Raw genomic sequence first — 41,200 nt, 5'->3', positions numbered from 1 at the left:
CGCCGTCTTTGCTGGCTGGTGAGGAGGGGTTGCCGGGTTCGTTGGAGACGTTGGTGGTGGCGGGGGAGGTGTGTGGGCCGGAGTTGGTGGAGCGGTTCGCTGTGGGTCGGCGGATGGTGAATGCGTATGGGCCGACGGAGGTGACGGTGTGTGCGGCGATGTCGGGGCCGTTGTCTTCTGGTGGGGTGGTGCCGGTTGGGCGGCCGGTGTGGAACACGCGGGTGTTTGTGCTGGATGAGTTTTTGCGTCCGGTGGTGCCGGGTGTGGTGGGTGAGTTGTATGTGGCGGGTCGTGGTCTGGCGCGTGGGTATGCGGGTCGTGCGGGGCTGACGGCGGAGCGGTTCGTGGCGTGCCCGTTCGGAGAGCGTGGTGGGCCTGGTGAGCGGATGTACCGGACTGGAGATCTGGTGCGGTGGACCGCTGAGGGTGAGTTGGTGTTCGCCGGGCGTGCGGACGCGCAGATCAAGATCCGGGGCTTCCGGGTCGAGCCGGGCGAGATCGAGGCCGTGCTCAGCGCGCACGAGGGGGTCCGGCAGGCCGTGGTGATCGCCCGGGAGGATCAGCCGGGCGTCAAACGGCTGGTCGGGTACGTCGTTCCGGAGGACGGCGTGGGCGTGGACCCGGACCCGGGGGAGTTGCGGTCGTTCGTGGCGGGGCGGTTGCCGGGGCATATGGTTCCGGCCGCGGTGGTGGTGCTCGACGCGTTCCCCGTGACCGAGAACGGCAAGCTGGACCGTGCTGCTCTGCCGGCTCCGGACTTCGCCGGGCAGGTGGGCGGCCGGGCCCCGGCGACTCCGGCTGAGGAGCTGCTGTGCGGGTTGTTCGCGGAGGTTCTGGGCGGGGAGCGGGTCGGGGTGGAGGACTCGTTCTTCGACCTGGGCGGGGACTCGCTGCTGGCGATGCGGCTGATCGCCCGTGTCCGGTCCGTCCTGGGCGTCGAGGTCGGCATCCGGGAGCTGTTCGCCTCTCCCACGGTGGCGGGCGCGGCCCGGATCGTCGAAGGCGACGGAGGCGGAGCCGGACGGCCCGCGCTCACGGCACGGGAGCGGATCGACCCGATGCCGCTGTCGTACGCGCAGCAGCGGATGTGGTTCCTGAACCGGCTGGAGGAGACGGGGGAGGGCGCCGCCTACGTCGTTCCGGTGGCGCTGCGGCTGTCGGGCGAGGTGGATGTCGCCGCGCTGCAGGCGGCGGTGGGGGATGTCGCCGATCGGCATGAGGCTTTGCGTACGGTGTTTCCTGAGGCCGGTGCGGATCTGGATGCGGACGCCGGTGCGGGGGCGGACGCGGATGCGGGTGCGGGTGTCGGTGCCGATGGCTTGCCGCGCCAGCATTTGCTGCGGGGTGCGGCCGGTCGTCCGGAGCTGGCGGTCGGCGCGGTCGACGCCAGTGACCTGGATGACGCGTTGGCCGCAGAAGTGGCCGCCGCCTTCGACCTGCGCCGGGAGCTTCCGTGGCGGGTCCGGCTGTTGACGTTGTCGCCGGTGGAGTCGGTGCTGGTGATCGTCGCGCACCACATCGCGGTCGACGGCTGGTCCATGGACGTGCTCGCCAGGGATCTGCGCGCCGCCTATACCGCGCGGCGGGCGGGCAGCGCGCCGGAGTGGACGCCGCTGCCCGTCCAGTACGCCGACTACACGCTCTGGCAGCGCGACGCACTCGGCGACCCGGACGACCCCGACAACGCCATGGCGACCCAGCTCCGCCACTGGCGCGACACCCTGGCCGGCCTGCCGGAGGAACTGCCCCTGCCGACCGATCGCCCGCGCTCCGCGGTGCCGTCCTTCCGCGGCGGTCTCGTACCGGTCGAGGTGGACGCCGACGTGCACGTACGCCTGTCGGAGGTGGCGCGGCGGCACGGCGTGACGATGTTCATGGTGGCGCAGGCCGCGCTGGCGGTGCTGCTGTCGAAGGTGGGCGCGGGCACCGACATTCCCCTGGGTACGCCGGTGGCGGGGCGGGGCGACGCCGAGTTGGACGACCTTGTCGGCTTCTTCCTGAACACGCTGGTGCTGCGTACGGATGTCAGTGGTGATCCGTCGTTCGTGGAGCTGCTGGAGCGGGTGCGGGAGACGGACCTGGCCGCGTACGCGCACCAGGACGTGCCGTTCGAGCGGCTGGTGGAGGACCTGAACCCGGCCCGTTCGCTCTCCCGCCATCCCCTCTTCCAGGTCATGCTGAACCTGGAGAACGCTCCCGCCGCCAATTGGGATCTGCCCGGCCTGGAGGTCGAGCAGATGCCCTCCCTGCCGCTCCCCGCGAAGTTCGACCTGTCCGTCACGCTTGCCGAACGCCGCGACGAGGCGGGCACACCGGCCGGGCTCGCCGGGGAGCTGGAGTATTCCACCGACCTGTTCGACGAGGCGACGGCCAGGGGGCTGGCGGATCGTTTCGTTCGGGTGTTGGAGCAGGTGGCGGTGGATCCGGGGGTGCGGGTCGGGGGCGTCGAGGTGGTCTCGGACGCGGAACGGCGGCTGGTGGTGCGGGAGTGGAACGACACTCGGCGGGTGGTGCCGGGTGAGTCGTTGGTGGGGTTGTTCGAGGCGCAGGCCGCTCGGACGCCGGGTGCGGTGGCGGTGGTGGGGCGGGGGGTGTCGTGGACGTATGCGGAGGTGAATGCGCGGGCGAATGGTGTGGCGTACGGGCTCATTGAGCGGGGTGTCGGTCCGGAGTCGTTGGTGGGGGTGCGGTTGGAGCGGTCGGTGGAGCTGGTGCCGGTGTTGCTGGGGGTGTTGAAGGCGGGGGCGGCGTATGTGCCGTTGGATCCCGCTCTGCCGGAGGTGCGGCGGGAGGCGATCGCGGCTGAGGCGGGGGTGTCGGTGGTCGTCACCGATGCTGATGTGTTCGAGCCGGTGGATGGCAACCCGGGTGTCAGGGTGCCGTCGGAGGCTTTGGCGTACGTGATGTATACCTCCGGGTCGACCGGGGTGCCGAAGGGTGTGGCGGTCACGCACCGCAATGTGGTGGCGTTCTGCCTGGACGGTGCCTGGGCCGATGATGTGGTCGAGTGCGTGCTGTTCCAGGCGAACCATGCCTTCGATGCCTCGACGTACGAGTTGTGGGTGCCGCTGCTGCGGGGCGGCCGGTTGGTGGTGGCGCCGGCGGGCGACATCGACGCAGTCGAGCGTGGTGCGCTGATCGCCGAGCATGGTGTCACGAACGTGCACGCGACGGCGGGGTTGTTCCGGGTGCTGGCCGAGCAGTCGCCGGAGATCTTCGCCGGGGTGCGGGAGGTGTCCACGGGCGGTGACGTGGTGTCCGCGTCGGCGACCCGGGCCCTGCTCGCGGCCCACCCGGACCTGGTGGTGCGTACCACCTACGGGCCCACTGAGACGACCGCGTTCGTCACGCAGGCTCCGTTCACGGCGGGCGATGAGGTACCCGTGGCGGTGCCGATCGGTCGCCCGATGGACAACACGCGTACCTACGTGCTGGATGAGTTCCTGCGTCCGGTGGCGCCGGGTGTGGCAGGTGAGTTGTATGTCGCGGGCGAGGGTGTGGCGCGTGGGTATGCGGGCCGTCCGGGGCTGAGCGCGGAGCGGTTCGTGGCTTGCCCGTTCGAGGATTCCGGTCGGATGTACCGCACCGGGGACCTGGCTCGCTGGAGCAAGGACGGCGTGCTGGAGTTCTCCGGTCGCGCCGACGAACAGGTCAAGATCCGGGGCTTCCGCATCGAACCGGCCGAGATCGAGGCCGTACTGACCGCCCACGAGAACGTGCGCCAGGCAGCGGTGATCGCCCGCGAGGACCAGCCGGGCGTGAAGCGCCTGGTCGCCTACGTCGTCGGCGAGGCGGACGAGACGGAGCTTCGCCGCTACGTCGCCGACAAGCTCCCCGACTACATGGTCCCGGCCGCGTTCGTGACGCTCGAAGCCATCCCCCTCACCAGAAACGGCAAGCTCGACCGGTCCGCCCTCCCCGCCCCCGACCTGGCGGGCCGCACCACCGGCCGTGCCCCCGCCACCCCCACCGAGGAGCTCCTCTGTGGCCTGTTCGCCGAGGTCCTCGGCGTGGAACAGGTCGGGGCAGACGACTCCTTCTTCACGCTCGGCGGCGACTCGATCATGTCGATGCTGGTCGTGTCCCGGGCCCGTCGCGCGGGTGTGGTGATCTCGGCACGGCAGGTGTTCGAGCACCGCACCCCCGCCGCCCTCGCCCGGGTCTCCGTTCCGGTCCGCCGGACCGACCAGGACGCGGACAACGCCGTCGGGACGATCCCCCTCACGCCCGTCATGCGGGAACTGGCCGAGCGTTCGGGGTCCATGGCGCTGTCGAGCGCTTTCGGCCAGGCGATGTGGGTGACCGTCCCCGCCGGCCTGGACGAGGAGCGGTTGGTGGCGGCGGTGCGAGCCGTCCTCGGCCACCACCCTGTGCTGCGCAGCCGACTGGAGGCGCCGACGGGCGCGGAGCCGTGGCGGCTCGTCGTGCCGCGCGCGGGTGCGGCGGAGGCGGAGATCGCCCAGGCATGTGTCCGCCGTGTGGACGCGGCGACGGCACCGCAGGACCTGGACGAACTGGCGGAACGGGAAGCGGAGAGGCTCGCGCCGCGCGCCGGGGTCATGCTGCGGGTGACGTGGTTCGACGCCGGTCCCGGCCGGCCCGGGACGCTGCTGCTGGTGGCGCATCACCTGGTGGTGGACGGGGTGTCGTGGCGGGTGCTGCTGCCCGACCTGGCGACGGCCTACGACGACCCCGGCGCCTTGGAGCCGGCCGGTACCTCGTTCCGGCGCTGGGCCACCGAGTTGCAGACACAGGCGGCCGACCGGTCCCGAGTCGACGAACTGCCTTACTGGACGGCCCTGTTGTCCGGCCCCGACGTGGAGCTGGCCGAGCCGGAGGCCGACGGCACCGGGACGCACGAGGTGTCCCTGACGGTGCCGAGTGGGGTCACGGCGGCGCTGCTGCGGCACATCCCCGCCGCGTTTCACGTCGGCGTGGACGAGGTGCTGCTGGCCGGGCTGTTCGCGGCCGTGGCCGAGCACCGGCCGGAGGCCGCGGGCGGCACGCTGGTGGACATCGAGGGACACGGCCGGGAACCCTTGACGCCGGACATGGACCTGTCCCGGACGGTGGGCTGGTTCACCAGCACACACCCGGTCCGGCTCGATCTGCCCGGCATCGATCCGATGGGCGTACGGGCCGGTGCCGTGGCTGCGGGCACGCTGCTCAAGCGCGTCAAGGAGCAGGTGCGTTCGACTCCCGGGGACGGCCTGGGGTACGGCATGCTGCGTTACCTCAACGCCGCCACCGCGTGGGAGCTGGCCGCCCTGCCGACCCCTGGGATCAGGTTCAACTACCTGGGCCGCTTCGCCGCGGCGGAGGGCTCCTGGCTGCCGACGGCCGCTGGACTGAGGCCGGTGGGGCACGTCGACGGCACCGCCTCGCACCTGCTCGACGCCGAAGGGCTCGTCCGGGACCTGCCGGACGGCCCGGAGCTGACCCTGCTGCTGAGCGGCCCCGCCGACCGCATCACCCGCCGCACGCTCGACATGCTCGCCGCGAACTGGGCGGCGGTGCTCGGCGGCCTCGCCACACACGCGACCACCCCGGACGCCGGCGGACACACCCCGTCCGACTTCCCCTTGGTCACCCTGACCCAGGAGCAGGTCGACGAACTCGACGCCGACACCCCGGACGTGGACGAGGTGTGGCCGCTGTCGCCACTGCAGGAGGGGTTGCTGTTCCACGCGGGCTACGACGAGCAGGCGCGCGACGTGTACGTGGAGCAGCGCTCCCTCGAACTGGCCGGCCACGTGGACGCGGAGCTGCTGCGCGCCTCCTGGCAGGCACTGCTGGACCGCCACCCGGGCCTGCGTTCCGGCTTCCGTGACCTCGGGGGCGAGCGCCCGGTCCAGGTCACGGCGCGAAACGTCACGATGCCCTGGCAGCAGACGGACCTGTCACACCTGGGGGACCAGGCCGATACGGAGGCACGCCGCCTGGCCGCGGCGGACCACGCCCGTCCACTCGACGTGACACGGGCACCGCTCCTGCGGGTCCTGCTGCTCAAACTGTCCGAGACCCGGCACCTGATGGTGCTGACGATGCACCACATCGTGCTGGACGGCTGGTCCCTGCCGATCCTCTTCCAGGAGCTGTCGCAGGTGTACGCGGCGGGCGGGGACGCGTCCGGCCTGCCACCGGTCGCCCCCTACCGTGACTACCTGGCCTGGCTGGACCGCCAGGACCGGCACGCGGCACGGACGGCCTGGGCGGAGGCGCTGGAAGGGCTGACCGAACCGACCCAACTGGCGACCGCCGACGCCGATGATGCTCCCGCCCATGTGACCACCTGGCTCGATGAGAACCTGGCGTCCCGTCTGCGGGACGTGGCACGCCTGCACGGTCTGACGCTGAACACCGTCATGCAAGGCGTATGGGGGCTCCTCGTCGGCATGCTCGCGGGCCACCGCGACGTCGTGTTCGGCGCGACGACGGCCATCCGCCCGGCCGAGCTGCCCGGCGTGGAGCGCATGCTGGGCCTGTTCATCAACACCGTCCCGGTGCGGGTGACGTCGAACCCCTCGTCGCCGATCCTGGAACTGCTGGCGGACCTACAGGCCCGGCAGTCGGCACTGCTGCCCCACCAGCACCTCGGCCTCGCCGAGATCCAGCGCCTCGCCGGACCGGGCGCGGTATTCGACTCCATCCTCGTCTACGAGAACCTCCCCGAGACCGACCAGCCGCCCACCACCGACGACGGCCTGCACATCACCGAGATACGTGGTGAGGACGCGGCCCACTACCCACTGATTCTCGGCATGATCCCGGAAACCCGCGAACTCCGGCTGGACTACCGTCCCAGCCTGCTCGACGAGGCGTCCGCGCGGGGACTGCTGGGACGAGTGGTGCGGGTCTTGGAGCAGGTGGCTGCGGACCCGGTGGTGCGGGTCGGCGCGATCGAGATGCTGTCCGCTGACGAACGGCACCGGGTGCTGGAGGAGTGGAATGCCACTGCTCGTGCGGTGCCGGAACAGTCCCTGATCGCCCTGTTCGAGGCGCAGGCCGCGCGGACGCCGGATGCCGTGGCCGTGGTCGCGCGGGGTGTGTCATGGACGTATGCGGAGCTGAACGCGCGGGCGAACGGTGTGGCGTATGGGCTCATCGAGCGGAGCGTCGTCCCGGAGTCGCTGGTCGGGGTGCGGTTGGAGCGGTCGGCGGAGCTAGTGCCGACGCTGCTGGGTGTACTCAAGGCGGGCGCGGCGTACGTGCCGTTGGACGCCCGGCATCCGCAGGAGCGGTTGGCGTCGATCGTGTCGGAGGCGGGGGTGTCGGTGGTCCTCACCGATGCCGATGTGTTCGAGCCGGTGGAAGACAACCCCGGCGTTGCGGTGCCGCCGGAGGCGCTGGCGTACGTGATGTACACCTCCGGGTCGACCGGGGTGCCGAAGGGTGTGGCGGTCACGCACCGCAATGTGGTGGCGTTCTGCCTGGACGGTGCCTGGGCCGATGATGTGGTCGAGTGCGTGCTGTTCCAGGCGAACCATGCCTTCGACGCGTCGACGTACGAGATCTGGGTGCCGCTGCTGCGTGGGGGCCGGCTCGTGGTGGCGCCGGCGGGTGACATCGGCGCGGCCGAGCGGGGTGCGCTGATCGCCGAGCATGGTGTGACGAACGTGCACGCGACGGCGGGGTTGTTCCGGGTGCTGGCGGAGCAGTCGCCGGAGATCTTCGCCGGGGTGCGGGAGGTGTCCACGGGTGGTGACGTGGTGTCCGCGTCGGCGATACGGGCCCTTCTCGCGTCCCACTCGGACCTGGTGGTGCGTACCACGTACGGGCCGACGGAGAACACAGCGTTTACCACGCACTTGCCGTTCACTGCGGGGGATGAGGTTCCCGCAACGGTGCCGATCGGTCGTCCGATGGACAACACCCGTACCTACGTCCTGGACGACACCCTGCGTCCAGTGGCACCCGGCGTGACCGGTGAGCTGTACCTCGCGGGCAAGGGAGTGGCGCGAGGGTATGCGGGCCGTGCCGGGCTGACGGCGGAGCGGTTCGTGGCCTGCCCGTTCGACGAGTCCGGCAGCCGGATGTACCGCACCGGGGACCTGGCCCGCTGGAACAAGGACGGCGTGCTGGAGTTCTCCGGTCGCGCCGACGAGCAGGTCAAGATCCGCGGCTTCCGCATCGAACCGGCCGAGGTCGAAACCGTACTGACCGCCCACGAGAGCGTGGATCAGGCGGCGGTGATCGCCCGCGAGGACCAGCCGGGCGTGAAGCGCCTGGTCGCCTACGTCGTCGGCGAGACGGACGAGACGGAGCTTCGCCGGTACGTCGCCGACAAGCTCCCCGACTACATGGTCCCGGCCGCCTTCGTGACGCTCGAAGCCATCCCCCTCACCAGGAACGGCAAGCTGGACCGAGCCGCCCTCCCCGCCCCGGACTTGGCAGGCCGCACCACCGGCCGCGCCCCCGCCACCCCCACCGAAGAACTCCTCTGCGGCCTGTTCGCCGAAGTCCTCGGCCTGGAACAGGTCGGGGCAGACGACTCCTTCTTCACGCTCGGCGGCGACTCGATCATGTCGATGCTGGTCGTGTCCCGGGCCCGTCGCGCGGGTGTGGTGATCTCGGCGCGGCAGGTGTTCGAGCACCGCACCCCCGCCGCCCTCGCCCGCGTTGCGGAGCTGGGAGGCGCGCGTGCCGTCGGCGATGTGGGCACCGGTGTGGTGCCGTTGACGCCGGTGATGCGTGAGGTGCTGGAGCGGTCGGGTCCGGCGGCGCTCGGCGGGGCGTTCACCCAGTCGATGGTGGTGACCGTTCCCGCGGGCCTGGACGAGGAGCGCCTGGTGAGGGCGGTACGGGCCGTCGTGGACCACCACGACATGCTGCGCGCCCGCCTCTGCCCCCCGGGGAATCCCACAGAGAACGGGACCTGGCATCTGGACGTCCCGCCTCCCGGACCGACATCCGTGCCGGTCCGGCGGGTGGACGTGTCCGACCGGGACGGCGACCTCGGTGACCTGGGCGACCTCATCGAGCAGGAGGCAGCCCAGTACCCCGATCCGTACACCGGGCAGATGCTGCGGGTGACGTGGTTCGACGCCGGTCCCGGCCGGCCCGGGACGCTGCTGCTGGTGGTGCATCACCTGGTGGTGGACGGGGTGTCGTGGCGGGTGCTGCTGCCCGACCTGGCGACGGCCTACGACGACCCCGGCGCCCTGGAGCCGGTCGGCACCTCGTTCCGGCGCTGGGCCACCGAGCTGCGGGCACTGGCGGCCGGACCGGCGCGTGCCGCGGAGCTGCCCGAGTGGACCCGGATTCTCTCGGGCCCGGATCCGCTGGTGGGCGACCGGCCGCTCGACCCGGCGGTGGACACGGTCCGCGCGGGGACGCACCGGTTGTCGCTGACCCCGCCGAGCGACGTGACCGATGCCCTGCTGCGCCGCATACCCGCCGCGTTCCACATGGGAGTCGACGAGGTGCTGCTGGCCGGCCTGGCCGCCGCGCTCACGGAGTGGCAGCGCGGGCGCGGGCGCGACACGGCGGCCGGGATGCTGGTGGATGTCGAGGCGCACGGGCGGGAGCCGTTGACGCCGGACATGGACCTGTCCCGGACGGTCGGCTGGTTCACCGGCTCCCGTCCGGTCCGGCTGGACACCTCGGGTGCGGAACCCGGCCGGGTGAGGGCCGGGGCCGCGGACGCGGGCGTGCTGCTCAAGCGCGTCAAGGAGCAGCTCCGTGCGACGCCCGGGGACGGCCTCGGCCACGGCATGCTGCGCCGGCTCGCCCCCGACACCGCCGACGCCCTGGCGCAACTGCCCGTACCGCAGGTCGGGTTCAACTACCTCGGTCGTTTCGGCGCGGCGGCGGACGGCGCCTGGCAGCCCGCCGGGGAGTCGGCACTGGGCGGCTCCTCGGACCCGGACATGGCGCTGGCCCACGCGCTGGAGGCGGGCGGCGTCGTGCTCGACCGGCCGGAGGGTCCCGAGCTGACCCTGTCGCTCACCGCACCGGCCGGGCTGCTGGACGAGGCGGTGCTGCGGGACCTGGCCGGACGCTGGGTCGCGATGCTCGGCGGGCTGGCCGGGCACGCCGCCGACCCGGCCGCGGGCGGGCACACCCCGTCCGACTTCCCCCTGGTGACCCTCACCCAGGAACAGGTCGACGGACTCCAGGCCGCGCACCCCGCCCTGACGGACATCTGGCCGCTCGCCCCGCTGCAGGAAGGGCTGCTGTTCCACGCCGGATACGCGGGCGACCGCACAGACGAAGGCGAAGGCGACGGCGAAGGCGACGGTGGCGGCAACGACGCCTACGTCTGGCAGCGTTCGCTGGAACTCACCGGCCCACTGGACGCAGCCAGGCTCCGCGCGTCATGGCAGGCTCTGCTGGCGCGGCACACCAACCTGGGCGCCGCGTTCGTCACCCCGGCCGGGCAGGACCGGCCGGTCCAGGTGATCAGCTCCGGCCTCACGCCCGCCTGGCGGCAGGTGGACCTCACCGCCGGTGACGACCAAGGGAACGCTGAGCGCATCGCCGCCACCGAGCGCGCCCGTGGATTCGATCTCTCACGACCGCCCCTCCTGCGCCTGGTGCTGATCCGGACGGCCGAGGACCGCCACCGCCTGGTCGTGACGATGCACCACATCGTGCTGGACGGCTGGTCACTGCCGACGCTCTTCGGCGAGCTGTGGCACCTGTACGCCGCCAACGGCGACCCGTCCGGCCTGCCGCCCGCCGCCCCCTACCGCGACTACCTGGCGTGGCTGGACCGCCGGGACCGCGTGGCCGCCCGGCATGCCTGGCGGCAGGAGCTGGCCGGGCTGGACGAGCCGACCCTCGCCGGGCCGGTCGAGCCGGGGGCGGTGGAGACGCTGCCCCGGCACCTCGTCACCCACCTGGACACCGGCACCGCGCGGGCGCTGGAGCGGATGGCCCGCGACCGGGGCGTGACGATGAACACCGTCGTCCAGGGCGCTTGGGCGGTGCTCCTCGGTGTGCTCACCGGCCGTACCGACGTGGTGTTCGGCTCGACGGTGGCCGGCCGGCCGGCGGAACTGCCGGGCGTGGAGAGCATGGTGGGCCTGTTCATCAACACGGTGCCCGTACGGGTCACCCTGGACCCCGCTCGGCCGATCGCCGGCCTGCTGGCCGATCTCCAGTCCCGCCAGTCGGCGATGCTGGCCCACCAGCACATCGGGCCGGCCGAGATCCAGCGGCTGGCCGGGCCGGGGGCCACGTTCGACACCCTCGTCGTCTACCAGAACTTCCCGTCGTCCGCGCCGGGGCCGGTCGGGCTGTCCGTCGGCGCGGTCGAGGGGGAGGACGCCGCGCACTACCCGCTCACCTTGGTGGTGACGCCCGGGGAGCGGGTCGAGGTCCGGCTGGAGTACCGGGCGGACGCCTTCGACGCCCCGACCGTCCAGGCGGTGGCGGCGCGGTTCGCCGAACTGCTGCGGCAGATCGCGGCCCGGCCCGACACCCCGGTGGCGGCCCTGACACCGCTGACCGCGACGGAACGGCGGCAGGTCCTCCACGACTGGAACGCCACCACCACCGCTACCGCCACCGCCACCGCCGCCGACACCGACATCACCACCCCCGCACCCACCCCCGCGCCCGCCCCCGCACCCACCCCCGCCCCCGCCCCCGCCCCCGAGGCGACCCTGACGACCCTCTTCGAGGCGCAAGCCGCCCGCACGCCCGGCGCGACCGCCGTGACCGACGTCGGGTCCGCGCTGACGTACGCCGAGTTGGACGGGCTGGCCGCCCAAGTCGCGCACGAGCTGATCGCCCGGGGCGTCGGCCCCGAGGACCTGGTCGGTGTCGTCATGGAACGCGGGACCGAGCTGTACGCGGTGCTGCTGGGCGTGCTGAAGGCGGGCGCCGCCTACGTCCCGGTGGACCCCGGCTACCCGGCCGAGCGGATCGCGTTCACCCTCACCGACGCCCGTCCGGCGCTGGTGGTGTGCACCAGCGCGACCGGCGACGCCGTACGGGAAGCGGGCATCGAGCGCGTCGTGTGGGACGACCCGGCGACGCGGGCCGCGCTGGCGGCACGCCCGCGTACCGGTCCCACCGACGCGGACCGGGTCAGGCCGCTGCGTCCCGCGCACCCGGCGTACGTCATCTACACCTCCGGGTCGACCGGCGTACCCAAGGGCGTGGCGGTGCCGCACGCGGGCGCGGTGAACTACGTCACCTGGCGTTCGGCAGCGTACGGCTGGGGGCCGGGGGAGCGGGTGCTGCAGTTCGCCTCGGTGTCGTTCGACACCTCGGTGGCGGACATCTTCCCGACGCTCACCTGCGGCGCGACGCTGTGCGTGGCCCGCCGGGACGTCGATCTGGCCGAGGAGCTGGCGCTGCTGGAGGTGACCGCCGCGACGTTCACCCCGTCGGTGCTGGACTCGCTGGCGCAGGAGGCGGACAGCCCGGCGCTGCGCCGGGTCCGCTGCATCGTCACGGCGGGCGAGGAGTGCACCCCCGACCTGCTGCGGCGGTGGGCTCCCGGCCGGGCCTTCCACAACGAGTACGGGCCGACCGAGGTCACCGTGGACGTCACCTGCTGGACCAGCCCGCCCGGTGAGGTGCCCGACGTGGTGCCGCTGGGCGGCCCGATCGCGAACGTACGGGTGTACGTCCTGGACGAGTTCCTGCGCCCGGTGCCGCCCGGGGTGATCGGCGAGGTGTACGTGACGGGTGCGGGCGTGACGCGCGGGTATGTGCGCCGGCCCGGCCTGACCGCCGAGCGGTTCGTGGCCTGCCCGTTCACCGGGGGCCGCATGTACCGCACCGGGGACCTGGCGCGCTGGAGCACCGGCGGCGACCTGGTGTTCGCGGGCCGCGCCGACGAGCAGGTGAAGATCCGCGGGTTCCGGGTCGAGCCCGGGGAGATCGAGACGGTGCTGACCGGGCACCCGGACGTCGCGCGGGCGGCGGTGATCGCCCGCACCGACTCCGGGACCAAGCGGCTGGTCGGCTATGTCGTCCCGGCCGGTCCCGGCGGCGTCGACACCGCCGGGCTGCGCGCGTATGTCGCCGACCGGCTGCCCGACCACATGACTCCGGCCGCCCTGGTGTCCCTGGACGCGATACCGCTGACCGCGCACGGCAAGCTGGACCGGGCGGCGCTGCCCGCCCCGGACTTCGCCGGGCTGGCCACCGGCCGCGCCCCGGCCGGTCCCCGCGAGGAGCTGCTGTGCGGGCTGTTCAGCGAGGTGCTGGGCCTGGAGCGGGTCGGGGCGGACGACTCGTTCTTCGCGCTGGGCGGTGACTCGATCACCTCGATGCTGGTGGTGGCGCGGGCCCGCCGGAAGGGTCTGGTGCTCACCCCCCGGCAGATCTTCGAGCACCGCACCGCCGCGGCCCTCGCCCGGGTCGCCGCCGACCGGAGCCCGGACGGGGACGCGGCCGCCGCCGACGCGGAGCCCGACGTGCCGACCGGTCCGGTTCCGTTGACCCCCGTCATGCGGGAGCTGTACGAACGGTCCGGGCCGGCCGCGCTGTCCGGCGGGTTCTGCCAGTCGATGCTGGTGTCGGTCCCGGCCGGGCTGCGGCTCGACGCGCTCACGGCGGGCGTCCAGGCGCTGCTGGACCACCACGACGTCCTGCGGGCCCGGCTGACCGTCCCGGCCGACGAGCCGCCGTATCTGCTGGTGCCCGAGCGCGGCACGGTCGCGGCCGGGGACTGCGTCCGCCGTGTCGATGCCGCGCACCTGGACGGCGATCGGCTGGCCGAGGTGATCGCCGAGCGGTCGGACGAGGCCATGGCGGACCTGGACGCCCGGTCGGCGCTGGTGCGGGTGGTGTGGTTCGACGCCGGACCGCACCGCGCGGGACGGCTGCTGCTGGCCGTCCACCACCTGGCGGTGGACGGCGTCTCCTGGCGCGTGCTGCTGCCCGACCTGGCCGCCGCCTGCGCCGCCGCGGCGGACGGACTGGAGCCCGCACTGCAGCCCGCCGGGACCTCGTTCCGGCGGTGGGCCCGCGCACTCGCCACCGAGGCCACCCGCCGGGCCGGTGAACTGCCCGAGTGGGTCCGCATCCGGTCGCTCGCCGAGCCGCCGCTGGGCGGACGCCCGCTGGACCCGGCGCGGGACACGGTCGCCGCGGGCGTGCACGAGACCGAGCGCCGCATCCCGGCGGACACCACGGAGGAGCTGCTGACCCGGGTCCCGGCCGCGTTCCACGCGGGCGTCGACGATGTGCTGCTGGCCGGGCTCACCGCCGCGCTCGCCGCCTGGCGCCGCCGCCGCGGCCAGGACGCCACCGGTGTCCTGGTCGACCTGGAGGGCCACGGCCGGGTGCCGCTGACCGCGGGGATGGACCTGAGCCGCACGGTCGGCTGGTTCACCAGCTCGCACCCGGTGCGGCTCGACGCGGGCACCGCCGACCTGGCCGAGGTACGGGCGGGCGGACCGGCGGCGGGCGACCTCGTCAAGCGGGTCAAGGAGCAGATGCGGGCCGTACCGGGCGACGGCCTCGGCCACGGCCTGCTGCGCCACCTCGACCCGGAGACCGCGCCGGCCCTGCGGGACCTGCCCGAGCCGCAGGTCGGGTTCAACTACCTGGGCCGGTTCACGGCCGGGGACGGCACCCAGCACTGGGCGCCGGTCGGCGACTCGGCCGTGGGCGGCGCCGCCGACCCGGCGATGGCCGCGACGCACGCGCTGGAGGCGGGCGGCGTGGTGCTCGACCGCCCCGACGGACCCGAACTGACACTGACGCTGGCGTCCCCGGCCGGGCTGCTGGGCGAGGCCGACCTGCGGGAACTGGCCGCGCTCTGGGCGGACACGCTCACCGGCCTGGCCGCGCACCGCGCCGACGCGGACACGGGCCACACGCCGTCCGACTTCCCGTTGGTGACGCTCGACCAGAACGAGATCGAGGAGTTCCAGATCAAGCTCGCCGATGGAGGGGGAACACGGTGACCGAGGTGCGGATCGAGGACGTGTGGCCGCTGTCGCCACTGCAGGAAGGCTTGCTGTTCCACGCCGGATACGACGAGGACGCCGGTGACGTGTACGTCGTCCAGGGCGTGGTCCACCTGACCGGCGCCCTGGACCCCGGGGTGCTGCGGGTCTCCTGGCAGGCCCTGCTGGACCGGCACGCCAGCCTGCGCGCCGGGTTCCAGCGCCGCGGCTCCGGCGACCCGGTCCAGGTCATCGCACGGGGCGTCGAACTGCCCTGGAAACAGGCCGACTTGTCCGCGCTGCCCCTGGCCGAGGCCGAGGAGGAAGCCGGCCGGATGGCCCGCGGCGAACGCTCCCGCCGGTTCGACCTGGAGACGCCGCCCCTGCTGCGGCTGCTGCTGGTGCGGCTCGGCGCCGGACGCGCCCAGATGGTGATCACCATGCACCACCTCGTCATGGACGGGTGGTCGCTGCCGGTGCTGTTCGACGAACTCTCCCAGGTGTACGCGGCCGGCGGGGACGCGGGCGTACTGCCGCCCGTCACCTCGTACCGCGACTACGTGGTGTGGCTCGGCGGCCGGGACCGGGACGCCGCCCGCGCGGCCTGGCGGCAGGCCCTGGCGGGCCTGGACGAACCCACGCTGGTCGGGCCCGCGGCACCGGACCGCGAACCCCGGCTGCCCACACGTGTCGCCACCCGTCTGCACGGCGAGCCCGCGGCACGGCTGCGCCGGGTGACCGCTGACCTCGGTGTCACGCTGAACACCGCGGCCCAGGCCGCCTGGGGACTGCTGATCGGGCAACTGACGGGGCGCGGCGACGTGGCGTTCGGCGCGATCGTCTCCGGCCGGCCCATGGACCTGCCGGGCGTGGAACGGATGGTCGGGCTGTTCATCAACACGGTCCCCGTACGCGTCACCACGGCACCCGAGGACACCCTGGCCACGACACTGAGACGACTGCAGGACGCCCAGTCCGCCCTGCTGGACCACCACCACATCGGCCTCGCCGACATCCAGCGCGCCGCCGGACCGGGAGCGGTCTTCGACACCCTCCTCGTCTACCAGAACTACCCACGCGACTCCGAGGGACCCCTGCGCCTGGCCGGCCTCGACGTCGCGGGCGGCGGCGGCGAGGACGCCTCCCACTACCCGCTCACCCTGGTCGTCACCCCCGTGGAGGACGCGCTCGAACTCCGGCTGGACTACGGCTCCGACGTCTTCGACGAACAGACCGCCTGGGCGCTGCTGGGCCGCCTGGCGCGCATCCTGGAACAGCTCGCCGCCGCCCCGCACACCCGGATCACGGACCTCGACACCCTGTCCCCCGAGGAACGGCGGACGGTCCTGTACGGGTGGAACGACACCCGCCGTGCCGTACCCGGCGGCACCCTCGTGGACCGGTTCGAGGCGCAGGCCGCCCGGACCCCGGACGCCGTCGCGGTGATCGGACCGGACCGGGCGTGGACGTACGCGGAGCTGAACGCGTACGCCAACGGGGTGGCGTACGAGCTGATCGGCCGGGGCGTCGGCCCGGAGGACCTGGTCGGCGTGGTGCGGCAGCGCTCGGCCGAACTGGTGCCGGTGCTGCTGGGCGTGCTCAAGACCGGAGCGGCCTACGTGCCGGTGGACCCCGCCCACCCCGACGGGCGCCGCCGGTCCGTGCTCGCCGAGGCCGGGGTGTCGGTCGTCGTCACCGACGAGGACCGGTTCGCCCCGGTCCAGCAGAACCCCGGCGTCCGGATCTCCCCCGCGAACCTCGCGTACGTGATGTACACCTCCGGTTCGACCGGCGTCCCGAAGGGCGTGGCCGCCACCCACGGCAACGTGGTGGCGTTCTGCCTGGACGGCGCCTGGACCGAGGACGTGACCGAGTGCGTCCTGTTCCAGGCCAACCACGCCTTCGACGCCTCCACCTACGAACTGTGGACACCGCTGCTGCGCGGCGGCCGCCTCGTCGTCACCCCGCCCGGCCAGGTGGACGTGGCCGAACGCGCCCGGCTGATCGCCGAACACCGCGTCACCAACGTCCACGCCACCGCCGGCCTGTTCGGCGCGTTCGCCGAGGGGGCGCCGCACCTGTTCACCGGCGTACGGGAGGTGTCCACCGGCGGCGACGTGGTGTCGGCCACCGCCGTGCGCACCCTCCTGGAGACCCACCCCGGCCTGGTCGTCCGGACCACCTACGGCCCGACCGAGACCACCGCGTTCACCACCCAGGTCGCCTTCACCGCCAGCGAGGGGGTCCCGGCGGCGGTGCCGCTCGGCCGCCCGATGGACAACACGTCCGCGTACGTCCTGGACCGCTTCCTGCGCCCCGTGCCGCCCGGCGTCGTCGGCGAGCTGTACATCGCCGGCACCGGCCTGGCACGCGGCTACGCCGGACGCCCGGGACTGACCGCGGAACGCTTCGTCGCCTGCCCCTTCGACCCGGTCGACGGGCGCATGTACCGCACCGGCGACCTCGCCCGCTGGGGCACGGGCGGACTGCTGATGTTCGCCGGCCGCGCCGACGAGCAGGTGAAGATCCGCGGCTTCCGCATCGAACCGGCCGAGGTCGAGGCGGTGCTCGCCGCCCACCGGGACGTCGCCCGCGCGACCGTCGTCGCCCGCGAGGACACACCCGGCACCAAGCACCTCGTCGGCTACGTCGTGCCCGCCCCGGGCGCCGTCGTGGACGCGGCGGCACTGCGCGCGTTCGCGGCGGAGCGGCTGCCGGACGCCATGGTCCCCGCGGCGATCGTGCCGGTGGAGGCGATCCCGGTCACCGCCAACGGCAAGGTGGACCGGGCGGCGCTGCCCGCCCCCGACTTGGCCGCCCCGCTCACCGGCCGCGCCCCGGCCACCCCGGCCGAGGAACTGCTGTGCGCCCTGTTCGCCGACGTCCTCCACCTGGACGCGGTGGGCCCCGAGGACTCGTTCTTCGCCCTCGGCGGCGACTCGATCACCTCCATGCTGGTGGTCGCCCGGGCCCGGCGCGCGGGCGTGCGGATCTCGGCGCGGCAACTGTTCGAGCACCGCACCCCCGCCGGCCTGGCGAGCGTCGCCGAACTCACCGCCCAGGACGGCCCGCCGGAACCGGACGACGACCCGCTCGGCACCGTCCCGCTGACCCCCGCCATGCTGGACATGGCCGAACGCACCGACCTCGCGGGCCGGTTCTCCCAGTCCACGGTCATGACCGTGCCGCCCGGACTCGACCACGACCGGCTGGAGAGGGCCGTCCAGACCGTCCTCGACCACCACGACTCCCTGCGAGCCCGCCTGCGCCGCACCGCCGACGGCACCTGGAGCCTGGAGATACCACCGCCCGGCACCACGATCCGCGTCCACCGCGTCGCCGCCACCGGCCCCGGGACATGGGACGACCTGATCACACGGGAGGCCGACCGCGCCGCCGGGGAACTCGACCCCCGGGCAGGCGTGCTGCTGCGCGCGGTATGGCTCGACGCCGGACCCGCGACCCCCGGCCGGCTGGTGCTCGTCGCCCACCACCTGGCCGTGGACGGCGTCTCATGGCGGATCCTGCTCTCCGACCTCGTCACCGCCTACACGGCACCGCACGCCCGGCTCGCCCCCGTCGGCACCTCCTTCCGGGCCTGGGCCCGGGAACTGGCCACCCAGGCCACCAGCCAGGCCCGCGTGGCCGAACTCCCGGCCTGGCGCGACATCCTCGCCGGCCCCGACCCGCTGCTGGGCTCCCGCCGCCCGGACCCGGCCCGGGACTCCCTGGCGGCCGGCATGCACGCCATGTCGGTGACCCTGCCCCCCGACACGACCACCGCCCTGCTGGACGGCCTGGCCACCGCCTTCCACACCGGCGCCGACGACGTCCTGCTGGCCGCCCTGGCCGCGGCGGTGGGCAGCCGGCGACGCGCCCGTGGCGCCGCCACCGGCTCGCTCCTGGTGGAGATCGAGGGCCACGGCCGCGAACCACTGCGCCCCGGCATGGACCTGACCCGCACCACCGGCTGGTTCACCAGCGCCTACCCGGTACGCCTCGACACCGGCGCCATCGACCTCGCCGGCGTACGGTCCGGCGGACCGGCCGTGGACGTGCTGATGAAACGCGTCAAGGAGCAGTTGCGCGCCGTCCCCGCCGACGGCCTCGGCCACGCCCTGCTGCGGCACCTCAACCCGGCCACCGCCCCCGTGCTGGCCGCACTGCCGAGGCCGCAGGTCCGCTTCACCTACCTGGGCCGGTTCCCCGCGTCCGGCCCCGGCGGCGAACCGGCCGGCCCCGGTCAGTGGCGGCCCGACGGACAGCTCCTGGACGGCGGCGCGGCCGCCGACACGGCCGTCACCCACACCCTCGACGCCACCGCCGTCGTCCACGACCTGCCCGACGGCCCGCACCTGACCGTGACCGCGGTCAGCCCCACGGGCCTGCTCGACACCCCTGCCCTGGAAGACCTCGTCGTCGAATGGACCGCCATGCTGAACGGCCTCGCGGCGCACATGGCCGCCCCCGGCAGCGGCGGCCACACCCCCTCGGACTTCCCGCTCGCCGAGATCAGCCAGGACGAACTGGACGAGTTCGCCGCGATCGCGGAGACGTTCGAGACCGCGGACTGACCACCTGACCGGCTGAGCACATCACTGACCGGCCGACCCAGTACCTCACTGACCGGCCGACCACTTGGCTACCTGAACACCGTCCGGAGGACACACCGGTGAACAATTCAGCGCTCGCCGAGGTCTGGCCGCTGTCGCCCCTCCAAGAGGGCCTGCTCTTCCACGCCCAGTACGACGAGCGCGCCCGAGACGTCTACGTGGGCCAGCACGCCGTCCACCTGGACGGCCCACTGGACCCGGCGGTGCTGCGCGCCTCCTGGGAGGCACTGCTGCGCCGCCACGCCAACCTGCGCGCCGCCTTCCCACGGCGCCGCGCCGGCGCCCCCGTCCAGATGATCGTCCGCGCCCCGGCCCTGCCCTGGCGGGAGGCGGACCTGTCGGACCGCCCGCTGCCCGAAGCGGAGGCCGAAGCCGACCGGCTGGCCACCGAGGAACGCGCCCGGGGCTTCGACCTCGCGGTCCCGCCCCTGCTGCGGCTGCTGCTGATCCGCCTGGACGGCTCCAGGTACCGGCTGCTGGTCACGATGCACCACATCGTGCTGGACGGCTGGTCCCTGCCCGTCCTGTTCCACGAACTGTCCCAGGTGTACGCGGCCGGCGGCGACCCGTCCGGCCTGCCACCGGTCGCCTCGTACCGCGACTACCTGGCGTGGCTGAACCGCCAGGACCAGGACGCCGCACGCGCCGCGTGGGCGGAAGCGCTGGCCGGGATCACGGAGCCGACCCTGCTCGTCCCCGCCGGCCAGGACACCCCGGCCCCCGTCCTCCCCCACCACCTCAGCACCCGCACCGGCCAGGCCCTGGCGGGCCGGCTCCGCGACACCGCGCGCACGCTCGGGCTGACCCTCAACACCGTCGTCCAGGGCGCCTGGGCACAATTGCTCGGCACCCTCACCGGCCGCACCGACGTCGTGTTCGGCGCCACCGTGGCCGGCCGCCCGGCGGAACTGCCCGGCGTCGAGCGCATGCTCGGACTGTTCATCAACACCCTCCCGGTCCGGGTGACACTGGACCCCGCGCGCCCGCTCACCGACACCCTCGCCGAGGTGCAGTCCCGGCAGTCCGGACTCCTCGCCCACCAGCACCTCGGCCTGGCGGAGGTCCAGCGCGCCGCCGGACCGGGCGCCACCTTCGACACGCTGATCGTCTACGAGAACTTCCCCGGCGACCCGTCGGCGCAACACGTCCCCGGCGGCCTGAACATCACCCAGGTGGGCGGCGACGACGCGTCGCACTACCCGCTCACCCTGGTCGTCTCACCGGGGGACGACATGGAGCTGCGGCTGGACTACCGGCCCGGGCTGTTCGACGAGGAGTCGGCGCGGGGGCTGCTGGACCGCCTGGTGAGCGTCCTGGCCCAGTTCACCGCCGATCCCCGGCAGCGGACGGGCACGGTGGAGCTGCTGAGCGCGGCGGAACGGCGGCTCGTGGTGCGGGAGTGGAACGACACCCGTCGGGCGGTGCCGGGTGGGTCGCTGGTGGAGCTGTTCGAGGCGCAGGTGGGGCGGACGCCGGGTGCGGTGGCGGTGGTGGGGCGGGGGGTGTCGTGGACGTATGCGGAGGTGAACGCGCGGGCGAATGGTGTGGCGTACGGGCTCATTGAGCGGGGTGTCGGTCCGGAGTCGCTGGTGGGGGTGCGGTTGGAGCGGTCGGCGGAGCTGGTGCCGGTGTTGCTGGGGGTGTTGAAGGCGGGGGCGGCGTATGTGCCCCTGGACCCTGGTCTGCCGGAGGTGCGGCGGGAGACGATCGCGGCTGAAGCGGGGGTGTCGGTGGTCCTCACCGATGCCGATGTGTTCGAGCCGGTGGATGCCGACCCGGGTGTCAGGGTGCCGTCGGAGGCTTTGGCGTACGTGATGTACACCTCCGGCTCGACCGGGGTGCCGAAGGGTGTGGCGGTCACGCACCGCAATGTGGTGGCGTTCTGCCTGGATGCCGCGTGGCGTGCGGATGTGGTCGAGTGCGTGCTGTTCCAGGCGAACCATGCGTTCGATGCCTCGACGTACGAGTTGTGGGTACCGCTGCTGCACGGCGGGAAGCTGGTCGTGCTCGCGCCGGGCGACACCGGGGCGTCGGAGCGCGGTGCGCTGATCGCGGAGCACGGTGTGACGAACGTGCACGCGACGGCGGGGTTGTTCCGGGTGCTGGCGGAGCAGTCGCCGGAGATCTTCGCCGGGGTACGGGAGGTGTCCACGGGCGGTGACGTGGTGTCCGCGTCGGCGATACGGGCCCTGCTCGCGGCCCACCCGGACCTGGTGGTGCGTACCACGTACGGGCCGACCGAGAACACGGCCTTTACGACGCAACTGCCGTTCACCGCGGGGGACGAGATTCCCGCGGCGGTGCCGATCGGTCGCCCGATGGACAACACCCGTACCTACGTCCTGGATGAGTTCCTGCGTCCGGTGCCGCCGGGTGTGGCAGGTGAGCTGTATCTCGCGGGCGAGGGCGTGGCGCGCGGGTACGCGGGCCGTCCGGGGCTGACGGCGGAGCGGTTCGTGGCCTGCCCGTTCGAGGAGTCAGGCCGGATGTACCGCACGGGGGACCTGACCCGCTGGAGCAAGGACGGTGTGCTGGAGTTCGTCGGCCGGGCTGACGAGCAGGTGAAGATCCGTGGCTTCCGGATCGAACCGGCCGAGGTCGAAACCGTCCTGACCACCCACGAGAACGTGGTCCAGGCAGCGGTGATCGCCCGCGAGGACCAGCCGGGCGTCAAGCGGCTGGTGGCGTACGTCGTCGGCGAGACGGACGAAACGGAGCTTCGCCGGTACGTCGCGGACAGGCTTCCGGACTACATGGTCCCGGCCGCCTTCGTCCCCGTAGCCGCGATCCCGCTGACCAAGAACGGCAAGCTCGACCGAGCCGCCCTTCCCGCCCCCGACCTGGCGGGCCGGACGACCGGCCGCGCCCCCGCCACCCCCACCGAAGAGATCCTCTGCGGCCTGTTCGCCGAGGTCCTCGGCCTGGAACAAGTCGGCGCCGACGACTCCTTCTTCGACCTCGGCGGCGACTCACTCCTCGCCATGCGGCTCATCGCCCGCGTCCGGTCGGTGCTGGACGCCGAGGTCAGCGTCCGCGAGCTGTTCACCGCGCGGACCGTGGCGGAGCTGGGCAGGCTGGTGCGGGCCGGGCAGACCGGCGGTCGCGCCGCCCTGGCCCCCGTCGAACGTCCGCGGACCCTGCCGCTGTCGTACGCGCAGCAACGGATGTGGTTCCTCAACCGGCTGGAGGCCGCCGGGGCGGGCGCCGGCTACAACGTGCCGCTCGCCCTGCGGCTGACCGGTGAACTCGACGTCCCGGCCCTCGACGCCGCACTGGGCGATGTCGCCGACCGGCACGAGAGCCTGCGTACCCGCTACCCGCACGACGAGGGAGTGCCGCGCCAGGAGGTGCTGAGCGGTGCGGAGGGGCGCCCGCGGCTGCGCACCGACGAGGTCTCCGAGGAGGCGCTGCGCCCGGCCCTCGCCGAGGAGCTGGGCCGCGGCTTCGACCTGTCCAGCGAACTGCCGTGGCGGGCGAGGCTGCTGACGGTGTCGCCGACGGAATCGGTGCTGGTGATCGTCGCGCACCACATCGCCGTCGACGGCTGGTCCATGGGGCTGCTGCTCAGCGATCTGGGGACGGCCTACGCGGCGCGCGTGCACGGCAGCGCGCCGAGCTGGGCGCCGCTGCCCGTCCAGTACGCCGACTACGCCCTGTGGGAACGCGAGGTCCTCGGCGGCCTCGACGACCCCGGCAGCCTGCTGTCCGGCCAGCTCGGCCACTGGCGGCAGACCCTGGCCGGGCTCCCCGACGAGCTGCCGCTGCCGACCGACCGCCCGCGGCCGGCCGTGGCGTCGTTCCGGGGCGGCTCGGTGCCGATCGCAGTGGACGCCAGGACGCACGCCCGGCTGGCGGCGGTGGCGCAGCGGGGCGGCGGCACCGTGTTCATGGTCGCGCAGGCGGCGCTGGCGCTGCTGCTGGCGCGGATGGGCGCGGGCAGCGACATCCCGGTCGGCACGGTGGTCGCCGGGCGCGGCGACCCGGCGACGGAAGACCTGGTCGGCTGCTTCCTCAACACGCTGGTGCTGCGCACCGATGTCGGCGGCGATCCGTCCTTCACCGAACTGCTGGCCCGCGTCCGGGACACCGACCTGGCCGCGTACGCCCACCAGGACCTGCCGTTCGAACTCCTCGTGGACGAGCTGAACCCGCCGCGCTCCCTGGCCCGGCACCCGCTGGTGCAGGTGGTGCTGAACTTCCAGAACATCCCGCGCGGCGAGGAGCCCTTGCGGCTTCCCGGGTTACGGGTCACCGCCGTGCCGCCGGACGAGGGCACGGCGGCCCGCTTCGACCTGTCGGTCACGCTCGGGGAGCGCCGCGATGCCGACGGCGCCCCCGCCGGCCTCGTCGGCGACATCCAGTACGCGGCCGACCTGTTCGACGAGCCGACCGTCCACGCGCTGGCGGCGCGGCTGGTCCGCGTGCTGGAGCAGGTCGCGGCGGACCCGGCCGTGACGGTCGGCGAGGTCGACATCCTCGATGACGAGGAACGGCTCCGGGTCACGCGCCGGCTCGCCGATCGCCCCGTCCCCGAGACCTCCCTGCCGGAGCTGTTCGAGCAGTGGGTGGTACGCGACCCGTCCGCGACCGCGGTGACCTGCGACGGCACCGCCCTCAGCTACGCCGCACTGGACGCCCGCGCGAACCGGCTCGCCCACGAGCTGATCGGCCGGGGCATCGGCCCGGAGAGCCGCGTCGCGGTCGTCATGGAACGGTCCGCCGACCTGGTCACGGCACTGCTCGGAATCGTCAAGGCCGGTGCCGCCTACGTCCCCGTCGACCCGGGCTACCCGGCGGAGCGGATCGCGTACACGCTGGCCGACGCGCGACCGTCCCTGGTCCTGTGCACCACGACGACCACACCGGCGGACACGGCGGGCATCACGACCCTGGTCTGGGACACCCCGGCCACCGCCGCAGCACTGGCCGCCCGGCCCGCCACCGCCCCGACCGACGCGGACCGCCGCGCGCCGCTGCGCCCCGGCCATCCCGCCTACGTGATCTACACCTCCGGATCGACCGGCCGCCCGAAGGGCGTGACGATCCCGCACGCCAACGTGGTACGGCTGCTGACCGAGACCCGGCAGTGGTTCGGATTCGGGCCCGACGACACCTGGACCCTGTTCCACTCCTACGCGTTCGACTTCTCGGTGTGGGAGATCTGGGGCGCGCTGCTGCACGGCGGCCGCCTCGTCGTCGTACCCCACCGGACCTCCCGCACGCCGCACCGGTTCCTGGAACTGCTCGCCGCCGAACGCGTCACCGTCCTCAACCAGACCCCCTCGGCCTTCGCGCAGCTCATGGCGGCCGACGCCGAACACCCCCGCGACGACCTGGCACTGCGCTACGTCGTCTTCGGCGGCGAGCCCCTCGAACCGGGAGGGCTGACCGACTGGTACCGCCGCCACCCCGACCCCGTCCTGGTGAACATGTACGGGATCACCGAGACGACCGTGCACGTCACCTACCAGCCCCTGGACGCCGAACTGTGCGCCGCCCGGCCCGGCAGCGTCATCGGCGGCCCCATCCCCGACCTCGGCGTCCACGTACTGGACGACTGGCTGCGGCCCGTACCGCCCGGCGTGACCGGCGAGCTGTACGTGACCGGCCGCGGCCTCGCGCGGGGCTACCTGGACCGGCCGGGACTGACCGCCGAGCGCTTCGTGGCCTGCCCGTTCACCGGTGGCCGCATGTACCGCTCGGGCGACCTGGCCCGGTACCGGGCCGACGGGACGCTGGAGCACCTCGGCCGCGCCGACCACCAGATACAGCTCCGCGGCTTCCGCGTCGAGCCCGGCGAGGTCGAGGCCGCGCTGACCGCCCACGACCAGGTGGGCCAGGCCGCGGTCATCGCCCGCGAGGAATCCGGCACGCGGCGGCTCGTGGCGTACGTGGTCCCCCGCTCCGGTGCCGGTCCGGTGGACGGCGCGGAGCTGCGGGCGTTCGCGGCGACGCGACTGCCGGAGCACATGGTCCCGGCGGCCGTCGTCCCGATGGACGCCCTCCCGGTCACCGTGAACGGCAAGCTGGACCGTGCCGCCCTCCCGGCCCCGGACTTCGCGGGCCTCGCCCGCGGCCGGGCGCCGCGCACGCCCACCGAGGAGGTCCTGTGCGGACTCTTCGGTGAGATCCTGGGGCTGGCCCGGGTCGGGGCCAGCGACTCGTTCTTCGACCTCGGCGGCGACTCACTGCTGGCCATGCGGCTGCTGGCCCGGGTCCGCGCCGCGCTGGACACCGAGATCGGCATCCGCGAACTCTTCGCCGCCCCCACGGTCGAGGCCCTGGCCCGCCTCGCCGAGGAGAGCCACGGCACCACGCGGACCGCCCTCGTGCCCCGCGCCCGCCAGGACGCGCTTCCGCTGTCGTACGCACAGCAGCGGATGTGGCTCCTCAACCAACTCGAGGAGCCGGAGCGATCCGCCGCCTACAACGTGTCCTCCGTCCTCCGGCTCTCCGGCGACCTGGACGTGCCGGCCCTGGAGGCGGCACTCGGCGACCTCGCCGACCGGCACGAGAGCCTGCGCACCGTCTTCCCCGAGTCCCACGGCACACCCCGCCAGGAGATCACCGGGGACCGCCCGCCCCTGCGCACCGAGCCGGCCACGGAAACGGACGTGGCACAGATCATCGCCGACGAGACCGGGCGCGGATTCGACCTCACGGCGGAACTGCCCTGGCGGGTACGGCTGCTGACGGTGTCCCCGGTCGAGTCGGTGCTGGTGATCGTCGCGCACCACATCGCCGTCGACGGCGTGTCCATGGGCGTACTCGCCCGTGACCTCGGGGAGGCGTACGCGGCACGGTGCGCCGGTAGGGCCCCCGAGTGGGAGCCGCTGCCGGTCCAGTACGCGGACTACGCGCTGTGGCAACGCGAAGCGCTGGGCGACCTCCAGGACACCGACAGCGTGATCAGCCAACAACTCGGCTACTGGCGTACGGCATTGGCGGGCATCCCCGAGGAACTGCCCCTGCCCGCCGACCGGCCCCGGCCGTCGGCGTCGTCCTTCCGGGGCAGCGCGGTGCCCGTCGAGGTGGACGCCGAGACGCACGCGCTGTTGTCGGAGCTGGCGCGGCGGCACGGCGTGACGATGTTCATGGTGGCGCAGGCCGCGCTGGCGGTGCTGCTGTCGAAGGTGGGCGCGGGTACGGACATTCCGCTCGGCACGGCGGTGGCGGGCCGCAATGAGGCCGCGGTCGAGAGCATGGTCGGGTTCTTCGTCAATACGCTGGTGCTGCGTACGGATGTCAGTGGTGATCCGTCGTTCGCCGAGTTGCTGGGGCGGGTGCGGGAGACCGACCTGGCCGCGTACGCCCACCAGGACGTGCCGTTCGAGCGGCTGGTGGAAGACCTGAACCCGGCCCGCTCCCTGTCCCGCCACCCCCTCTTCCAGGTCATGCTCGCGGTCGACGACGCGGAGGGCCAGGGCGAGCCGTGGACACTGCCCGGCCTCGACGTGACCCCGATGACCGGGGGTGCGACAGCGGTCGCCAAGTTCGACCTGTCGGTCCACCTGGAGTACCGGCACGGGGACGGAGCGGCTGCCGGTATCGCCGGTGTGATCCAGTACGCGGTCGACCTGTTCGACGAGGCGACGGCCAGGGGGCTGGCGGCTCGTTTAGTTCGGGTGTTGGAGCAGGTGGCGGTGGATCCGGGGGTGCGGGTCGGGGGCGTCGAGGTGGTCTCGGACGCGGAACGGCGGCTGGTGGTGCGGGAGTGGAACGACACTCGGCGGGTGGTGCCGGGTGGGTCGTTGGTGGAGTTGTTCGAGGCGCAGGTGGGGCGGACGCCGGGCGCGGTGGCGGTGGTGGGGCGGGGGGTGTCGTGGACGTATGCGGAGGTGAATGCTCGGGCGAACGGTGTGGCGTACGGGCTCATCGAGCGGGGTGTCGGTCCGGAGTCGCTGGTGGGGGTGCGGTTGGAGCGGTCGGCGGAGCTGATTCCGGTGTTGCTGGGGGTGTTGAAGGCGGGGGCGGCGTATGTGCCCCTGGACCCTGGTCTGCCGGAGGTGCGGCGGGAGGCGATCGCGGCTGAGGCGGGGGTGTCGGTGGTTCTCACCGATGCCGATGTGTTCGAGCCGGTGGATGCCGACCCGGGTGTCAGGGTGCCGTCGGAGGCTTTGGCGTACGTGATGTACACCTCTGGTTCGTCCGGGGTGCCGAAGGGCGTGGCGGTCACGCACCGCAATGTGGTGGCGTTCTGCCAGGACAGGGCCTGGACCGACGAAGTGGTCGAGTGCGTGCTGTTCCAGGCGAACCATGCCTTCGATGCCTCGACGTACGAGATCTGGGTGCCGTTGTTGCGCGGCGGCCGGTTGGTGGTGGCGCCGGCGGGTGACATCGACGCGGCCGAGCGTGGTGCGCTGATCGCCGAGCACGGTGTGACGAACGTGCACGCGACGGCGGGGTTGTTCCGGGTGCTGGCGGAGCAGTCGCCGGAGATCTTCGCCGGGGTGCGGGAGGTGTCCACGGGCGGTGACGTGGTGTCCGCGTCGGCGATCCGGGCCCTGCTCGCGGCCCACCCGGACCTTGTGGTGCGCACGACGTACGGGCCGACGGAGAACACGGCGTTCACGACGCACTTGCCCTTCACGGCGGGGGACGAGATCCCCGCGGCGGTGCCGATCGGTCGCCCGATGGACAACACCCGTACCTACGTCCTGGATGAGTTCCTGCGTCCGGTGGCGCCGGGTGTGGCAGGTGAGTTGTATGTCGCGGGCGAGGGTGTGGCGCGCGGGTATGCGGGCCGTCCGGGGCTGAGCGCGGAGCGGTTCGTGGCTTGCCCGTTCGAGGAGTCAGGTCGGATGTACCGCACGGGGGACCTGGCTCGCTGGAGCAAGGACGGTGTGCTGGAGTTCGTCGGCCGGGCTGACGAGCAGGTCAAGATCCGGGGTTTCCGGATCGAACCGGCCGAGGTCGAGGCCGTACTGAGCGCGCATGCTGGTGTCCGGCAGGCGGCGGTGATCGCCCGCGAGGACCAACCGGGCGTCAAGCGGCTGGTCGCCTACGTCGTCGGCGAGGCGGACGAACCGGCGCTGCGGGAGTGGGTGACCGAGCGCCTGCCGGAGTACATGGTGCCGTCGGCGTTCGTGACGCTCGATGCCATCCCGCTGACCAGGAACGGCAAGCTCGACCGGGCTGCCCTGCCCGCCCCGGGCCTGGCGGGCCGGACGGCCAGCCGTGCCCCCGCCACCCCCACCGAGGAACTCCTCTGCGGCCTGTTCGCCGAAGTCCTCGGTCTCGAACGGGTCGGCGCCGAGGACTCCTTCTTCACCCTCGGCGGCGACTCCGTGATGTCGATCTTGGTCGTGTCCAAGGCCCGCAGTGCCGGCGTCGTGATCACAGCGCGGCAGGTGTTCGAACACCGCACCCCCGCCGCCCTCGCCCGCGTGGCGGAGCTGGCGGACGAGGCGGCGGAGCAGCCCGAGGACGTGGCGACAGGGACGGTTCCGCTGACCCCGGGGATGCTTGAGGTGAAGGAGCGGTCGGGCGCGGCGGCGCTGACCGGGGCCTTCTGCCAGTCGACGGTGGTGAGCACCCCGGCGGATCTCACCCTGGAGCGGCTGGAACAGGCGCTGCGCACCCTCATGGACCGGCACGACATGCTCCGCGCCAGACTCGTCACTCCCGATGACGGTGCGTGGACGCTGGAGGTGCCGTCCGCGACCGAGGCGACCTCCGTCGCGCGGACCGACGCCGCCGGGCTGGACGCGGAAGCGTTCGACCGGTTGGTGGACGCACGGTCCTGGGACGCCGTGGCGGAGATCGACGCGGCGGCGGGTGCGATGCTGCGGGCCGTCTGGTTCGACGCGGGACCTGATGCCCCGGGACGGCTGCTGCTGGTGGCACACCACCTCGTCACGGACGGCGTCTCCTGGCGGATCCTGCTCCGGGACCTGGCCGCCGCGTACGCGGACCCCGGCACGGAGTTGCCGCGGACGGGCGCCTCCTTCCGCCACTGGGCACGGCATCTGGCGGCACAGGCCGTCAGCCGGCGCAGAGTGGACGAACTGCCCGAGTGGCAGCGGCTGCTCACCGGTCCGAACCCGGTGCTGGGCAGCCGTCCGCTGGATCCACGCCGGGACACCGTCGCCGCCGGAACCCACCGCGCAGCGCGCACGCTGCCCGAGTCGGCCACCGCGGCGCTGCTGGACCGGATCCCCGCGGACTTCCAGACGGGGACCGACGAGGTGCTGCTGGCCGGTCTGGTCGCGGCCGTGACCGAGTGGCGGCGCCGGCGCGGCGCGGGCACGGGCGGCGGGCTGCTGGTCGACATCGAGGACCACGGCCGGGAACCGCTGACCGCGGACCTGGACGTCACCGGGACCGTGGGCTGGTTCACCGGTTCACACCCTGCACGGTTGGACATCGGCGCGGCAGACCTCTTCGGAGTACGCTCGGGGAAGGCAGCGGTAGGTCTGCTCCTCAAGCGAGTCAGGGAACAATTGAGGGCGGTTCCGGGTGACGGTCTTGGATTTGGTCTTCTGCGTTATCTGAATCCGGCCACCGCCCCGGTACTGGCCGCATTGCCGACGGCCCGCATCGGCTTCAACTACTTGGGTCGAACGGCCATTGACGCGACCCCCGAAGAAGCCGGAAAGGCTGATTCCGTAACTCTCTGGCAGCCGGTCGGCGAGGCGGCGCTGGGCGGCGCCGCAGAAGCCGACACGGCCGCCGCGCACGAGCTGGACGCGAGCGCCCTGGTCCGCGACCAAGCGGCCGGATCAGCGCTGGACCTCGCCCTGACCTGCCCTTCCGGGCTGTTCACCGAGTCCGAGCTGGCCGAGCTGGCCGACGGCTGGGTGGCCATGCTCACCGGGATCGCCGCACACGTCACCGATGAGGACGGCCCCGGCCACACACCGTCCGACTTCGCACTCGTCTCACTGGAGCAGGACCAGATCGACGAGATCGCAGGGCAATTCCTCGGGGAATCGGACCAGGCGGGTCCCTGGTCATTTGGACAGACTCGATGAAATACCGAGCGTGGATTACCGTCCGTTGCAGGCGGGTCTGAGAGCTGGGGCGAGGGGGACGCTATGACCGGGGTGCGCATTGAAGACATCTGGCCGCTGGCGCCGTTGCAGGAGGGACTGCTCTTCCACGCCAACTTCGATGAGCGGGCCCGGGACGTATATGTGGAACAACGCGTCCTCGAACTCGCGGCACCGCTCGACACCGAGGTGCTGCGCGCCTCCTGGCAGGCCCTCCTGGACCGGCACGCCAGCCTGCGGGCGAGCTTCCGGCAGCCCGCGGGGGCGAGCCGGCTCGTCCAGGTCATTCTGGCGGGCGTGACCCTGCCGTGGAGCGAGGTCGACCTGTCCGACCACCCCGACCCCGCCACCGAGGCCGAACGGCTGGCCGAGGCCGAACGGGACCGCGGGTTCGACGTGGCGGTGCCGCCGCTGCTGCGCCTGGTGCTCATCCGGATGGGCGGACCGCGATTCCGACTGGTGATCACTATGCATCACCTGGTGCTGGACGGCTGGTCACTGCCGATCCTGTTCCAGGAACTGTCGGAGGTGTACGCGGCGGGCGGCGACGCCGGCGGACTGCCCCCGGTGACGCCCTACCGCGACTATCTGGCGTGGCTGGAACGGCAGGACCGAGACACCGCACGCGCGGCATGGGCCGACGCCCTGGCCGGGGTCACGGAGCCGAGCCTGGTGGCGCCCGTGGACCGGGGCACGGAACCCGTACCGCCCCAGTACGTGGTCGAACCCCTCGGCCAGGAACAGGCCGAGGCGCTGCGTGAGGTCGCCCGGACGCACGGACTCACCGTGAACACCGTGGTGCAGGGCGCGTGGGGCTGGCTGGTCGGCCTGCTGACCGGCCGGCGCGATGTGGTCTTCGGCGCCACCGTCTCCGGACGCCCCGCGGGCATCCCGGGTGTGGAACGCATGCTGGGGCTCTTCATCAACACCCTCCCCGTCCGTGTCACGCTGGACCCGGCGCTCTCCTTCCTCGACATCCTCGCCGACACGCAGGCCCGGCAGACCGGGCTCATGGACCACCAGCATCTCGGACTGGCCGAAGTCCAGCGCGCCGCCGGACCCGGGGCGACCTTCGACACCCTCCTGGTCTTCGAGAACTTCCTGCGCGACGCCGCCGGACCGCCCAGCCCCGGCGGTCTGGACGTCGTCGGCGTCGAGAGCGCGGATGCCGCGCACTACCCGCTGATCCTCGCCGTGCTGCCGGACGCCGACATGTCCCTCCGGCTCGACTACCGCCCGGACCTCTTCGACGAGGCGTCGGCGCGGGGCTTGCTGGCCCGGCTGGTGCGGGTGCTGGAGCAGGTGGCTGCGGATCCGGAAGTGCGGGTCGGCGCGATCGAGACGCTGTCCGCCGACGAACGGCACCAGGTGCTGGAGGAGTGGAACGACACCCGTCGTGCCGTGCCCGAGGGCACCCTCGTGGACCGGTTCGAGGCGCAGGCCGCACGGACGCCGGATGCGGTGGCGGTGGTCGGGCGGGGTGTGTCGTGGACGTATGCGGAGGTGAACGCGTGGGCGAACGGTGTCGCGTATGGGCTCATTGAGCGGGGTGTCGGTCCGGAGTCGCTGGTCGGGGTGCGGGTGGAGCGGTCGGCGGAGCTGGTGCCCACGCTGCTCGGTGTGCTCAAGGCGGGTGCGGCGTATGTGCCGCTGGACCCCGCTCTGCCGGAGGCGCGGCGGGAGGCGATCGCGGCTGAGGCGGGGGTCGCGGTGACGCTCACCGGCGATGAGGATGTTGCCCCAGTCACTGAAAACCCCCAGGTGAAGCCGGGACCGGAGAACCTCGCGTACGTGATGTATACCTCCGGTTCGACCGGGGTGCCGAAGGGTGTGGCGGTCACGCACCGCAATGTGGTGGCGTTCTGCCTGGATGCCGCGTGGCGTGCGGATGTGGTCGAGTGCGTGCTGTTCCAGGCGAACCATGCGTTCGATGCCTCGACGTACGAGTTGTGGGTGCCGCTGCTGCACGGCGGGAAGCTGGTCGTGCTTGCGCCGGGCGACACCGGGGCGTCGGAGCGTGGTGCGCTGATCGCGGAGCATGGTGTGACGAACGTGCACGCGACGGCGGGGTTGTTCCGGGTCCTGGCGGAGCAGTCGCCGGAGATCTTCGCCGGGGTACGGGAGGTCTCCACGGGCGGTGACGTGGTCTCCGCGTCCGCGATCCGCACCCTGCTCGCGTCCCACCCGGACCTGGTGGTGCGTACCACCTACGGCCCCACCGAGACGACCGCATTCGTCACGCACCTGCCCTACACCACCGGGGACGAGATCCCCGCGGCGGTGCCGATCGGCCGCCCGATGGACAACACCCGCACCTACGTCCTGGACGACTCACTGCGTCCCGTACCGCCGGGTGTGGTAGGTGAGTTGTACCTCGCGGGCGAAGGCGTGGCACGCGGGTACGCGGGTCGTCCCGGCCTGACGGCCGAGCGGTTCGTCGCCTGCCCGTTCGCCGAGCCCGGTGAACGGATGTATCACACAGGGGACCTGGCCCGCTGGAACGCGGACGGCGTGCTGGAGTTCGCGGGCCGCGCCGACGAACAGGTCAAGATCCGGGGCTTCCGCATCGAACCGGCCGAGATCGAGGCCGTACTGACCGCCCACGAGAACGTGCGCCAGGCAGCGGTGATCGCCCGCGAGGACCAGCCCGGCGTGAAGCGGCTGGTGGCGTATGTCGTCGGCGACGCGAACGAGCCCGCGCTACGGACACTCACGGCCGACCGCCTGCCCGACTACATGGTGCCGTCGGCGTTCGTGACACTCGACGCCATCCCGCTCACCAAGAACGGCAAGCTCGACCGAGCCGCCCTCCCGGCCCCCGACCTGGCAGGCCGGACCACCGGCCGCGCCCCCGCCACCCCCACCGAGGAGGTGCTGTGCGGCCTGTTCGCCGAAGTCCTCGGCATGGAACAAGTCGGTACGGAGGACTCCTTCTTCACCCTCGGCGGTGACTCGCTGCTCGCCATGCGGCTGATCGCCCGCGTCCGGTCGGTGCTGGACGCCGAGGTCAGCGTCCGTGACCTGTTCGCCGCGCCCACGGTCCAAGGGCTGGCCCGGCTCGCCGAGGACGAGCAGACGCGCAAGCGCGCCGCCCTGTTGCCGCAGGAGCGGCCCGACATCGTGCCGCTCTCGTTCGCGCAGCGGCGGATGTGGTTCCTCAACCGGCTGGAGGAGGCCGGCGTCGGCGCCGGCTACACCGTACCGCTGACCCTGCGGCTTACCGGTGACCTGGACGTCGCGGCCCTGGAGCTGGCCCTCGGCGACGTGGCCGACCGGCACGAGAGCCTGCGCACCCGCTACCCCGACCGGAACGGCGAGCCCCACCAGGAGATCCTCACCGGAGCGGCGGGCCGCCCCCGGCTCACCGTCGCCGAGGCCGACGAGGCCGGGGTCGCCGAAGCCATCGGCGACGAGATGCGCCGCGGCTTCGACCTGTCCGGCGAGCTGCCGTGGCGGGTCCGGCTGCTGACCGTGTCGCCGACGCAGTCGGTCCTGGTGATCGTGGCGCACCACATCGCCGTGGACGGCTGGTCGATGGAGCTGATCACCCGTGACCTCGGCATCGCGTACTCCGCGCGCAAGCAGGGCCGGGCGCCGGGCTGGTCCGCGCTGCCCGTCCAGTACGCCGACTACGCCCTGTGGCAGCGCGAGGTGCTCGGCACGCTGGACGACGAGAACAGCCTGATCTCGGCCCAGCTCGCGCACTGGCGCCGGACTCTGGCCGGCGCGCCCGAGGAACTGGTCCTGCCCGTGGACCGCGCCAGGCCCACGCAGCCCTCGTTCCGGGCGGGGCTGGCCCCGGTGCGCGTCGACGCCCACGTGCACGCGCGCCTCACCGAGATCGCACGGCGCTGCGGCGTCACGATGTTCATGGTGGCCCAGGCGGCGCTGGCCGCTCTGCTGTCGAAGGTGGGTGCCGGGACGGACATCCCGATCGGCACTCCGGTCGCGGGACGCGGGGACGCCGCGCTGGAGGACATGGTCGGCTTCTTCCTCAATACCCTGGTCCTGCGCACCGACCTGGCCGGTGATCCCACCTTCACCGAACTGGTGGCACGGGTGCGCGAGACCGACTTGGCGGCGTACGCGCACCAGGACATGCCGTTCGAGCGGCTGGTCGAGGACCTGAACCCGGCGCGTTCGCTGGCCCGCCACCCGCTGTTCCAGGTGATGCTCCACCTCCGGAACGCCTCCCAGACCCGCGAGCCCCTGTCCCTGCCGGGCCTCGACGTGCGTCCCACGCCGCTGTCCGAGGACGCGCTGGAGGCGCACTTCGACCTGTCGATCACCCTCACCGAACACCGTGACGAGGGCGGAGCCCCGGCAGGAATGGCCGGTGAGATCCAGTACGCGGCCGACCTGTTCGACCACGAGTCGGTCCTGACACTGTCCGAACGACTGGTACGGGTCCTGGAACAGGTCGCGGCCGACCCCGGCCTGCGCCTGCGCGACCTCGACGTGCTGGCCGACGAGGAACGCCGCCTGGTGATCTCGGAGTGGAACGAGACCGCCCGGCCGGTGCCCGACCGCACGCTGCCCGAGCTGTTCGAGCACCAGGCGGCTCGCACCCCCGACGCGATTGCGGTCGTGCACGAGGACGTCACCTGGACGTACGCGGACCTCGACGCCCGGGCGAACGCCTGGGCGCACCACCTGATCGGGCTGGGCGCCGGGCCGGAGCGCACGGTGGGGGTGGTCACGGAGCGGTCGCCCGAGCTGGCGGCGATGCTTCTGGGGATCCTGAAGGCGGGAGCGGCCTATCTGCCGATCGACCCGGACCTCCCGGCCGACCGCGTGGAGTTCATGGCGGCCGACGCCGACCTGCTGCTGATCCTGCGGCCCGGCATGCGGCCCGGCCCCGGGGCGCCGCGCACCGCCCCGGACCGGAGCGCACTGCGTACCGCGCACCCGGCGTACGTCATCTTCACCTCGGGATCGACCGGCAGGCCCAAGGGCGTGCTGATCTCCCACGCGTCCCTGGTGAACCAACTGATGTGGACGCAGGGCGACTACGGCATCGGGGAGAGCGACCGCGTACTGCAGCGGGCCCCGTTCAGCTTCGACGTGTCGGTGTGGGAGTTCTTCGTACCGCTGGTCACCGGAGCGGCCCTGGTGCTGGTCCGCGGGGACGGCCACCGCGACCCCCGGTACCTCGCGGACCTGGTCGAACGGGCCGGCGTCACCGCCGCCCACTTCATCCCGTCGATGCTGGCCGCCTTCCTCCAGCAGGAGCACGTCGGCGACAAGGCCAGGACCCTGCGCACGGTGCTCTCCGGCGGCGAGTGGCTGTCGGAGGAGGTGGTCGAGGAGTACCACCGGGCGCTGGACATCCCGCTGCACAACACGTACGGGCCGACCGAGACGACGATCATGGTCACCGCCCGTCCCGTCCCGCCGGGGCGGCCCCAGGACGGGCCCGTACCGATCGGGGCACCGGTCTGGAACACCCGCCTCTACATCCTGGACGACTTCCTGCGCCCGGTCCCGCCCGGCGTGACCGGCGAACTGTACGTCGCCGGCACCCAGCTCGCCCGCTGCTACGTCGGACGGCCCGCCCTGACGGCCGAGCGCTTCGTCGCCTGCCCGTTCACCGGCGAACGGATGTACCGCACCGGCGACCTCGCCCGCTGGACGCACGACGGCGAGGTGGTCTTCGCGGGCCGGGTCGACGCCCAGGTCAAGATCAGGGGCATCCGGATCGAACCCGGCGAGATCGAAGCCGTACTCGCGGCCCACGAGGACGTGGCACAGGTGGTGGTGCTGGCCCGGGAGGAGCAGCCGGGCGCCAAGCGCCTGGTCGCGTACATCGTGGGCGAGGCGGACGAGTCCGCGCTGCGGGAGTACGCCGCCGAGCGGCTTCCGGAGTACATGGTCCCCGCGGTGTTCGTCCCGCTCGACCGGCTGCCCCTGAACGTCAACGGCAAGCTGGACCGTGCCGCCCTGCCCGTCCCGGACTTCGCCGCGCAGACGGGCGGCCGGGCCCCGGCGAACCCCACCGAGGAACTGCTGTGCGGGCTGTTCGCCGAGATCCTGGGCCTGGAACGGGTCGGTGCCGACGACTCCTTCTTCACCCTGGGCGGGGACTCGCTGCTCGCCATGCGGCTCATCGCCCGTATCCGGTCCGTCCTGCGCGTCGAGGTCGGCATCCGCGACCTGTTCGACTCGCCCACCGTGGCGGGCATCGCCCGGCTGCGGGGCGGCGCCCGGGCGTCGCTCACCGCGCGGGAACGCCCGGAGCGGGTGCCGCTGTCGTACGCACAGCAGCGCATGTGGTTCCTCAACCAGCTCGAGGAGGCCGGCGCCGGAGCCGCCTACAACGTACCGCTCGCCCTGCGGCTCTCCGGCGAGCTGGACGTGGCGGCCCTTGAGGCGGCGCTGGCCGACGTCGCCGACCGGCACGAGACCCTGCGCACCGTCTACCCCGACTCGGACGGCGTCGCGTACCAGCGGATCCTCGACGGGGAGGAGGCCCGGCCCCGGCTGGAGACCGCCGACGTCACCGAACGGGACCTGGCGGACGCCGTGGCCGCCGTACTCGACCGCCGCTTCGACCTCAGCCGCGAACTGCCCTGGCGCGCCCGGCTGCTCACCCTGGGGCCGGCCGAGGCGGTGCTCGTGGTCGTCGCCCACCACATCGCGGTCGACGGCTGGTCCACCGGCCTGCTCAGCCGCGACCTGCGCACGGCCTACGCCGCCCGCAGGGAGGGCACCGCGCCCGACTGGGAGCGGCTGCCGGTCCAGTACGCGGACTACGCGCTGTGGCAGCGCGAGGCGCTGGGCGAACTCTCCGACGAGAACAGCGTGATCGCCGGACAACTGCGGCACTGGCGCGACACCCTGGCCGGCCTGCCCGAGGAACTGCCGCTGCCCCTCGACCGCCCCCGCCCCACGGAATCCTCCTTCCGGGCCGGCGTGGTGCCCCTGCGCACGGACGCCGAGACCCATGCCCGCCTCCTCGGGCTGGCCCGGGAGAACGGCGTCACGATGTTCATGGTGGCTCAGGCCGCACTGGCGCTGCTGCTGTCGAAGGTGGGCGCGGGCACCGACATCCCCCTGGGCACCGCCGTGGTCGGCCGCGACGACGCCGCGGTAGAAGACCTCGTCGGCTTCTTCCTCAACACACTGGTACTGCGTACGGACGTCAGCGGCGACCCGTCCTTCGCCGAGCTGCTGGGACGGGTGCGGGAGACCGACCTGGTCGCCTACGCGCACCAGGACGTGCCGTTCGAACGTCTGGTGGAGGACCTGAACCCCACGCGCTCGCTGTCCCGGCACCCCCTCTTCCAGGTGATGCTGGCCGTGGAGCACGCCATCGACGCCGACGCCGAGGCGGACGACGACTGGGACCTGGCCGGGCTGCGGGTGACACCAGAGCCCATGGGCGACACGGCCGTGGCCCGGTTCGACCTGGCCGTGACCCTCGCCGAGCGACACACCGACGACGGCGCCCCGGCGGGTATGGGCGGCGAGATCCAGTACGCGGTCGACCTGTTCGACGAGGCGACCGCCAGAGGGCTGGCGGAACGCTTCGCCCGGGTGCTGGAGCAGGTGGCCGCGGACCCGGGGGTGCGGGTCGCGGATGTCGAGGTGTTGTCGGACGCGGAGCGCCGGTTGGTCCTGCATGGGTGGAACGACACCCGTCGTGCGGTGCCCGACGGCACGCTCGTGGACCGGTTCGAGGCGCAGGCGGCGCGGACGCCGGATGCCGTGGCGGTGGTGGGGCGGGGTGTGTCGTGGACGTATGCGGAGCTGAACGCGCGGGCGAACGGTGTGGCGTACGGGCTCATTGACCGGGGGGTCGTCCCGGAGTCGCTGGTCGGGGTGCGGTTGGAGCGGTCGGCCGCGCTGATCCCGGTGTTGCTGGGGGTGCTGAAGGCGGGGGCGGCGTATGTGCCGCTGGACGTCGGGCATCCGCAGGAGCGGTTGGCGTCGATCGTGGCGGAGGCGGGGGTGTCGGTGGTCGTCACCGATGCCGATGTGTTCGAGCCGGTGGATGCGAACCCGGGTGTCAGGGTGTCGTCGGGTGCGTTGGCGTATGTGATGTATACGTCGGGTTCGTCCGGGGTGCCGAAGGGTGTGGCGGTCACGCACCGCAATGTGGTGGCGTTCTGCGCGGATGGTGCGTGGCGTGCGGATGTGCTGGAGCGGGTGCTGGTGCAGGCCAATCATGCGTTCGATGCGTCGACGTATGAGATCTGGGCGCCGTTGCTGCGTGGTGGGCTGTTGGTGGTGGTGCCGGCGGGGGAGGTGGATGCGGTTGAGCGTGGTGCGTTGATCGCTGAGCATCGGGTGACGCATGTGGTGGCTGCGTCGGGGTTGTTCCGGGTGCTGGCGGAGCAGTCGCCGGAGATCTTCGCCGGGGTGCGGGAGGTGCTGACCGGCGGCGATGTGGTCTCCGCGTCCGCGATCCGGACCCTGCTCGCGGCCCACCCGGACCTGGTGGTGCGTACCACGTACGGGCCGACGGAGAACACGGCGTTCACGACGCACTTGCCGTTCACGGCGGGGGACGAGGTACCCGCGGCGGTGCCGATCGGCCGCCCGATGGACAACACGCGTACTTACCTGCTGGATGAGTTCCTGCGTCCGGTGCCGCCGGGTGTGGCAGGTGAGCTGTATGTCGCGGGCGAGGGTGTGGCGCGTGGGTATGCGGGTCGTGCCGGGCTGACGGCGGAGCGGTTCGTGGCCTGCCCGTTCGGGGAGTCCGGCGAACGGATGTATCGCACCGGGGACCTGGCCCGCTGGAGCGCGGACGGGCTGCTGGAGTTCGCGGGCCGGGTTGACGAGCAGGTGAAGATCCGGGGCTTCCGCATCGAGCCGGCCGAGGTCGAGGCCGTACTGACCACTCACGAGAACGTGCGGCAGGCGGCGGTGATCGCCCGCGAGGACCAGCCCGGCGTGAAGCGGCTGGTCGCGTATGTCGTCGGCGAGGTGGACGAGGAGGAGCTGCGCCGGTACGTCGCGGAGAAGCTCCCCGAGTACATGGTGCCGTCGGCGTTCATGGCGCTCGATGCGATCCCGCTGACCAGGAACGGCAAGCTGGACCGGGCCGCTCTCCCCGTCCCGGACCTGGCGAGCCGGACCACCGGTCGTGCCCCCGCCACCCCCACCGAGGAGGTGCTGTGCGGCCTGTTCGCCGAGGTGCTCGGTCTGGAGCGGGTCGGTGCCGACGACTCCTTCTTCGCCCTGGGGGGTGACTCCCTGGTCGCGATGCGGCTGATCGCGCGGGTACGGTCGGTGCTGGACGCCGAGGTCAGCGTCCGCGACCTGTTCACGGACCCCACCGTCGCGGGCCTCGCCCGGATCGCCGACCGGGTGCGCGGCGCCGGTGAGCGTCCCGCGCTCGTCGTCCGGCAGCGCCCGGACACCGTGCCGTTGTCATACGCGCAGCAGCGCATGTGGTTCCTCAACGGGTTGGAGACCGGCGCGGGCTACAGCGTGCCGCTGACGGTACGGCTGACGGGTGAACTGGACGCCGGAGCCCTGGAGTTGGCGCTGGGCGACATCGCCGACCGGCACGAGGGCCTGCGCACCCGTTTCCCCGCCGTGGACGGGAACCCGTACCAGGAGGTGCTACGCGGGGCCGCGGGCCATCCCGCGCTCCGGATCGACCGCATCGAGGAAGCCGCCCTGGACGCGGCCATCGTCGACGAACTCGCCCGGGGTTTCGACTTGGCGGTGGAACTGCCATGGCGCGTTTCGCTGCTGGTGCTGTCGCCGGTGGAGTCGGTGCTGGTGATCGTGGCGCATCACATCGCGGTCGACGGCTGGTCCATGGGCATCCTGGCCCGGGATCTGGAGACCGCCTATGCGGCGCGGGTGCGGGGTGAGGTGCCGGGGTGGGAGCCGTTGCCGGTGCAGTACGCGGACTACGCGTTGTGGCAGCGCGAGGTCCTGGGCGATGTCGAGGACCCCGACAGCAGGATCAGCGAACAGCTCGACCACTGGCGTACGGCGCTGGCCGATCTCCCCGCCGAACTGGCGCTCCCGGTGGACCGCCCCCGGCCCATGGAGCGGAACCACCAGGGCGGCATGGTGCCCATCGAGATCGGTACGGAGCTGCACGGACGCCTGACCAGCCTGGCGCAGCGGAACGGCGTGACCATGTTCATGGTGGCGCAGGCGGCGCTCGCCATCCTGCTGTCCCGCATGGGCGCCGGCACCGACATCCCGATGGGCGCGCCCATCGCGGGGCGCGACGACCCGGCGCTCGAAGGGCTCGCCGGGTTCTTCGCCAACACCCTCGTGCTGCGTACGGACCTCAGCGGCAACCCGACTCTCACCGAGCTGCTGGCCCGCGTCCGCGACGCCGACCTGGCCGCGTACGCCCACCAGGACGTGCCGTTCGAGCGGCTGGTGGAGGACCTGAACCCGGACCGGTCACCCTCACGCCACCCGCTGTTCCAGGTGCTGCTCACCCTCCAGAACGTCCCGCAGGCGGAGCGGCCCCTGGAGTTGGCGGGCCTGGAGGTGAGTCCTCTTCCGGTGCCGGACCAGGCGATCACTGTGCAGTTCGACCTGACGCTGACGCTGGCGGAGCACCGTGCCGAGGGCGGGGCCCCGGCCGGGATCGTGGGACAACTGGAGTACGCCGCGGACCTGTTCGATCTGGCGACGGCCGAGGGGTTGGCTGTTCGTCTGGGGCGGGTGTTGGAGTGGATGGCGGGTGACCCGGGGGTGCGGGTCGGTGAGGTGGAGGTGTTGTCGGAGGGTGAGCGGCGTTTGGTGGTGGAGGAGTGGA

At 72.8% G+C, this 41,200-nt stretch carries 4 protein-coding genes; all 4 read left to right on the top strand.

All coding sequences use genetic code 11. From position 1 onward, the window contains the following. Positions 1-14,873 (top strand): non-ribosomal peptide synthetase (locus IE316_RS34920; RefSeq protein ID WP_434094273.1); only part of this gene is annotated, 14,873 nt, incomplete at its 5' end. Then, a complete protein-coding gene (locus tag IE316_RS34915) occupies positions 14,870-19,429 on the top strand; it encodes a non-ribosomal peptide synthetase (protein WP_190208595.1) in 4,560 nt (1,519 codons plus the stop codon). The genes IE316_RS34920 and IE316_RS34915, both read left to right, overlap by 4 nt. A 98-nt stretch (positions 19,430-19,527) precedes the next feature. Continuing rightward, positions 19,528-30,441: a non-ribosomal peptide synthetase gene (locus IE316_RS34910; protein WP_190208594.1), complete on the top strand. Its 10,914-nt coding sequence runs from the start codon at positions 19,528-19,530 to the stop codon at positions 30,439-30,441. A gap of 72 nt (positions 30,442-30,513) precedes the next feature. Beyond that, a partial coding sequence (locus IE316_RS34905; protein ID WP_190208593.1) for a non-ribosomal peptide synthetase occupies positions 30,514-41,200 on the top strand: 10,687 nt, incomplete at its 3' end.

It is taken from the genome of Streptomyces fumanus, assembly GCF_014655295.1.
In the GTDB taxonomy this organism is placed as follows: domain Bacteria; phylum Actinomycetota; class Actinomycetes; order Streptomycetales; family Streptomycetaceae; genus Streptomyces; species Streptomyces fumanus.
The sequence above is the reverse complement of the archived record's forward strand: the minus strand, read 5'-3'. Positions and strand labels throughout refer to the sequence as shown.